A 57,671-nucleotide genomic window follows, 5' to 3' on the forward strand; every position below is an offset into this window, starting at 1 on the left:
TGCGGAGTGATCGTTCCCTTTATCCGCGCTTTCGCGCGCGCTCATCGATTTGCCGGCAGCGGAATGTTACGCGTTCCGCCCCTTGCAATTCTGACCCCCGGTCGCTCTCTACGGTTCTCTGAAGGCGAGCATTTGTCAATAACATAATTTACTTGAATTATTATATTGCGCTTATCCTCACTTCGACGCTATGAATTTTCTAACGGACGGGAAGTTGAAGAGATGACGGTGCACACGGTGGATACCTATCCCGTAGCAATCGGAAAAAATCCTGAGCGCAGCCGCGAACACAACAGGCGAGTCGTCCTCGACATCGTCAGGCGGCACGGCTCGCTTGGCCGCGCCCAGTTAGCCAAGATCACGCATCTCACACCCCAGGCGGTCGCCAATATCGTCGATGAGCTGGTGGGGGAGGGACTCCTGAAAGAGCTTGGTCGCCGGCGCACCGGCAGGGGCCAGCCGCCGATACAATTTGCCGTCAACCCGGATGGTGGCGCAACGATCGGGGTGGAGATTGCCGCAGACCATATGGTCACCGTCGGTCTTGATCTGGCCGGCGTGTTGCGCACGCAGCGCGTCACCCCGCTCAAGGACACCACGCCGGACGCCATACTCAAAACCTTTGCGGCGGAGCATGCAGCGGTTGCGAAGAATGTCGGGTGCAGGCTGCTCGGCACCGGCGTCGTCATGCCCGGGCCTTTCGAGATCGACGGCATGACCTCGGTCGGTCCGACGACGCTCTCCGGCTGGGTGGGTATCGATGCCCGCCAGATGCTGAGCGATGCCTGCGGCCAACAGGTCGTGGTCGAAAACGATGCGACGGCCGCTGCCGTCGGCGAGCGCCTGTTCGGCGCAGGGCTGGCTATCCCGAATTTCTGCATGATCTATTTCGGCGTCGGCATCGGTCTCGGCATCATCCAGGATGGTTCGCCCTATCGCGGCGCTTTCGGCAACGCCGGCGAAATCGGCCATGTGACCGTCTCGCCCAAGGGAAGGCCTTGCCCGTCTTGCGGGCAAAGAGGTTGCCTGGAAGCCTATGCTTCCGTCTATGTGCTCAAGGAAAAGCTCGTCTGCGCCGGTGTTGCGGACACGGAGCTTGACGATCTTGAAGCCCTGTTCAGCGCGGGCAATCCGGTCGTTATGGAATGGATCGACGAGGCAGCCGTCCATCTGGCGCCCATGGTGGCGATGCTCGAAAACATTCTCGATCCGCAGACGGTCATTCTCGGCGGTGCGCTGCCTGAAATCATCATCAGCGAGATGATTGCGCGGATGGGGCATCTGCCGACTTCGGTTGCAAGCCGGCGGCAAAGAGAGTTGCCGCGCGTCATCCACGGCAAGTCCGGACAGTTGACGGCGGCGCTTGGTGCTGCCGCCTTGCCGCTGTTCGACATCGTTACACCAAAACTCGAGACGTCCCTGGGCGCCGCAGCGCAGGTGCCCGGCTGAATATTGGAGGAGACCGCCCATGCTTAACCCCCGGGAGCGCATCGAACGGCAGATGGCCGATCCATGGCTCGTGCGTCTGCACCGTAAACTGAGCGCACTGAAATCCACCGCCACCGTCATGCACACCGGTGCGCATCCGGACGACGAGCAGAACGGGCTTCTCGCCTATTTCCGGATGGAACTGGGCATGCGGATCATCATCGCCTGCTCGACGCGCGGTGAAGGCGGGCAGAATGCGCTTGGGCCGGAGCGGCTGGGCGCGCTTGGCGTCATCCGGTCGCGGGAGCTGGAGGAGGCGGCCCGCATCATCGATGCGGACATAAGCTGGCTCGGCCATGGCCCGGCGGATATCATCCACGACTTCGGCTTCTCCAAGGATGGCGACCAGACCTTTGGTCGATGGGGGCAGCAGCGCATCGTCGAGCGGCTGGTGCGCGCCTATCGCAAGGAACGGCCCGATATCGTCATTCCGACATTTCTCGATGTGCCGGGACAACACGGGCATCACCGCGCCATGACGCGCGCGGCGAAAAGCGCAATCGCGCTGGCGGCTGATCCTGCCGCCTATCCCGAGCATTTCTCCGAGGGGCTGAAGCCGTGGAAGGTGGCCAAGTATTATCTTCCCGCATGGTCTGGTGGTGGTGACACCTATGATGACGAAGTGCCCCCGCCGGAAACGACGCTGACAGTCAATGCGGTGGGCAAGGAGCGGGCAACCGGCGCGCAATATGACCGCATCGGCGAATGGTCGCGTTATTATCATGCCTCACAGGGAATGGGGCATTGGCCGAAGCGGGCGCAGGAAGCATGGCCACTGCATCTCGAGCTCTCCAACGTTGCGGGCAGTGAGGAAAGCTCGATCCTCGACAGGCTGCCATCCTCGCTGGCTGACCTCTCGGCTTTTCCGGGTCTGACCGCCGATTTGGCAAAGGCGCTGGTTGCGGCCGAACAGGCAATCACTGACGCAATCGATGCCTTTCCCGACACGCAGCGGATTACGACGTCACTTCTGACGGCGGCAGCTCTTTTACAAGAGGTCGACGAGGCCGCAGCGCAGGACTTCAGGGAGTTGCATGGGCACCGGATCGCGCGCAAACGGGCGCAGGTCGATGCAGCTATCCTGACGGCACTCGATCTTTTCGAGCGGGCCTATGCCGAGCCGGCCGAGATCGTTCCGGGCGGGACGTCATCTCTCTATGTGGAACTCGCGGGAAAGGCGGCTGAATTTGACGTTGAGGTTACCCCGGTCCTTCCGGCTGGCGTATCGTCTTCGGTTCAGTCGCGTGGCCAGACAATGGTCTTCTCGCTTGTCGCCGATCAGGACGCGGCCGTTTCCGGGCTTTACCAGCCCGACTGGAAAGCCTCAGGTGGCAATGGACATGCATCGGTGCGCCTGTCCGTAAGGATTGGAGGCAGGGAGGTTTCAGCCGCTTTCGATCTGGAGGAGCCATTTTTCGTGACGCCGGCGCAGTCGCTGACGATTTCGCCCGATGCGCTTCTGGTTCCACTTGGACAGGGGCAGGATTCCCATGTTTTTCAGGCACACATAAAGGGTGCCGATGCGCCACTGTCGTTCAGGGGTGCGGGTGGCTGGAACCTGCGCAAGACCGGCAATGACTGGATTGCCGAACGTACCGGTGAGGCAGCGGTCGGCCTTGCCCAGATCGAAGCGCTTGTCGGTTCGCAACCTGCTTTCCAGATCACGTCCATCGCGTATCCGCATATCGGCCGGGCGCGGTTTCTGGCGCCCTCCGCTCTGAAAATCCTCTCGCTGGATCTCAGGCTGCCCGAGGGCGCGCGCGTCGGTTATGTCGGCGGCGGTGCCGACCGGGTCGGGTCATGGCTTTCGCGCATGGGTCTTGATGTCACCGAATTCGATCCGCAGGCGCTTGGCGGTGATCTCTCGTCCTTCACGACGATTGTTGTCGGCATCTTCGCCTTCGGCATTCGCAAGGATCTGGCTGCGGCAACCGAAAGGCTTCACCGCTTCGTCGAAGAGGGCGGCCATCTTGTCACGCTCTATCACCGGCCGACCGACGGATGGAGCCCGGAGACGACGCCCGTCAGGCGGCTCGAGATCGGTAAGCCTTCTCTGCGTTGGCGGGTGACGGACCCGAATGCGGAGGTAACGGTGCTATTGCCCGATCATCCATTGCTTGTCGGACCCAACACGATCGGTGCTGCCGACTGGACGGGCTGGGACAAGGAGAGAGGGCTCTATTTCGCCGCGCGCTGGGATGATGCTTATGAACCCCTGCTCGCCATGCACGATGTCGATGAACAGCCTCTGAAAGGGGCGCTGGTCTCGGCGGCCATTGGCAGGGGCCGGCATACGCATACAAGCCTCGTGCTGCACCACCAGATGGACAAGCTGGTGCCGGGGGCATTCCGCCTCATGGCAAACCTTGTGCAACCCGCGTGAATGGCCAGGACCAGAGTGAAAAACAGGAAAACCCGCGCGAAAACGATGCTCGCGCGGGCATCGGCTGGCTGCTCATGGATATGGCCCTCGTTTCGGGTGGAATGACAGCCCTCGTCAAGGCGCAGGGTGTGACCTATCCGGCATTCCAGCTTGTCTTTATAAGGGCGATGATCGGCCTGATCTTCATCCTGCCGCTTATCTGGCGACACCGGAGGGAAATGGCGCGCGTCAAATATCCCTGGCGCAACCTTTTCCGAATCTGCTGCAACGCCATTGCGCTCACCAGCAACTTCGTCGCCATCACCCTCTTGCCGCTCGCCACCGTCAATGCTGTCGGCTTCTCACGCCCGCTGGTGACGATGGCCATGGCGGTTGTCTTTCTCGGTGAAAAGGTGAGCCGATATCGCTGGGTCGGCGCTTGTCTCGCATTCGTTGGCGTTCTTGTAGTCATCGGGCCGGGCGGCGCGGAGATTAACGCAGGCGTGCTCGTCGTCCTCGTCTCCGTCGTGTTCGGCGCCCTTGCGGTGATCCAGACCCGGGCGCTGCGGCAGGAAAACACCACTGTCATGATGGTGTTCTACACGGTGGGTCTTGCCGTCATTACCGCCGTTCCGGCGATCTGGACGTGGAAACCGGTCATGCCGCTCGACTGGGGGGCGCTGCTCGCCATCGGCCTGCTTGCGCAAATGGGGCAATATTGCTTCCTGCGGGCCTATCGCATCGCTGACGCCAGTGTTCTGGCGCCCGTTGGATATCTGTCGATTTTGTTCGTGACCGCTGTGGGGTACTTCCTGTTTGACGAGGTGCCTGAAGCCCGTGTTGTTCTTGGCATTGCCATCATTCTCGTCTCCTTGCAGGCAACCGCCTTTGCGGAATATCTTTTGAAGAAGTTGCGCGGCCGGCGGTGAAAGGTGCCGCTTTTATCTTTGACGCGCCAGAACGCTAAGCCGGATCCAGCCCAGTGTCGCGCGCTTGAAGCGATCGTAAAACGAACGGGCAAAGCGCACATATCGCATGATCCATGCGAACCAGGCGTAGGTGAGGAGCTTCTCCCGACCGGCGTGGTAAATGCGCTCGACAATCAGGAATGTGGCGAGGTGAGCGAGGATCGTCAGCGCAATTCCCGTTTTGACGGTGCCGTGCGCGATGAGGAGCAGGCCGATGATTTTCATCGGTTCGGCGATGGCAAATGGTACCGCCAGCAGAAGAAGAATGGCAAAACGCGGCAATCCGCCAATCCGGCTTTCCAGTTTCCTGATGAATGTCAGTCTGGATATCGCCTTGATGATCGGCCGATAGAGCGGGCGAAAAATGCCGTCGAGGATCAGGGCAAACACGATGATTGCCCGAAGCGGAAAGATGAGGATCTTCCTGATTTTGTTGTTCACCTCATTCGGTCTCCAAAAGGGGCTGTATCGCCAATTCTTAATCGCCTGAAACGTGGCAAAACGAAGTTGTTTTTTACGATCTGCTCTGCTGAACACTCGCATACATGCCGGTGGTGCGGAATTCGCTTGGATTGATGCCATATAGCCTGCGGAAGACCTTCGAGAAATAGTTCGGGTCTTCGAAGCCGCATAGCACGGATACCTCCTTGATGGGGATGTTTTCGGCTGTGGTGAGAAGCTTGGCTGCTCGCCGCAACCGTCGCTGCAATACAAATTCGGCCGGTGGCAGACCTTCGCTTGCCGTGAAGATACGGGAAAAATGCGCTCGGCTGAGGCCGGCGACGGCGGCAAGATCGCTGACGGAAAGACGATCTCCGAGATGCCCGTCTATATAGCTCAGCACCTGCTGCATGGTGCGATATTCACCGCCAAAGGAGGGATGCGAGCCGAACACGTCGTCATAAAGCGTCATCGCCGCTTCATACGCGACGGCGGAGGCCGCCCCTGGTGTTTCCGCGCCGTTGACGAGGCGCGAGCAACAATGGGCGAGATGATCGACGGTTTCCTGTTGCAGCTTGAGGATCGGCCCGGTGACGGCAAGAATATTGCGGTGAATGCGCAAGGCTTCCTCGCCATTCATGGAGATCCAGAAGAATTCCCATTGCTTTCCCGCTTCCAGCCAGTAGCGATGATTGTGCGGGATGAGCAGCAGGAGGGTTTCGCCCGGCTTCACCACGTAATGACGGTTTTCGTAACGAAGGTTTCCCTGTCCGCCAATGCAATATTGCAGCACAGTAAATGGTGTCTGTCCGCGCTTTCGTCCGTCCCAGTCATAATTGCCACTGCTGCGGATTTCATAGCCGCTGCTGGTGGGCATTGTGTGCAGGGTCTGGCGGCCGCGGGGCAGCGACACGGTCCGCATCCCCGGTCCCTGATCGATCAAATCGCGCAGCACAAAATTACCCATGAAAGCATAATCCTTCTCTGGTTCCGCTCGTCATTATACGCATAATCCCGAACCGAGGAGACAGCCAGCGCGATATTGTTGCGGAGAATTTTTCAGGAGTGCCGGTTTTCCGGGATTCTTACAGGTATATTCTAGCAACGCCTTATTATGATCGTTTGGCCCGTTTCACCCGTTCGATTTGCAACAGAGGTGGCGTTATGAGTTTCAAAATCGCTATAATCGGCGCCGGAAGCGTCGGATTCACGAAAAAACTGTTCACCGATCTTTTGTGCGTGCCGGAGTTTCGCGACATCGAGGTCGCGCTGACGGATATCAGCCAGCACAATCTGGATATGATCAGGGCGATCCTCGACAAGGTCGTGGAAGCCAACGGTTTTCCGGTGAAAGTGACGGCGCATACCGACCGCCGTCGCGCGCTTGAGGGTGCGAAATACATCATAAGCTGTGTGCGGGTCGGCGGTCTGGAAGCCTATGCGGACGACATCCGCATTCCGCTGAAATACGGGATCGACCAGTGCGTCGGTGACACCATCTGCGCCGGCGGCATTCTCTATGGGCAGCGTAACATTCCGGTCATTCTGGATTTCTGCAAGGATATCCGCGAGGTCGCCGCACCCGGTGCCAAATTCCTGAATTACGCCAACCCCATGGCCATGAATACATGGGCAGCCATCGAATATGGCAAGGTGGATACGGTTGGTCTTTGCCACGGTGTGCAGCACGGTGCGGAGCAGATCGCTGAAATTCTCGGTGCAAAATCCCCGTCCGAACTTGATTACATCTGCTCGGGCATCAACCACCAGACATGGTTCATCGATCTGAGGCTGAATGGCCGCAAGATCGGCAAAGAAGAGCTGGTCGCCGCTTTCGAGGCGCATCCGGTTTTCTCACAGCAGGAAAAGCTGCGCATCGACGTTTTGAAGCGTTTCGGCGTCTATTCGACGGAGAGCAACGGACATCTGTCCGAATATCTGCCGTGGTATCGCAAGCGCCCGGATGAAATCGCCCGCTGGATCGATATGTCGGACTGGATTCACGGCGAAACAGGCGGTTATCTGCGCCACTCCACCGAGACGCGGAACTGGTTCGAAACGGAATTCCCGCAGTTCCTGGCCTCCGCCGCCAAGCCCATCGAGCCGGAGAAGCGCTCCAACGAACATGCGAGCCACATTCTTGAGGCGCTTGAAACCGGGCGTGTCTATCGCGGCCACTTCAACGTCAAGAACAATGGCGTCATAACCAACCTTCCTTCTGATGCGATCATTGAGTCGCCCGGTTTCGTGGATCGTTTCGGCATCAACATGGTCTCGGGTATCACGCTGCCGGAAGCCTGTGCAGCGACCTGCATGGCGTCTATCAACGTGCAGCGCATGTCGGTGCATGCGGCGGTCAGCGGCGATATCGATCTTCTGAAGCTTGCCGTGCTGCATGATCCGCTGGTCGGCGCCGTCGCCACTCCGGAAGAGGTCTGGCAGATGGTGGACGAGATGGTTGTCGCGCAGGCGCGCTGGCTGCCGCAATATGCGGATGCCGTGCCTGATGCCAAGGAGCGGCTTGCGAAATCCACCGTCAAGACCCGCGACTGGGCGGGTGCGGCGCGCCGCAATGTGCGCTCAATCGAGGAACTACGGGCCGAAAAATCGGCGCTGAAAAAGGCCGTTTGAAGGAAATAGCATGGGAACAGGCCGGTGGTGAAAAGGGAGTTCGCCACCGTGGCTATCGCGACAACAGAGGGTGGGCGGTCGAAGAGCTGCCATTTGGGAGGAATGACGATGCAACTTCAACGCAAGATCGGTATCATCTCGGCATTAGGTCTTGGTGTTTCGATGATCGCACTCAGTGCGAACGCCTTCGAAACCACCACGCCGCCGGAGCCGCCGCAGTTTCCGGCGGAAGGCAAGATCAATTATGTGGCGCGCGACTCGATCCTCGAATTCAAGGCCCTGCCGAGCTACAGCGAGCCGGACTGGATCACCGAAAAATTCGAGAAGACCGGCAAGCTGCCGCCTTTGAAGGAACGCTTGCCTGAGGAGCCGCTGGTCTACAAGACCGGCAACATGGTGGATGGCATCGGCGTCTATGGCGATACGATGCGCCATGTGATCGGCGGACGGCCCGAAGGCTGGAACTACATTGCCGGCCAGAGCCAGGGTTGGGGCGGCATCGATATTGCGCTTTCCGAATGCCTGACGCGCACAGCGCCGCTGTTTCAGGTGAATGCCAAGGACACCGAACCGCTGCCCAATCTCGCCAAAGGCTGGGAATGGTCGCAGGATGGCCACAAGCTGACGATGCATCTCGTCAAGGGTGCCAAATGGTCTGATGGTGTGCCGTTCAACGCCGATGACGTCATGTTCTACTGGGAAGATGCGGTTCTCGATCCCAACGTCTCGCCGCTCGGCGGCGGCGCGTCGCCCGAAGCCTTCGGCGAGGGCACCACGCTCAAAAAGATCGATGACTATACGGTGGAGTGGACTTTCAAGACCGCTTTCCCGAAGCAATATCTCTACACCATGGCTTATCCGAGCTTCTGCCCCGGACCGGCGCATATTCTGAAGCCACAGCATCCGAAATATTCCAAGAACACCTATAATCAGTTCAAGAACGCCTTTCCTCCGGAATATATGAACATGCCTGTCATGGGTGGTTGGGTGCCGGTGGAATATCGCCCCGACGACATCATCGTGCTCAGGCGCAATCCATACTACTGGAAGGTCGACGAGAAGGGCCAGCAGCTGCCTTATCTCAACGAGCTTCATTACAAGCTTTCCACCTGGGCCGATCGCGATGTGCAGGCCGTGGCGGGATCGGGCGATTTCTCCAATCTCGAACAGCCGGAGAATTTCGTCGCTTCGCTGAAACGCGCAGCTGACCCGAATGCGCCGGCTCGCCTTGCCTTCGGGCCACGCCTGATCGGCTATAATCTGCAGATGAACTTTTCCGCCAATGGCTGGGGCAATCCGGACGAGCGCGGGCAGGCCATTCGCGAGCTGAACCGCAACGAGGTGTTCCGTCAGGCGGTGACCTCGGCACTCGATCGCAAGGCAATCGGCGACTCGCTCGTCAAGGGTCCGTTCACGGCGATCTATCCGGGTGGCATTTCCTCGGGCACCGGTTTTTACGATCGCAATTCCACGGTCTATTACCCCTTCAACCTTAAGGAAGCGAAAGCCGCCCTTGCATCAATCGGCCTGAAGGACACCGACGGCGACGGCTTCTTGAACTTCCCGAAGGAGACACTGGGCGGACGAAACGTCGAGATCATTCTTCTGGTCAATAACGGCTACACGACGGACAAGAGCATCGCGGAAGGCCTTGTCGGGCAAATGGCGAAACTTGGCCTTCGCCTCGTCATCAACAGCCTTGATTCCAACCAGCGCGACGCGGCCCATTATGGCGGTCAGTTCGACTGGCTGGTGCGCCGCAACTCCACAGAGCTTTCGTCCGTGGTGCAGAATACCGAGCAGCTGGCACCCGTTGGCCCGCGCACCAGCTGGAACCACCGCGCACCTGAAGGCAAGGAACTGGATCTGATGCCGTTCGAAAAGGAGATGGCCGATATCGTGCGCAAATTCATCTCCTCGCAGGACAATGCCGAGCGGGCGGAACTGATGAAGCAATATCAGAAGGTCTACACGCAGAACCTCTACACGATCGGGCTTACCGAATATCCCGGCGCGCTCATCGTCAACAAGCGGTTCTCGAATGTGCCGCAGGGCACGCCGATCTTCATGTTCAACTGGGCTGAAGACGCCATCATCCGCGAACGCCTTTGGGTCGCGGCCGACAAGCAGGGGAAATACGAGCTTTTCCCCGAGCAGCTTCCCGGCAAGCCGGGTGAGGGCGGCCCGATCAACTAGAACTCCTCCCGGAGAAAACCCGGTACCGGTCGCGCGTGAAGCGCGGCCGGAGACACACGGACTAGCCAAGCGGAGGATACCCGTTCGATGCTGAGATTCCTGACGATACGCATAGGCTCCGCCATTCCGGTGCTGCTTATCCTGAGCGTGGTGACATTCGCCATCATTCAGGCGCCACCCGGCGACTATGCCGACTACATCCGCTCGCAACTGATGAACCAGGGCGGCGCGTCCTTCGAACAGGCGGAAGCGCAGGCGCAGGCCTACCGCATCGAACACGGTCTCGATAAGCCGATCGTCGTGCAATATTTCAACTGGATCGGCGGTATCATCACACGCGGCGATTTCGGCTACAGCTTCTATTACAACAAGCCGGTTGCCGATGTGGTCGGCGAACGCCTGCCGCGCACCATCGCACTCGCCCTTGTCTGCCACATTCTTTCATCGCTTCTCGGCATCGGTTTCGGCATCTGGGCCGCCACCAGACAATATTCCTGGATCGACAATCTGCTTTCGACCGTCGCCTTTCTCGGCATGACCATTCCGCGCTTCCTGATGGCGCTGATCCTCGTCTACCTGATGGTGTTTCATTTCGACGTGTCGGAAATCGGCAGCTTCTTTTCTCCGCAATATGGCGGTGCGCCATGGTCATGGGGGAAGTTCGTCGATCTCGTCAGCCATGTCTGGCCGGTGGTCGCCATCGCCGTCTTCGGTGGACTTGCCTATAATATGCGGGTGATGCGCGGCAATCTGCTTGATACGCTGAACGCCCAATATGTGGAGACGGCGCGCGCCAAGGGCCTTTCGGAAGGCGCGGTCATCATGCGCCACGCCGTGCCGAACGCCGTGCATCCGCTCATTATGTATCAGGGCGTCGTGCTGCCCTATATGCTGAGCGGCGAAATCGAAACTGCGATCATCTTCGCGCTGCCGACCGTCGGTCCCGCCATCGTCGGGTCCATGGCGGTCGGCGATGTCTATGTCACCGCAACCTTCATGATGGTGCTGGCCGCCACGCTCATCATCGGCAACATCATCGCCGACATGCTGCTCGCCATGCTCGACCCGCGCGTGCGCGAATTCGGGAGGGCTTGAGATGGTGGCCGTTGACGAACTCAAGAATGAATCGGCTGCCGCACCGAAGCCTGAGCGGGGTGTTCAGGGTAACGAGACCTATCTCGCTCTGGTATGGCGGCGCCTCAGACGCTCCTTCACCGGCATGGTGGGGCTGGTGCTGGTGGTGCTGTTGATCACGATCTCCGTCTTCGCCGATTTCTTCGCGCCGATGAACCCTCTTGAAACCAATGACAGTTTCTCCCCGCCACAGGTGGTGCGGTTCTCCGACAAGGACGGCAATATCAGCCTGTTCCCTCGGGTCTATGCCACCGCTGAAACGGACGAGCTCGATCCGGTGACCTTCCAGCCTATCGTCGGCCCGGATTACGACAATCCGCTTTATCTCGGCTTTTTCGTGAAAGGCGCGGAATATCGGCTGTTCGGCGTCATCCCGGCAAACCGGCACTTCTTCGGCACTACGGACGGGCAGCCGGTGCATTTTCTCGGAACCGACAAGTTCGGACGCGATGTGCTGTCGCGCGCCATTTATGGATCGCGTATCTCGCTTGCCATCGCGCTCAGTGTCGTCACCATCGTTACCGTCATCGGCACCAGCGTCGGGTTGATCTCAGGATATTTCGGCGGCCCGCTGGATGCCTGGGTGCAGCGTTTCGTGGAAGTGGTTCTGGCCTTTCCACAATTGCCGCTCTATCTCGCCTTGACGTCGCTCATCCCGGTCACCGCCCCGACGACTGTTTTCCTCCTGTTCGTTGTCGGTGTCATGTCGGCGCTCGGCTGGGCGCAGATGTCTCGCGAGGTGCGCGGCAAGACGCTGGCGCTGGCGCGTATCGATTATGTCCGCGCCGCGATCGCCGTCGGCGCCACCGACCGGCGCATTATCTTCCAGCACATCCTGCCGAATGTGATGAGCCATGTGATCGTTGCCGTCACGCTGCATATTCCAAGCGTCGTGCTACTCGAATCCTTCCTTGGCTTTCTCGGTTTCGCGGTCAAGCCGCCGCTGATCTCCTGGGGGCTGATGCTGCAGGACACGGCCACCTATTCCGTCATTGGTTCCTATCCATGGATCCTTGCGCCGGTCGGCTTTGTGCTGGTCACCGTTTTTGCCTTCAACGCGCTGGGCGATGGCCTTCGCGATGCTGTCGATCCCTATTGAGAGGAGCGTAACATGGTTGCTGCACAGAACACCTACGCCCCTGCCATCCGCTTCGATGCCGATGATCGAAACGACCAGGCCATCATCGATGCACGCAATATTGCCGTGACTTTCAAGGTTGAGCACGGCACGGTGGAGGCAGTGAAGGACATTTCCTTCCAGCTTTACCGGGGGGAGACGATCGCCATCGTTGGCGAATCCGGTTCGGGAAAATCGGTGACCGCCCGCACCATCATGGGGCTTTTGACGAAGCGGGCCTCGGTTTCGAAAACCGCGACCGTGCGCTTCAACGGCGACGACATCCTGAAGTTTTCAAGCCGCCAGCGGCGGGCGTTGCGCGGCAACCGTATCTCGATGATCTTTCAGGAGCCGATGAGTTCGCTGAACCCGATCTATACGATCGGCAGCCAGATCGTCGAGGCGATCCGCGTCCACTCGAAGCTGAGCAGGAAGCAGGCCGAGGCGAGGGCGCTGGATTTGCTGCGGCAGGTGCAGATTCCGGAACCCGAGGCGCGGCTGAAGCAATATCCGCACCAGCTTTCCGGCGGTCAACGGCAGCGTGTCATGATCGCCATGGCGCTCTCCAACGATCCGGATGTTCTGATCGCCGACGAACCCACCACAGCACTAGATGTGACAGTCCAGGCACAGATCCTCAACCTCATACGCGATCTGCAGAAGAAGCGCGGCATGGCCGTGGTACTCATCACCCATGACCTGACGATCGTGAAGCAGTTTTCCGATTACGTCTACGTCATGCAGCATGGCGAGATGCGTGAGCACAACACCACTGAGCGGCTGTTTGCAGCGCCGAACCACCCCTATACCCGAAAGCTGCTTGCTTCCGAGCCGCATGGCTCCGCCAAACCAATGCCGGAAAATTCCGGTGTGCTGTTGACGGCGAATGGCGTGCGAGTGTCGTTCATGATGCGCTACGGTGGCCTGTTCAAGCCGGAATTGAAGGAACTTGTTGCCGTCGACGATCTTGGTCTTACCCTCAGACGCCATGAAACGCTGGGGATTGTCGGCGAATCCGGGTCCGGCAAAACGACCTTTGGCCAATCCCTGTTGCGGCTGAACGAGCCGGTGGCAGGGGAGGTGATTTTCGATGGCGAGAGGGTCGACGGCCGCTCCCGGTCTCAAATGCGGCCTCTGCGCTCACGCATGCAGGTCGTCTTTCAGGACCCTTTCGCCTCGCTCAATCCACGCATGACCATCGGCCAGATCATCGAGGAAGGGCTGGTTATCAACGGGCTTGGTAAAACCAAGGCCGAAAGGCTGGAGCGGGTGCGCGACGCGCTGGAGGCGGCAGGCATGCCCGGCAACATCCTCTCGCGTTTCCCGCATGAGTTCTCCGGCGGCCAGCGCCAGCGCATCGCCATTGCGCGTGCAGTCGCGCTGGAGCCGGAATTCATCCTGCTCGATGAGCCAACCTCGGCGCTCGACCTTTCCGTTCAGGCGCAGATCATCGACCTGCTCCGCAAGCTGCAGGACGAGCGGGGCTTAAGCTACCTGTTCATCTCGCACGACCTGAAGGTCGTTCGGGCTCTCTGCCACCGCGTCATCGTCATGCAGCGCGGCAGGATCGTGGAGGAAGGCCCCGTCGAGGAGGTGCTGAACCGTCCGAAAACCGAATACACCCAGCGGCTCGTCCGGGCCGCCTTTGAAATCGCCTAGTTCAAGATGCCGGAGGCAAATATGGCACGAGATCCCAAGATCACATTTATCGGCGCAGGTTCCACGGTGTTCATGAAGAACATCATCGGCGACGTGCTGCAACGTCCGGCCCTTTCCGGCGCAACGATCGCGCTGATGGACATCAACCGGGAAAGGCTGGAAGAAAGCGCCATCGTAGTCAACAAGCTGATTTCGACGCTGGGGGCAAAGGCGAAAGCCGAGACTTTTACAGACCAGAAAAAGGCGCTCGCCGGTGCGGATTTCGTTGTCGTCGCCTTCCAGATCGGCGGATACGAGCCCTGCACAGTCACCGATTTCGAGGTGCCGCGCAAATATGGCCTGCGTCAGACCATTGCCGATACGCTTGGTGTCGGCGGCATCATGCGGGGCCTGCGCACCGTGCCGCATTTGTGGAAGATCTGCGAGGATATGCTCGCCGTATGCCCCAATGCGATCATGTTGCAATATGTCAACCCGATGGCGATCAACACCTGGGCGATTGCGGAAAAATACCCGACAATCCGCCAGGTAGGGCTCTGCCATTCGGTGCAGGGTACGGCCATGGAACTCGCCCACGATCTCGATATTCCCTATGAGGAAATCCGCTATCGTTCGGCCGGCATCAACCACATGGCGTTTTTCCTGGAATTCGAGCACCGCCAGCCTGATGGCAGCTACAGGAACCTCTATCCCGATCTCGTGCGCGGCTATCGCGAAGGCCGTGCGCCGAAGCCAGGCTGGAATCCGCGCTGCCCCAACAAGGTGCGGTACGAGATGCTGACGCGTCTCGGCTACTTCGTCACCGAAAGCTCCGAGCATTTCGCCGAATACACACCCTATTTCATCAAGGAGGGGCGAGAAGACCTGATCGAGAAATTCGGCATCCCGCTCGATGAATATCCCAAGCGCTGCATCGAGCAGATCGAGCGCTGGAAGGGGCAGGCGGCGGCCTATCGCTCAGCCGAGAAGATCGAGGTCAAGCAATCCAAGGAATATGCCTCCTCCATCATCAACTCGGTCTGGACCGGCGAACCGTCTGTCATCTACGGCAACCAGCGCAACAATGGCTGCATCACCTCGCTGCCATCAGATTGCGCGGCGGAAGTGCCCTGCCTTGTCGATCATAACGGCGTGCAACCAACCTTCATCGGAGAATTGCCGCCGCAGCTGACCGCGCTGATGCGCACAAACATCAATGTGCAGGAGCTGACGGTGCGGGCGCTGATGAGCGAAAACCGCGAGCATATCTTCCACGCGGCGATGATGGACCCGCATACGGCCGCGGAACTCGATCTCGACCAGATCTGGTCGCTGGTGGATGATCTGCTTGTCGCGCACCGGGACTGGTTGCCGGAATGGACGCAGGTGGAGGTGAAGCGCGCTCGCGCGGTGTAAGCTCGCTTCGCCGGACTGCAGAATGCAAAAGGCCGTGGGTTTCATCCACGGCCTTTTTCGGTTTCACCTATGCCCCCCACGACGGCAGCGGTGGACGGCTTTTCTCGCCCATTTCTGAATGTGTTAAATTAATTGTGTTCGGTAAGGGTATGTTCGCCTTACGTGAATACCCTTATGAGGGCGGATAAAAGCGGCCATGTTCAGGAGTAGCAAAATGAATATCGCACCAAGTCTGTCACTGGCAGCCATGATTGCCCTGGTCGCGACGCCGTCTCTTTCTTCGGAGGATATGGGCTCGGAGACAAGCGAGGCGATATTCGGTTTCGGCGGCGCCCTCACCACGGAAGACATGCTGAAAAGCGCAGCACTCATTCCGGTCGACTATGAGAAGAACGCCATTCTGGGTGGCGGTTATCAGTTCTATCCCTATCGCATAGGCAATGTGAAGCTGGGCGGTGAAATCGGCGTTGCCGTCAGGTTTGGCAAGGGTTTCACCGGTGAAGTCTGGGCGGGGCCGGTCGCGCGATATGACAGGATCAGGCTCGGGGAACGGCTGTTCGTTTCGCCGAGTTTCACGGCGGGCCTGAGCCTCGTCTCGGATGCACAGCCGGGGCGGGAGCGGCAAGAGGAAATCAAAGACAACGGCAACGCCAATGTCCTGTTTTACCTCGGCCCGGAAATCAACGTTTCCTTTAGCGAAGAATCCTCGACGGAGTTCTTCTGGCGGCTTCACCACCGTTCCGGCGGCGGCAAGACGCTGGGCAATATGAAGGGCGCGACGAATGCCAATGTGTTTGGCGTCCGCTACAAGTTCTGACGACGTGGTGCCAGTAGCGGCCAAGATATGACTGAATTTACGCCACACTTCTGTTTTTCTGCGTCGCTCTGAGGATGACCCGTGCATTCAGTGCATGGGTGGCCTGCCTTATTCTGTCTGTTCTTTGGTCCCGACAAGGCGCATATAAGGGACATCAAAGGACGCCGGAACGAAACGTTACTGACGTCGCCAACACCTTGAAAGGGTTATGTCATGAACGTAGCACGCAGCTTTAATAACTGGCGCAAGTATCGTCAGACCGTCAACGAACTGGGCCGCATGAGCAGCCGCGAACTGCACGATCTCGGTATCGACCGTAGCCAGATCAACAGCGTCGCCCGCGCCGCCGTCGGCAAGTAATCAAGCCGCTATTGCCGCTTTTGAATGCCTAAACGCCCGCTTCGCGGGCGTTTTTGTTTTTGGCGAGCCGGCGATGGTTGTGTCTCAAGCATGACAGGCCGGGCAAAGGTGAAAATCAGCCTGTTGCATCGATGTTTCGGGTTGGAAAAATCGCCATGCGTTTGATGCATGTCTGGGCTGCAAGCTTGTGTCTGTGAAATGAAGAAAAAAATGATATCTTCAAATCATCGAAACGGATGTACCTCCTCCCACATCCTTTCGGTAATGCGGGTGATCCTACTCCTCCTCCCAAGGATTACCCCGGGGACAGCGGTTTCCTCCTCCCATATCGCTGTTCAATCTTTTAAAAAGCCTGCCGCACCTCCTCCCGCGGCAGGCTTTTTTGTTTTCAGCGTCGAGTGCCATTTTCAGGCGACCCGCTTTTTATCTCCACGAGAATGGTTCAGTCGAAAGCCATCATGCCGATGGGCGTAACGGCACGCGTGCCCGCGCGCTTGGCAAGTGCGTAGGAAAGGCACTGTTCCACGGCGTCCTGCGGCACAGGTTTTACGATAACGCCTGCGCCGATACCGAGATTGACCACCACCTCCGGGTTTGCCGTCATGAAGATCACCACGACGCCGTGATCCTGCGAAAGCCGCCTCCCGATCTCCGGGCCGGTCTGGCCGTCGGCTAGATTGACGTCGACAAAGGCAATATCTGCGCGGCTGCCGAGTGCCACGGCCTGATCCAGCCGGTTGGCGATGCCGATGACGTCAGCTTCCTCTTCCGCCTGCATAATGGAATCCTCGATATCCATGGCGATGAGAAATTCGTCCTCCACGATCAGCACACGCGGTTGTTCCGTGCGGAAACCCGGTTCGTTTTGCAGGATGTATGCGGACATATGACTGCCTCCATTCCATGCGCTTTAGCGCGGTCGGGAGGCAAACACCTGCCGAAGCAACTCGTTCCAAAGTGAGATAAACATGGTGAATACAGTGTAAACGTACCAGCTTTTCGGCTATCACCTCTAGATAGCGAAGCAGTTGATTCGGTTTGGTTTTCATCCGGGGAAGGGGTCGGAGACAGTCGCCGTAGCGCATCTTTCGCCCCTGGAGCACAAGCCTTTAGCCGCAAGCGGGGCAAAGGCTTGCATGCAAATTCAAAGCGTTACAGCATCCTTCACGCGCCAGGAAGGAAATGCAGGAACGTTGCCGATCATTCGCGTGCCGCGGTTAAAAAACGGCGCGAGACCCTATGAGTTTAGAAAGAGAATAAGACGATGACCCAGTCTCCGCGCGCTCCAATCGCCCGCAACACGCCCAATATCGCTGTTATCGGCGTCGGTGGCGGCGGCGGAAACGCGATCAACAACATGATCGACGAGGGCATCGGCGGCGTTGATTTCATCGCCGCCAATACGGATGCGCAGGCGCTGAAGAAAACCAACGCGCCAAGGCTCGTGCAACTCAGCTCCGAACTTACAGGCGGGCTGGGTGCCGGGGCCGATCCGGAGGTAGGCCGGCAGGCGGCAATCGATTCGCTTGACGAGATCATGGATCACCTCAACGGTTACGACATGTGCTTCATCACCGCCGGTATGGGCGGCGGTACCGGCACCGGTGCTGCACCCGTCATCGCGGAAGCGTGTCGTGCGAAGAATATCTTGACCGTCGGCGTCGTCACCCTGCCGTTCAGCTTCGAGGGCGCGCGCCGCATGCGTGCTGCCGAATATGGTTTCGCCAATCTGCTTAATACCGCCGATACCGTCATCGTCATTCCAAACCAGAACCTGCTGCGTATTGCGGATGCCGGCACGACCTTTGAAAGTGCCCTGAAGACGGCGGACAAGGTCCTGTCCCTCGGCGTGCGCTGCATTACCGATCTCATCCTGCGCGAGGGCCTGGTCAATCTCGACTTCGCCGATGTGCGTTACGTCATGAAGAATGGCGGACGCGCGCTTATGGGCACGGCGCAGGCCAAGGGTCCAAAACGCGCTTCGGAAGCGGCAGCAGCCGCCATCGCCAATCCGTTGCTCGGCGAACCGTCGCTGAAGGAGGCCCGCGGCGCGCTGGTGTCGATTTCCGGCGGCAACGACCTGACGCTCTACGAGATCGACGAGGCGATGACGCTTGTGCGCGAGGCAGTCAGCGAAGAGACCGATGTGGTGATGGGCGCGTCCTTCGATCCGACGCTGGATGGCGCTTTCAAGATTTCCGTCGTGGCCACCGGACTGCGTAACTGAGGTCCCGACCTCGAAGCGGCGCTTTGTAAAAAAGCAGCTGTGTCACAAATTGAATTATTGAAGCCGTCGCGGGTAATTTTCGTGACGGCTTTTTGTTGTTTTTGAACAATTATTCCGCCATTCGAAGAGCAGGTGCTGCAACGCGGCGTTGATATGGAAAAAATATAATAGTACTCTTTATGTCGACAAGAGGGATTTGGTTATGACGGATATAATTGCTTCTGCCGAGCGTAAGCGTGGCTCCGGCGTGAAGATGGTCTACGATCTGCTGCGCGACGAGATTCTCGATCTGGTTCTGCCGCCGGGTAGTCCAATCGATGAGGTGCAGCTTGCCGAACGGTTCAAGATGTCGCGCACGCCCATTCGCGAAGCGCTGGTGCGGCTTTCGGGCGAGGGGCTGATCGATACGCTGCCGAACCGTTCGACCATGGTGTCGAACATCGATTTCCTCAATATGCATACCTATTTCGATGCGCTGGTGCTGATGTACCGGGTGACGACCCAGCTTGCTGCCCAATATCACCGTCCGGAAGATCTGGCCGGTATCCGCGCCCATAATGCGGAATTTGCCATTGCGGTGGAAGAGCAGGACGCACTGGCGATGATTTCCACCAATGCCGCCCTGCACCTTTCCATCGCCGAAGCGGGACGCAACCCCTATTTCACCAGTCTGTTCAAGCGTCTGCTGGATGAGGGACGGCGCATCTTGCGGCTGTATTACCAGTCCTACGATGATCGCCTGCCGAAACGTTTCGTCGACGATCACGATGCGATCATAGCGGCGATTGCCGCGCGCGACACCGTTCTGTCCGAGAAACTGGCCCGCGAGCATGCCGAACAGATCGTGCAGCAGGTGCAGAAATTGCTGGTGCGCAATGAGCGGCTGGAAATAAATCTGTAGCTTGTCGATTTCTTGTCGACAAATAAAATACAAGATTGTAATGTCCTTGTCGAAAGGGTGGCGCGGAGGTGCGTCCATTCCCGAAAAACTGTCCCTTAGGAGCTAGTAATGACGGCCAGCATTTTTTCCGGCGTGATTCCCGCCTTGATGACCCCCTGCAAGGATGATCGTACCCCCGATTTCGACGCGCTTGTCCGCAAGGGCAAGGAGCTGATCGCCGATGGCATGTCCGCCGTCGTGTATTGCGGTTCCATGGGCGACTGGCCGCTTCTTTCCGATGAGCAGCGCATGGAAGGCGTGGAACGTCTGGTGAAAGCCGGCATTCCCGTCATCGTCGGCACCGGCGCAGTCAACACCGCATCCGCCGTTGCGCACGCCGCCCATGCCCAGAAGGTTGGCGCAAAGGGCCTGATGGTCATTCCGCGTGTTCTTTCGCGCGGCTCGGTCATCGCTGCCCAGAAGGCGCATTTCAAGGCCATCCTCGCGGCCGCTCCCGAAACGCCCGCTGTCATCTACAACAGCCCCTATTACGGTTTCGCCACCCGCGCCGATCTCTTCTTCGCGCTGCGTGCGGAACACAAAAACCTCGTCGGCTTCAAGGAATTCGGTGGTCCGGCGGATATGCGTTACGCTGCTGAAAACATCACCAGCCGCGATGATGAAGTCACCCTGATGATCGGCGTCGATACCGCCGTTGTCCACGGCTTCGTCAATTGCGGCGCAACCGGTGCGATCACGGGCATCGGCAATGTCCTGCCGAAGGAAGTCATCCATCTCTGCAAGCTGTCGCAGGCCGCCGCCAAGGGCGATGCGGATGCCCGCGCCCGCGCGCTGGAACTGGAGCAGGCGCTCGCCGTCCTCTCCTCCTTCGATGAAGGCCCGGATCTGGTTCTCTACTTCAAGCACATGATGGTGCTGAAGGGCGACAAGGAATATACGCTGCACTTCAACGAGACCGATGCCCTCAGCGACAGCCAGCGCGGTTATGTCGAGGCGCAGTTCAAGCTGTTCAACAGCTGGTACGCCGACTGGAGCAAGCTTCCGGGTGCGGTTCAGGCCTGCAAGGCTGCCTGATTACTTTCTGCAGTGAAAAAGGCCCGCATTTGCGGGCCTTTTTTCATTTTATGAGGTTCGATAGCTATCCTTCGTCATGCCTGATTGGGTTCGGCATGACGAAGGAGTGATGTCAGGAGACGGCGTCCATCCCCTGTTCCAGCAGCCGGTCGAGGCCGGCGATTTCGGCGGCGGTCAAGGTGATGCCTTCGCTTTCCGATTTAGCGCGTGCAGTGAAGCGGCGGCCGGAGGGCAGTCGGGCTCCCTGGCCGATAATGGCGTCGAACAGGATTTCCGCCCGCTGGAAAGGATCGCCCGGACGGCCCTTGGCGAAGGCTTCCGGGGAAAAGGCGACGATCAGCTCGCCATGGAAGGGCGCAAGCGTTGTGGTGCCGAGATACTCCAGCACTTCGGGGCTGGTCAGGTCACCGATCATGATACCCGCGAGAAGCTCGATCATGGTGCCTATGGCCGAACCCTTGTGGCCGCCGAACGGAAGCATGGCACCGGCAAGCGCAGCCTCCGGGTCGGTCGTCGGGTTTCCGTCGGCATCCACGGCCCAGCCTTCAGGCAAAGATTTTCCCGCGCGACGGTGCAGTTCTATCTCGCCGCGCGCCGCAACAGATGTCGCGAAATCAAAGACGTAGGGTGAAGTGTTCTTACGGGGCCAGCCGAAGGCGAAGGGGTTGGTGCCGAGCAGCGGCTTGGTTCCGCCAGTGGGGGCGACGGTGGAATAGCTCGGGCACATGACCAGACCCGCTAGACCGTTCGCGGTCAGCCCCTCGACTTCCGGCCAGAGCGCCGAGAAATGCGTGCAATCATTGATGACGAGCGCGGCGATGCCGGTGCGTCTCGCCCGCTCCACCAGAACCGGCAGGCCAAGCTCGAAAGCGGGGTTGGCAAAACCGCCATTGGCGCTGACTTTCACGATCGCAGTGCCGTCGTCTGCGGCCACCTCCGGCATCGCATCGGGCTTAACCTTGCCTGCCTTGACGGTGCGCAGGGCGCCTTCGATGCGGTAGATACCGTGCGATTTGCAGGCGTCACGCTCACCGGCAACAATAACCCGCGCAAGCGCTCCCGCCTGCACGGCATTGAGCCCCGCCTTGCGGAAAATCGCTTCGACCCGCTGAAAAAGCCCGTCGATGGTCAATGTGGTGTTGTCGCTCATTATAATCCTCCGATATTGGGCTCGCACATTTTGAATACATAAAGTATACAACGGTCGTTCTATTGCAACTCGTCTTTTCGGCATTCTGCGTCCGGTGCCCATTCCTGCCACAAGCGCGGGGATGAGAGTAGGGCAGACTTGCCCACCCAGGGCGTCATTTTCACGTGCTCTTCGGTTCCGAATTGCAAGCTCGCTGCCGTAGCATTGTTCGCTGCTGCAAAAATTCTTTTTGTATACTCATTGTATTTTTGTGTTGATTTATCGCCTCCGTAGGGAAATAGTGACCTCGCCTTCAATGGCAGAGCAATTCTGGGAGCAAATCAACAATGAAAAAATCGGTCATCGTCGCCGGCCTGCTGGCCGCCACTTTCGCTATTACTCCGGCCAAGGCCGACAAGCTTGACGACATCATTTCGTCCGGCACGCTGCGCTGCGCGGTCGTGCTCGACTTCCCGCCCATGGGCGCGCGTGATGACGCCAACAACCCGATCGGCTTCGATGTCGATTATTGCAACGATCTCGCCAAGGCGCTCGGCGTCACGGCTGAAATCGTCGAGACGCCTTTCCCGGAACGTATTCCGGCGCTGATGTCCGGCCGCGTCGATGTTGGCGTTGCCTCCACGTCCGATACGCTTGAGCGCGCCAAGACGGTTGGCATGACCGTGCCTTACTTCGCCTTCGAAATGGCTGTCACCGCCAACGACAAGTCCGGCGTCAAGTCCTTTGAGGACATGAAGGGCAAGACCGTCGGCGCGACTGCCGGTACGTTCGAAGCCATTGCGCTCGAAAAGACTGTCAAGGAATGGGGCGTGGGCGAGTTCCGTCCTTACCAGACGCAGGCCGATGTGTTCCTCGCGCTCAGCCAGGGTCAGATCGACGCCACCGTTTCGACCTCGACCGTTGCACAGGCCAACGTCAAGACCGGCAAATTTGCCGGCATCTCGGTGGTCGGCAAGGCACCTTATGACATCGACTATGTCGCTCTCTTCACCAACCGCGATGAATATGGCTTCATCAACTACCTGAACCTGTTCATCAACCAGCAGGTTCGCACCGGCCGTTACGCCGAACTCTACGGAAAATGGGTTGGCGGCGAAGTTCCTTCGCTCACCGTCAACGGCGTCTATCGCTGATCGGAACTTTTCCGAAACGGCGCGGTCGGATCGATCGCGCCGTTGATCGTTTCTGAAAAGGTGAGACGGTTATGTTCAATTATACATTCCACTGGAATCAGGCGCTGAAGGCTTTGCCGCAGTTGCTGGACGGTGCGGTGGTGACGCTGCAGATCGCGATCCTGTCGATGGTGATCGGTCTTTCCTGCGCCATCGTGCTGACCCTGTTCCGGCTTTCCGGCAACCGGATATTGGGTGCAATTGCCGCCGTCTGGGTGGAAATCGCCCGCAACACGCCGGCGCTGTTCCAGATTTACATGGCCCATTTCGGCCTTGGCAATTTCGGCATTCATCTCAGCCCCTATACGGCACTTCTGGCCGGCATCGCCTTCAACAATGCGGGCTATCTTGCGGAGAACTTCCGTGGAGCGCTGAAGGCGATACCGGATACGCAAACGCGCTCCGGCCGTTCGCTCGGCATGACGTCGATGCAGACCTTCCGCCTCATCATCATGCCGCAGATGCTGCGCGTCGCCTTCCTGCCTGCCACCAACCAGATGGTCTGGGCAATCCTGATGACCTCGCTCGGTGTCACCGTCGGCATGAATACGGATCTCGCCGGTGTCACGCAGGCCTTGAACGCCCGTTCGTTCCGCACCTTCGAATTCTTCGCGCTTGCCGCGGTCATCTATTACGTGATCGCCAAGATCGTCACGCTTGCCGCCAGATTGCTGGCCGCTCGTCTGTTTCGTTACTGAGAGAGGTGCGCCATGTTTGAAACCGCTCTCACCTGGAGTGATCTTGCCTTCCTTGCCAAGGGCGCGGGGATGACGCTTGCCGTCACCGCCGTTGCCGTTACGGCTGGCACCCTCATGGGGATCATCTTCGGTGTCATCCGCTTCCAGCTCGGGGCCTATTGGTCGCTGCCGCTGACCTTCGTGCTGGATGTTTTCCGCTCCGTGCCGCTCCTCATCCAGCTGGTGCTTGGCAATGCCTTCCAGTCGATCGCCAAGCTCGGCTGGCCGCCATTCACCACCTCATGCGTGGTGCTGTCGCTTTATACGGCGGCTTACTGCACCGAGATCGTGCGTGGCGGCATCGAAGCGGTGCCGTCCAACACGCGCCGCGCCTGCCGTTCGCTCGGCATGACCTGGTCGCAGGACATGCGCTACATCGTGCTGCCGCTTGCAACTCGCGTGTCGTTGCCCTCCTGGATCGGTCTGACACTCGGCGTCATGAAGGATTCGGCGCTGGTGCTGTGGCTCGGGCTTATCGAGCTTCTGCGCGCCTCGCAAATCCTCGTCACCCGCCTGCAGGAACCGCTGACCATTCTCATGATCTGCGGCGCCATCTATTTCCTTATCAGCTTCCCCATCGCCCGTTTTGGCGGGTATCTCGAAAGACGGTGGTCCCCCAATGATTGAGATCGAAAACGTCCGCAAATCCTTCGGCCCGCTGGAGGTTCTGAAAGGGATCAACCTGACCGTCAACAACGGCGAGGTCGTCACCATCATCGGTGGTTCCGGCTCCGGCAAGTCGACGCTGCTGACCTGCATCAACGGCCTGGAGCCGATCGATAGCGGCAAGATCGTCATCGACGGCACCGAGGTGCATGCCAAATCGACCGACCTCAACAAGCTGCGCCGCAAGGTCGGCATTGTCTTCCAGCAATGGAATGCCTTTCCGCATCTGACGGTGCTCGAGAACGTCATGCTGGCGCCGCGCAAGGTGCTTGGCATTTCGAAAGAGCAGGCCGAGGAAATCGCGGTCAAGCAACTGACCCATGTCGGTCTTGCCGAAAAGCTGAAGGTCTATCCGAACCGCATGTCAGGTGGTCAGCAGCAGCGTATGGCGATTGCCCGCGCTCTCGCCATGTCGCCGGAATATATGCTGTTCGACGAAGTCACCTCCGCGCTCGATCCGATGCTGGTGGGCGAAGTGCTCGATACGCTGAAGATGCTGGCCGACGAGGGCATGACGATGATCTGCGTCACCCATGAAATGGCCTTCGCCCGCGATGTGTCGAACCGTGTCGCCTTTTTCCATCAGGGCGTGATGGCGGAAATCGGCACGCCGGATCAGCTTTTCGGCTCGCCGCAGCACCCCGAGACGCAGAAATTCCTGTCGAGCGTGCGGTAATGTCTGCAAACAATGTCATCGTCATAGGGGCCGGCGTTGTCGGCCTCTCGGCAGCTATTGCGGCGCAGGGACGCGGCCTTTCGGTCACGGTTATCGATCGCGAAGGCCCGGCGGCCGGCGCTTCCGCCGGTAACGCCGGTGCCTTCGCCTTCACCGATATACTGCCGCTCGCATCCCCTGGCATTCTCTGGAAAGCGCCGAAGTGGCTTCTCGATCCGCTCGGTCCGCTCAGCGTACCGCCTGCCTATGCGCTGAAGATTGCACCATGGATGTTCCGGTTCTGGCGTGCCTGTGCCGCCTCGAAGGTTGAACATTCCACCGCCGCCCAGACGGCGCTGATGGACCTGTCGAAATCCGAACTTGAGCCGTTCCTCAGAAAAACCGACACGATTGCCATGCTGCGCAACAAGGGCAATCTCCAGGTCTATGAAAGCGAAGCCGAATTCGAAGGCTCGCTTGCCGGCTGGAAGGCGCGCGAGCGGCACGGCATCGAGTTCCAGCACCTCAATGCCGAACAGATGGTCGAGATACAGCCCGGCATCGCACCGCGTTTCACCTGCGGCACCTTCACGCCCGGATGGCATTCCATCGCCGATCCAAAGCTCTACACGCTGGCTCTTGCCGAGCATTTCCGCAGCATTGGCGGTCGTATCGAACGTCTCGACATCGCAGCGCTCAGGCCGCTGGAAGACGGTGTGGAAGTGGTGAGCCATGACGGGCGCACCCGCAAGGCCGGCAAGGTGGTGCTGGCGGCGGGCGCATTTTCGCATCGCATTGCCCGTTCGCTTGGGGAAAAAATTCCGCTGGAAACGGAACGGGGGTATAATACCACCCTGCCTTCAGGCGCCTTCGATCTGCGCACGCAGGTGACCTTCGGTGGCCATGGTTTCGTCGTCACGCGGCTTTCGACCGGCATTCGCGTCGGCGGTGCAGTGGAACTGGGCGGGCTCGAGCTTCCGGCCAATTTCGCCCGCTCCGAGGCGCTTCTCGCCAAGGCGGCAAGTTTTCTGCCAGGTCTGAAAACCGAAGGCGGCAAGCAATGGATGGGCTTCCGCCCGTCGCTGCCGGACAGCCTGCCGGCAATTGGTGCGGCGCGGCATACGGCGCGGGTGGTCTATGCTTTCGGCCACGGCCATCTGGGGCTGACGCAATCGGCCGGCACGGCCCGCATCGTCGCCGATCTACTGACGGGGCAAAAGCCCGCCATCGATACAAGGGCATTTTCGCCACAACGTTTCTAGAGAATTTTGGCTTTTCTCCGAAACGCAAAAATTCTCTAGTTTTTTTTACGCATTTTCCAGACGTAAAACCGCTACGCACTTTTACTGGAAATGCTTTTGGGGAGATTTTCGATGTCTTCTTCCGTTTCGACAGCAGCCGTTCCTCAGGCGCGCAGCATCCTGCCGGGCGCGGCTGAAGGCGTGGTGATCGCCACGACTGAGGCGCTGAGTTTCTGGGGCGGTGTCGATCCCGCCACCGGCAAGGTGATTGACGTGCACCACCCGCTGCACGGCGTCTGTCTCACCGGCGGTGTGCTGTTCATGCCGTCAAGCCGTGGCTCATGCACCGGTTCGGGCGTTTTGCTCGATCTCATCCTGACGGGCCGCGCACCCTCAGCGCTTGTCTTCTGCGAGGCCGAAGACGTGCTGACGCTGGGTGCGCTGATCGCTGCGGAAATGTTCGGCAAGCCTTTGCCGGTGCTGCGCCTGGACGCGGAGAATTTCGCGCAGTTCTCCCAAGCCTCTCATGTGCGTATCGATGAAAATACCATTGAGGCCGATGGCGTTTCCCTCGCGATCGCGCCGCCTGCGACGACGCATCTCGATCTCAAGAATGACGACAGGGCAATGCTCGAGGGCCGCGACGGCATTGCCGTGCAGCAGGCAATGCGCATCATTGTCGCTATGGCCGCTCAGCAGGGGGCGTCAGCGCTCGTCGATGTCACGCAGGGTCATATTGACGGCTGCATCTATGCCAGCCCCGCCAATCTCACCTTTGCAGAAAAGATGGCGGAGATGGGCGCAAGCGTGCGCGTGCCGACGACCATGAACGCCATCTCGGTGGATAAGGCGCATTGGCGCGCGCAGGGCGTGCCGGAGGATTTCGGCGATCCCGCCGCAAGGCTGGCGGATGCCTATGTACGCATGGGCTTTCGCCCCACCTTTACCTGTTCGCCATATCTGCTCGACAGCGCGCCGCAGGCCGGCGACATGATCGCCTGGGCCGAATCGAATGCCGTGATTTTCGCAAATACGGTTCTCGGCGCACGCACGGCCAAACATCCGGATTTTCTCGATCTCTGCATTGCCTTGACGGGCAGGGCACCATTGTCCGGCGTCTATCTTGAGGAAAACCGCCGGCCGCAACGAATTGTCGATGTCGCTTTGCCTGAGGGTATCAATGACGCCTTCTGGCCGCTCATCGGTTATCTCGCCGGCAAGGCAGCCCCCGATTGCATTCCGCTTCTGCGCGGTCTTGGCGCAGCAAAGCCTTCGCGGGATGATTTGAAGGCACTCTGCGCCGCTTTCGGCACCACGTCTGCGGCTCCTATGCTGCATATCGAGGGCGTCACCCCGGAAGCGGGACTGGAGCCGGTCGAGACGGCGGAAACCGTCACAGTTTCGCTTGCTGATATGGCCGCAGGCTGGTCGCTTCTGAATGAGGGACCGGAGGATGTGCAACTGGTTGCCATCGGCAGCCCGCATGCCTCGCTGGAGGAGTGCCGCGCGCTGGCGTCCGCCTTCAACGGACGCAGGCGTCATGCAAATGTTGCCGTCATCGTCACTGCCGGACAGCAGGTCATCGACGCAGCAGAACGGGACGGCACCCTGCAAAGCCTGCATGACAGTGGCGTCCAGGTGCTGCCTGATCTCTGCTGGTGCTCGATTTCCGAACCGGTCTTTCCGACCAGGACGCGCGCGCTGATGACCAATTCCGGCAAGTACGCCCACTACGGCCCTGGCCTCAGCGGCCGCGCTGTACGCTTCGGCAGCCTTGCCGACTGCGTTGAAAGCGCACTGACCGGCCGTGCTATTTCCCGCCTTCCATCCTGGCTTTCCTGAGGAGCAATAAATGCGCAGTATCAAGACAGTTCACGTCATCTCCGCCCATGCGGAAGGCGAGGTGGGTGATGTGATCGTGGGCGGCGTCAGGCCGCCGCCGGGCGAGACGATCTGGGAACAGAGCCGTTTCATAGCCCGCGATGAGACCCTGCGCAATTTCGTGCTCAACGAGCCGCGCGGTGGCGTGTTCCGCCACGTCAATCTTCTGGTGCCGCCAAAACATCCTGACGCGGATGCCGCCTTCATCATCATGGAGCCGGAAGATACCCCACCCATGTCGGGCTCCAACTCCATCTGCGTTTCCACCGTGCTTCTGGATGGCGGTATTGTGCCAATGCAGGAGCCGGAAACCCATATGCTGCTTGAAGCGCCAGGCGGGCTTGTGAAGGTGCGTGCCGAATGCCGCAATGGCAAGGCCGAACGCATTTTCGTGCAGAACCTGCCGAGCTTTGCCGCGAAGCTCGATGTAGAACTCGAGGTCGAGGGTCTCGGTACGTTAAAGGTGGATACGGCCTATGGCGGCGACAGTTTCGTCATCGTCGACGCCGAGGCGATGGGCTTCAGCCTGAAGCCGGATGAAGCGCATGAGATTGCACGTCTCGGCGTGCGCATCACCAATGCCGCCAACAAGGCTCTGGGTTTCGAGCATCCCGAAAACCCCGATTGGCGTCATTTTTCCTTCTGCCTATTTGCGGGCAAGGTAGAGCGCACCGCTGAAGGCCTGCGGGCAGGTGCCGCCGTCGCCATCCAGCCGGGCAAGGTGGATCGCTCACCGACCGGTACGGCGCTTTCGGCCCGCATGGCGGTGCTGCATGCACGCGGTGAGATGAAAGAAGGCCAGACGCTGACGGCCGTGTCGCTCATCGGCTCCACCTTTACCGGTCGCATTCTGGGAACGACAACGGTGGGTGACCGCCCGGCCATCCTGCCGGAAATTTCCGGCCGCGGCTGGATCACCGGCATTCACCAGCACATGCTGGATCCTTCCGATCCATGGCCCGAAGGATATCGTCTGACGGACACTTGGGGTGCTCGATAAGGACATACACCGTACTTACCTCATCCCTGTGACCAGCACAGGGATGAGGGAGGGAACTCCTCACCCGCCCACCCGCTTCGTTGTCTCCCTGACGATCAACTCGAACCCGACATCCACCCGCGCACCTTCGGGAACGGCAGCGCCTTTTTCCGCTTCCAATATGGAAAGCAGCAATTCGCCCGCTTTGCGGCCGATCATCTGGGCGTCGACACGGATCGTTGAAATCGCCGGGTAACATTGCCGGCCGATGTCGAAATCGCCGAAGCCGAGGATGGAAATCTGTTCGGGCACGTGAATGCCGCGACGATGACACTCCATCAGTGCGCCGACGGCGGAAATATCGGAGACGGCGAAAATGCCTTCGACATCGGGCGCTTTCGCCAGCAATGAGCCGAGCGTTTTGGCCCCATGGTCGTAGGAGACTGGGGCGCTGCCCTCGCGGATGATGAGGTCGTCGGCAATTCCGGCTTCGCGAAGTGCAGCACCAAAACCTAGCAGACGACTTTCGCCGCGCCAGTCCTTCACATCGCCATCCGCACGCGATCCCAGTGCACCAATTTTCTTAAATCCAAGCGATATCAGATATTTGGCGGCATTTCTTCCCACTTCGTAGTTGGAAAAGCCGACCGCGTGGTCGATGGGATGTTCGGGAACGTCCCAGATTTCCACAATCGGGATGCCGGCGCGCATCAAAACTTCGCTCGCCATCTTGGTATGCACCGTTCCGGCAACGACTATGGCGTCGGGCCGGCGCTCCATCATGGTGCGGATGACGCGCTCCTCCTCCTGCAGATCGTACATGGTATAGCCGATCAGCAGTTGGTAGTCGGCCGCCCGCAGAGCATTAGCGAGCCCCTGTGCGCTGTCGGCGAAGTTGGAGTTGGTGAGCGTCGGCAGGATGGCGGTGATGAAATTGGTGCGCCGGGAGGAAAGTGAACCGGCTATTCTATCCGGAACATAGCCCAGCTTCTCGATGGCCTTCATCACCTTCTGGCGCGTGTCCTCAGACACCAGCGCCGGATCGGCCAGCACCCGCGAAACGGTCATCTTGGAGACGCCCGCGAGTTTCGAGACGTCGCTCATGGTTGCTTTTTTTGACGTGACTAACGCTGCGGCCAAGGGCGTGCGCTCCACCAAAGCATGTCTCCCTGAATTAGAACCGGTTCAGCACAAGACATACACGAAGATATCAAGGGAAAGCACGCCGCATGATTGCAGATCGGTGCGGCGTGCACCGGATTTATGCGATGCGGCGGTAGACGAGGTGATAAAAGCGCCCATCGCACATGCTCATCATCTCGTCGGTCAGCACCCGGCCTTCCAGTCTGACCGGCGAAACCAGCGCTTCTTCCACAGCCTCAATCGACGGATAGTCGATTTCCTGCACCATAATGATGGCAGCCGCGTCCGGGTCCGTACGCTCGGTGCGCATGACGCGCACGGCCTGCGCGTTCGGCATGCGTTTCCAGACCGGCAGAAGCTTTTCCTCGACGATGCGGAAAAACTCCTCCTCCCGACCGGCGTGGATCTTGCCTTCAAAAATTGCCGAGCGTGTATACATGGTTCCCTCCCGAATGAATGCCCGATGCAACAGTTCTGTAGATCGGACTTGCAATGATACCGATAACATGCATTATTGATCCTGCCAAGAACGCGAAATGGTGTCGACCAGAGGAAAATCGATAACCAGCCAAAATCATTGAATTTCATGGAGAATTCTAACGGTTTTGGATCTTCGCGTCTTCTTGGGAGGAGTTTTTTGCAAATCGGGTTTAAATGTTATCGAGAACATTTTTTGGTTTGCGCAAGGGCCGCTGTTCCCGTGCGGACGGCAAATAAAGGGTTGGAGGAGAAACCATGAGCATTTCCAGATTTTTGAAGAACATGACCGTTGCAGTCGGTGTTGCCGCAGCAACGCTTGCTGCCACCACCTCGGCCCATGCCGTCTCGCTCAGCGAGATCACCGCGCGCGGCAAGGTCAAGATCGGCGTTCTCACCGGCGCGCCGCCGATGGGCATGGTGGACGAGAAGGGCAATCCTTCCGGATACGACGTTGATGTCGCCAACCTTATCGGCTCTTACCTGTCGCTGCCGGTCGAGCTGGTGCCGCTGACGCCGCCCGCCCGCATTCCGGCGCTCCAGACTGGCAAGGTCGATTTCCTTGTCGCGACGCTCGCCCCCACCGGTGAACGCGCCAAGACCGTCATGTTCACGCAGCCCTACAGCGCCTTCAACATGGACATCATCTCCGGCAAGGACCAGAAGTTCGAAAATCTCGACAGCCTCAAGGGCAAGCGCGTTTCGGTCAATCGCGGTTCCTCGCAGGAAACTGCGCTGCGCAAGGCCAATGTCGAAGGTCTCGAAATCGTCGTCTACGAAGACGATTCCACCAGCGCCCAGGCTCTGCTTGCCGGTCAGGTGGATGCCGTGGCACTGCCGTCCACGGTGGGTGAGGCGATCATCAAGCAGCGTCCGGAAGCCGGTCTGCAGGTCGGTTTCACCTTCTTCCAGCAGGGCAATTCCATGGCGACGAAGATTGAGGATTTCGAGCTGCGTCAGTGGCTGAACACCTCCATCTATCTCATGAAGATGTCGGGCGATCTCGACCGCATCTCGGTTAAGTGGACCGGCCGTCCGCTGCCGCAACTGCCAAGCTTCTGATTGAGCCATTCAACGCGCCCGCCGGGAGAAATTCCGGCGGGCCGGGAAATGTCCACGGAGTGACGCATGTCCTATACATTTCAATTCGGCGCGCTTGCCCAATATCAGAACGAATTGTTGAGCGGCATATGGCTGACGATCAAGCTATCGGTCCTCTCCATTGTGCTCGGCTGCGCATTCGGCATTCTTTTAGCCTCGCTGCGTTCCATCAATGGCGGCATCGTCCGCATCATCGTGGACGGCTATGTTGAGGTGATCCGCAACACGCCATTTCTGGTGCAGCTTTTCATCGTCTATTTCGGTCTGCCGGGGCTCGGCTTTCGCGTTGGAGCCGATACGGCAGCTCTGATCGGCATGACGATCAATCTTGCCGCCTATTCCACGGAAATCATCCGCGCCGGCATCGAGGCGGTGCACAAGTCTCAGATCGAGGCGGGTGAGGCTCTGGGCTTCACCAAATACCAGATCTATCGTCATGTCATCATCGTGCCTGCTATCGCCAAGGTCTATCCGTCGCTGTGCAGCCAGTTCGTGCTGATGATGCTGGCATCGAGCATATGTTCGGCCATCTCCACCCATGAGCTTGCGGCGGCCGCTGCCTTCGTGGAATCGCAGACCTATCGCTCCTTCGAGGTCTATATCGTCGTCACGCTCATCTATCTTGCGCTGGCGCTCAGCCTGCGGCTCATCCTTGCCCTTGTCGGCATGTGGCTGTTCGGCCGCCGCGTGGCGCGCAAGACGATGACCGCCTTGCCGGAGGTGCAGTCATGACACTCAGAACTTTCGGCTGGAACGAGTTCGGCTTTCTGCTCACCGCCCTGCAATGGACCGTGCTTCTGACGATCATTGCGCTCATCGGCGGCGGCCTCGTCGGTTTCTTCGTGGCGCTTGCCCGCACCTCGGATCTGAAGGCGCTGCGTATCGCTGCCGGCACCTATATCCAGGTCATCCAGGGCATTCCGGTGCTGATGATCCTGTTCCTGTCCTATTACGGCCTAAGCCTTGCCGGACTTGAACTGCCACCACTGATTGCCGCCGGCGCATCGATGACGATCTATACGTCGGGTTATCTCGCAGAAATCTGGCGCGGCTGCATCCAGGCGGTGCCGAAGCAGCAATGGGAAGCGTCGGAGTCGCTAGCTCTCACCCGCGCCCAGCAATATCGCTACGTCATCCTGCCGCAGGCGATCCGCATTTCCCTGCCGCCGACCGTCGGTTTTGCCGTTCAGGTCGTCAAGAATACGTCCATCGCATCGATCATCGGTTTCGTCGAACTGGCGAGAGCGGGGCAGCTCATCAACAATGCCACGTTCCAGCCGTTCCGCGTCTTCGTCGCGGTGGCCGTGCTTTATTTCATCGTCTGCTACCCGTTGTCCCAGCTATCGCGTTGGCTGGAAAGGAGGCTTCATGCCGGAAGTAATCGTTGAAAACGTTCACAAGAGCTTTGGCGCTCTGGAAGTCCTCAAAGGCGTGTCGCTGACGGTCGGCCGTGGTGAAGTTTTCGCCCTCATCGGCCGCTCCGGCTCGGGCAAGAGCACGCTGCTGCGCTGCATGAACGGGCTGGAGAAGATAAATTCGGGCCGCATCGAAATCGCCGGCCATGCGCTGGGCGGAGATGCCACGGCGCTGCGCAAGCTGCGCACCGATGTCGGTATCGTGTTCCAGAGCTACAATCTTTTCCCGCATCTGACGGTTGGCGAAAACATCATGCTCGCTCCGCGCATCGTCAAGGACGTGGCAAAGTCGGAAACGAAGGACATTGCCCGCGAGGTTCTGCAACTCGTCGGCCTGTCGGAGAAATTCGATTCCTATCCCGACCAACTTTCGGGCGGCCAGCAGCAGCGCGTGGCGATTGCCCGCTCGCTTGCCATGCGGCCGAAGGTGATGCTGTTCGACGAGGTGACCTCTGCACTCGATCCCGAACTGACGGAAGAAGTGCTGACGGTCATGGAAAACCTCGCCAAGGGCGGCATGACCATGATCCTTGTTACCCATGAAATGGCCTTTGCACGCCGAGTGGCGACCGAAACCATCTTCATGCACAAGGGCAAGATCTGGGAACAGGGCCGCTCGGCAGAACTCTTCGCCAATCCGCAAACACCGGAACTCCGGCAATTCGTCAAGGCCGATGTGAAATAGCGCCTGATCACAAGGACATATCCATGACTACTGAAATCGTACAACTGTGCCCGCTGATCCCGGCACTGGAACAAGAACTTACGCAGCGCTTCACTGTTCATCGCCTGTTTGAGGCGGCAGACAAGGCGGCGTTCCTTTCTGAAAAGGGTGCTGCAATCCGCGGCGTCGTCACTGGTGGCCATATCGGCCTGCCGGCGGATATCGGCGCCGCACTCCCCAATCTCGAGATCGTCGCCATCAACGGCGTCGGTTTCGACAAGGTGGATCTGGCGGAAGCCAAGCGACGCGGTTTCCGCGTTTCCAACACACCGGATGTTCTGACGGCGGATGTTGCTGACCTCGCGCTCGGTCTTGTTCTGGCGCAGGCGCGCAAGCTGCCGCAGGCTGACCAGCACGTGCGCACGGGGCAATGGCTGAAGGGTGATATGGGTCTTTCCACCCGTGTGGCCGGCCGCCACTACGGCATTTTTGGCCTTGGCCGCATCGGTCAGGCGATCGCCAAAAGGCTGGAAGGCTTTGATGCGCGCATCTCCTACACCGCCAGAAACCGTCGCGACGTTCCCTATGATTATCACGACAGCATCGAGGCGCTTGCCGCCAATTGCGACGTGCTGATCATCGCCGCCGCCGCCACCGCCGAAACGCACCATATCGTCAATGCGGATGTGCTGAAGGCTCTCGGTCCCCAGGGTGTGCTCGTCAACGTGGCGCGTGGTTCGCTGGTGGATGAAAAGGCACTGGTCGAGGCGCTCTCGAGTGGCGCGATCGGTGGCGCAGCGCTTGACGTCTTTGAAGATGAGCCACGTGTGCCGGAGGCCCTTTTCGCCTTCGAAAACGTCACGCTCGCGCCGCATGTCGGCAGCGGCACGCACCAGACCCGGCGCGCCATGGCCGATCTGGTTCTCGCCAATCTCGACGCGCATTTTGCCGGTAAAGAGCTCCCCACACCTGTCGTGTGATGGATAAGCAATTGACGGTTGCAGTCAAACGCTGCAGCCGTTGCAGCTGCATGAGATTGACTAGGAAGTCCTGTAGCTCACGGTTCAGTGCTATGAAGTAATGATCGGGAAAAGCTTGTTTCACGGCGCAGATGCGCCGTGGCTCAATGCCGGCTCAAGGCCGGTATGTCGCAGGAGAGGTTTTGCCTTTGCCGACAATCTGATCGCGCGGTATTTGTCGCGCCATTTCGCTTCAATCCCCCGCCGGCGTTCATATTTATATAATATGTATAATCCTACTATTCTGCTTCCTTATACAGTAACGAGGCGGATAGTTGCGTTCCAAAGGCCCGAAGTCACGCTTGCAGAACCGGCCGCCGCGGACGAAGTCCGATGCGCCGCCATCCGACCGGCATACGCTGCTTGAAGCGATGATCGATCATGTGCCGGATTTCATCTATGCCAAGGACCTGGAAGGCCGCTTCCTTTTCGCCAACCGCGCTATCGTCACCGAAAACGGCTTCGACACAGTCGAGGAACTGATCGGTCTCACCGATTACGATATTAACGGCGATGCGGCGCAGCGTGCCGGCATTCCTGAGACCGAGGCGCGGGTGATGCGCACGGGAGAGCCGGATCTCGGTTTTGAGGAACGCGCAATGCGCGGCGATATCGACCGCTGGCTGATGATGTCGCGCGTGCCGCTTAAGGACAAGAACGGCGCGATCATCGGTGTGGTTGGTGCCTCCAGGGATATTACCCAGAAGAAGGCCTCGGAGCGACTGCTTCAGGCGCAGGCGCATATTCTCGAAATGATTGTTGGGGCGGCACGTATCGAGGATTTTCTCGAAGAATTCGTCAAAGCCATCGAAAACCTTGCTACCGGACTTGCCTGCGCTGTTCGCGTGTTCGATGCCGCGGCCGGCGAACCCTCGGTCTATGCCTCGCCTGCGCTTGCACAGAATGCGGGGGTGGCCGCACTCATCTCCAGCGTCAGCGATCCCGAAAGCCTCACCTATCCCGCCGGTAATGTGGCCTTCAGTTTCGATATTCCGGCCAGCGAAGGCAATGCGCACGGTTTCGTCTGGTGCATGCTGGCGGGCCGCACACCGGATGCGGGGCTTCTGGAGTTCATCGCCGCCGCTGCGCGCATGGCGGGTCTTGCGATCGATCGCAAACGGGCGGCGGAACATATCGCGTTTCTTGCCGATCACGACATGCTGACACGGCTGCCCAATCGCCGCTTTCTGGATACGAGATTGCCGGAAATACTGGCAGCATCGGCAAAAGCGAAGCGGCATGTCGGCATCGGCTTTCTTGATCTCGATAATTTCAAGCAGATCAACGATACGCTCGGCCACAGCGTTGGCGATGCGTTGTTGTCGAAAACGGCTGAGCGCATCGCGCGCAGTCTCGGTCGAAACGATCTGGTGCTGCGGGTGGGCGGGGATGAGTTCGTCATCATTCTGCACAAGCAGAAGGACGATTTCGAAAGCCGCCTGCAACATATCCGGGCTGCGGTCTCGCAGCCGCTGCGCCTCGGCAACTACGATATCAAGGTCACATGCAGCATTGGCATGGCATTTTTCCCGGAGCACGGGGAAACCACGGCGGAAATTGTCGCTGCGGCCGATCTTGCGATGTATGAGGCCAAACATAGCGGGCGAGATGGCATTGCAACCTTCACGCCGCGCATGGCGGATGATCTGAGGAAGAAGTTCACCCGCATCGAGGAATTGCGCAAGGCGGTAGAGAGAGACGAGTTCGTTCTCCACTATCAGCCGCAGGTCGATCTTCTGACCGGTCGCATCAGCGGCGTGGAGGCGCTGGTGCGCTGGCAGCACCCGGTGGAAGGTCTACTCGGCCCCGCGGAATTCATCGGCCTTGCGGAAGAAACCGGCCTCATCGTGGAACTTGGGGAAAGCATTCTGAAGAAAGCCTGCTTTCAGGCGCAGGCATGGTGCAATGCCGGGCTGCCGCCCGTCAAAATGGCGGTCAATATTTCACCCAGGCAATTTCAGGGCGGCCTTGTGGAGCAGATCAGGTCTGCGCTCACGCAATCCGGCCTTGCACCGTCTCTCCTGGAAATCGAGATCACCGAAACTCTCATCATTCAGGATGTGGAAACATCCGTGCGGATTATGCGCGTCATCAAGGCGATGGGCGTCAGCCTGGCACTGGATGATTTCGGCATCGGTTATTCCTGTCTCGGCATGCTCAAGACCTTCCCCCTGTCGTGCATGAAGATAGATCGGTCATTCCTCACCCATCTGCCGGAAAAAACTAAGGACAGCGCCATCGTCTCCATCATGATCCAGCTTGCCGGGTCTCTGGGCATCGATGTCATTGCCGAGGGCGTAGAGACCGGCGAGCAGGCAGCGTTTCTGCGCGCTGCCGGCTGCCCCTATGGGCAGGGTTATTACTTCAGCCGTCCGGTGCAGGCGGATGCGATCGAGGCAATGTTGGGGACTATGACGACTGTCCCTGCCGTCCTGTCCAACAACATCCAATAATTCCCACCTCGGTGGCCTGCCACTAACCGGATTCACCGGGCGCGAATTGGCGGAAGGCACGTTGCGCTGTCTTTGCCGCATAGTGGCGTCCGGAGTGCGGCCATATCACCCTTATTGCGACCCCACACGGCATCAAAAGCCCGCATCCCCTCATCTTCATCCATGACACTTGATGCCTTTCCCAAGCGATTGCGGGATTGGGCGCAAGTTTGTTCTAGTATTATAATTCACAAACATTAGAACTAATTTGTGCAATAACTAAGTAATAAATATCGCAATCACCAAATAAAATATTTATGTATAATATATTAAGCTATTAATTTGTTGTAATTTTACTACGTGATTTGATTGTATGCTTTAAGTGTATTTGTATTCTTTAGATTTGAATTGCGAGTCTCCCGTAGTTTCTGCCATTTGCTGAATCAGCGCAGAGAAGCGGGCGGCAGGGAAAAGACCAGCCCTCAGTTTTGCGCATTCGTTGAAAAATTTTTTGACTGGAGATTAAAAATGAACATCAAGAGCCTCCTCATCGGCTCCGCTGCCGCTCTCGCAGCAGTATCCGGCGCACAGGCCGCTGACGCTATCGTCGCTGCCGAACCCGAGCCCATGGAATATGTTCGCGTTTGCGACGCCTTCGGCACCGGCTTCTTCTACATCCCCGGCACCGAAACCTGCCTGAAGTTCGACGGCTACGTTCGTTTCCAGACCGACTTCGGTCGTAACCAGTCCGGCACGTCTGACTGGGATTCGTTCACGCGTGCCCAGTTTAACGTCGACACCCGCACCGACACCGAGCTCGGCGCTCTGCGCGGCTATTTCGGTCTGCGTGGCCAGGCCGACAACGACACCGACCGTAACGTCGTTCTCGATCAGGCTTTCATCGAACTCAGCGGCCTGAAGGTTGGTTTCTACTACAACTGGTGGGATGACGGTCTCTCCGGCGAGTATGACCAGCTCAGCTCCAACCGCACCCGTCTGAACGCTATCCGTTACACCTACGACGCCGGCTCCTTCTACGTTGGTGCCGCAGCTGAAGAGCTGGAAGGCGCGCGCAAGGGCACGTCCGAGCTTGGCGTTTCAAAGGGCGGCAAGTTCAAGACCAACACGAACGATGTCGGCGTCAGCGCCATCATCGGCGGCAAGTTCGGCGGCGTTAAGGCCAACCTGCTCGGCGCTTACGACACTAACCAGGAAAACGGTGCAATCCGTGCAATCGTCACGGCTGACATCGGTCCGGGCACCCTCGGCCTCTCCGGCGTATGGGCTTCCGGCGCCAACTACTACTACGAAGAATCCGAATGGTCCGTTGCTGCTGAATACGCAATCAAGGCAACTGACAAGCTGACCATCACCCCCGGCTTCCAGTACTTCGGTACGATCGACATCGGTGCTAACAACGACTTCGTTGGCAATCGTGACGCATGGCGCGCTGGCGTTGCCGCTGGCTACAAGATCACCTCCGGTCTTTCCACGCTGGCATCGGTTACCTATCAGGACGTCGACGGCACCAAGGGTGTTAACGGCGGCGGCGACAGCTGGACCGGTTTCGTTCGCCTGCAGCGCGCGTTCTAATAGCCATAAGAAAAAAGCATAAGTCTGGTTAGATAACTCAGATCCACCCCGCTCTTGAGCGGGTGAGTGCTAGCTCCAGTCAAAGTTCCTGGCATAACGTCAGGTTTGCTCCCCGGACCCCTCCAGGCCGGGGAGTTTTTGTTTTGAAGAAGGTTCCGGCAATCTTTTTGTCAACAATCTGGTCGCGCGGATCTGCGAGCCGGTTGGTGTGGCACCGGTTTCCGAAATTAGGTTGCGTTATCGCGGTCCAGTACTGGAGCGGGCGGCTGGGGAGGGTGGACCGGTTCTTCGAAGGTTCGCAACAAACGGCCCCAACCGGGATCATGCATGTGGGCTTCAAGACCGGCACGGGCGGCAAGTGCCAGTGCCTCTTCCTGTCCGAAAGAGAGAGCCGCATCGACGTCGGTCGTCAGAACACGGCCGTTTTCCATCAGCATCTTGCCATCAACGAAAACGGTATCGACATCGCTTCCCAGAACTTGATGCACCAAACGGTGCACCGGCATCCACATCGGCATCAGATGTGGCTTGCGCATGTCGATAATGACGACATCGGCCTTTTTGCCAATTTCGAGCGAGCCGATTTCATCTTCCATGCCGATGGCATGGGCGGCGTCGATGGTGATCATTTCGAATATCTTGCCCGGCGGCAGCAGGTAGCGATCGTGATTGTGCAGCAGGTGTTGCGTGAACTGTGCAAGTCGGGCGGTCTGGAGCATATCGAAGTGACGGCTGGGTGCCGCGCCGTCGGTGGTGATGGCGACTCGAATCCCCTTGGACATCATTTCCATGATCGGCGTTGAGCGGCCCGGCGGGGCGTGGGTCACGCGCGTGCCGGTTTCCGCCAGAATGTCGATCTCTTCATGCGAGATGCCCCAGCAGTGCTGGAGGTGGATATCCGGGCCGAGAAGCGCATTTTCCTTATCCTGAAACGCCATGCGGATTTGTCCCGCAAATGCATCCGAATGCAGTCTGACGCCCATTTTCCGGGCCGTTTCGCGAATGCGGCGCGCTTGCATGCGGTCGTTTTCCGTCAGTTTCACCGCCTGGTCGGGGCTTGAAGCGTTGGAGGGTTCCACCGAGGGAACGATGGTAAAGGGTGTCAGGAAAACACTGATGCGTCCGTCTGCCATTCCGTTCAGGGCCTCGATCGTGGCTTCGCTGCCCTCGATCATTTCCTCGAAGCTTACATTGCGGCGCTCCGGAGAGCCGCTTTCCCATCGGGTCACCGGGTGCGGCCAGGGCAGGCCGGAAGGTCCAACGCAGATGATTTCACGAAGCCCGATCTCGTCATAAGCGCGGGCGTGGTTGATGGCAAAGACGGGGTCGTCGGCGCGTGGCATCGAGGTGATGATACTGGCACCGGTCGTCACGCCGGCGCGCAGCCGCTCGATGCCGGAGACCAGGCCGTCCGCATACCAGTAATCGCGTGTGACGTAGTGGTAGTAGGTCGGCGTCACGACCTTCATCCACATGGCGTTGGTGTCGGCCGCAATGCTGCGGATGAGGGCGTGCCCTGCATGGCCATGGGCGTCAATGAGGCCGGGAATGATGAGTTTTCCCCGGCAATCTATGATCTGCTTGTCGGTGTGACGTGGCGCCAGCTCCGCTGCTGTACCGATGTCGACAATACGGTCGCCCTGAATGGCAAGGCCACAATCCTCGATGATGCGTCTTTCACGATCCACCGTCACCATCGTGCCGTGCAGCAGCAGAAAATTCCCCATTTCGTCCTCTCCCTCATTGAAGTGTAGCTTGTATCCAGAACCTCGCGATTTTGGATACGATAATTGTCAACAATATTATTGACAATACGGCTGTGCGAAACAATACTCCGCCTTGTCCGGCCGGTAGGTCTGCCGGCTATCCAATGATTTATAAAAAGGGGGGATCAAATGTCCCGAATTAGAAGTTTCGTTCTGGCCGCCATGGCCGCCGCCGCCATTGCCGTTCCCGCAAACGCAGAAACCTTGCGTTGGGGCGGCCGCGCGGATCTCTACTCGCTTGATCCGTATTCGGTGCCTTCCACCTCCAACCTCGCCTTTCTCAATCATATCTATGAAGGGCTGGTGCGTTACGGGCCGGACTTCAAGATCGAGCCGGCGCTTGCGACGGAGTGGAAACTTGTTGATGAAAAAACATGGCGTTTCACCCTGCGCAAAGGTGTGAAGTTCCATGATGGTGCTGATTTTACCGCTGACGACGTTGTTGCATCCTTCACGCGCGCTTCGGATGCCACCTCGCCATTGCGCGGCAATATTCCGGTTTTTGCGGGCGTTAAGAAGGTCGATGATTACACCGTCGATCTGAACGTCACCGCGCCAACCTCGCTTTTCCTCAACGACATCACCAATATCTTCATCTTCAACGCCAAGTGGTTGAAAGATAACAACAGCGAAAAGCCGACCGACTTCGCTTCCAAGGTCGATGGCTACACGACGATGCATACCAACGGCACCGGCCCGTTCAAGCTTGATAGCCGTGTTCCTGATAGCAAGACGGTTCTTGTCGCCAACGATGCCTGGTGGGATCAGAAAAAACACAATCTCGATCGCATCGAATTCGTGCCGATTGCCTCGGCCGCAACCCGCGTTGCAGCTTTGCTCTCCGGCGAAATCGACCTGATCGATTCCGCACCGATCCAGGATCTGCCGCGTCTGGAATCCTCGCCCAACATCACGGTGAAGAAGCGCACCGAGCTGCGCACGCTGTTCATCGGCTTCAATCGCCGCGAAAAGCTGGAAGACGGCAAGCCTAACCCGTTCAACGATCTTCGCGTTCGCCAGGCATTCGAGGCGTCGATCGATCGTGATCTCATCAACAAGAAGGTCATGCGCGATCTTGCAAGACCGTCCGGCTCGCTTATTGCGCCTGAGATTGCGGGTTACGCCAAGTCGCTTGATACCTATCAGCCCGCCGATCCGGCAAAGGCGCAGAAGCTGCTTGCCGATGCGGGGATGAAGAACCTTGCATTCACCTATACCTGCATGAATGACGAGAGCATCAACGAGGAAGACATCTGCTCCGGCGTTGCCAACATGCTCAAGCGCGGCGGTTTCCAGCCGACAATCGACATCGCTCCGCGTTCGGTACAGTCTCCCAAGCGCAATGGTGGCAAGGCCGATGTCTTCAACCTCAGCTGGGCGAACGAGCCGACGCTCGATGCCTTCTCGTTCCTGTCGCAGATCCTGTCGACCCGCAAGGGCGCGATGGGCGTATCCAACTATGGCGGCTGGTCTAACCCCGAGATCGACAAGCTGGTGGATCAGGCAGCACACGAGCAGGACAATACCAAGCGTCTCGCGCTTGAAGAAGCTGCATTGAAAATCGCCAAGGACGAGACGATGCTTGTTCCGCTGCACCAGCAGCCCATCGCCTGGGCCATGCTCGGAAAGGTCAAGAGCGTTGATTTCCGCGCCGACAACAAACCGCGCCACTGGCTGACGCAGGTCGGCAAGTAATCCGGAATATCAGGGAGGCGTTGGGCATTTCGCTTAACGCCTCCCTGAATGCTCCGCTGCCGGTGCAATTGTTGACAATGTTACGGGCGCATGCGGCCCGTGCCCCGTCTCTTGCAAAAATGGGCGAACCTGCCTGCCTTTTGGCCACGGGTTTGCATCCGAGAGGTTACAATGCTGGTTTTCATCATCAAGCGTATGGGAAATGCCATTCTGGTCATGCTTTCCGTCGCGCTTATTGCATTTCTCATTTTCAGGCTTGCGGGAGACCCCGTCGAGCTGATGGTGGGGGAGCAGACATCGCAGGAAGATCGCGCCGCGTTGCGTGAGCGCCTTGGTCTTAACGACAGTCTGCCAACGCAATATCTGCGGTTTGTCAAAGATGCCGCCCAGGGCAATTTCGGCGTTTCCTATCGCAACGGCCAGCAGGTGCTGCCGCTGATCGCGGAGCGGTTTCCAGCCACGCTGGAACTGGTTCTGGTGGCCACGATCATATCGCTGGTCGTCGGCCTGCCGCTCGGGGTGCTGACGGCGATCAGGCGCGGAAAGTGGTATACGGAGGGCCTGCAATTCCTGTCGATTGTCGGCGTCTCGCTGCCAAGCTTCGTTGTCGGCATTCTGCTTATTCTCGTCTTTTCGGTCAGCCTCGGCTGGGCGCCGGCCTTTGGTCGCGGTGATGTCGTGCAGCTCGGCTGGTGGTCCACCGGCCTGCTCACCTCATCGGGGCGTGCCGCACTCATTCTGCCTGCCATCGCGCTCTCGCTTTACCAGATCACGCTCGTCATGCGTCTGGTCCGCGCCGAGATGCTGGAGGTGCTGCGGTCCGATTTCGTGAAATTCGCCCGTGCACGCGGCATTCCCCGCTGGCGCATCTATTTCCGCCATGCGCTGCGAAACTGTCTTATGCCTGTTGTGACGCTGACGACGATGAATGTCGGTTCGCTCATCGCTTTTGCGCTCATCACCGAGACGGTGTTTCAGTGGCCGGGCATGGGCATGCTGTTCATACAGGCGGTGACGTTTCTCGATATCCCCGTCATGGCGGCCTATCTCTGCATCATTTCCTTCATCTTCGTTGTCCTCAACACGTTCGTCGACATTGCCTATGCGGTGATCGATCCGCGTCTGCGCACTGCGCGCTAACCGAAGGGAGCCGGTTTCATGGCCACAGACCTTCCGCAAACGGCAAAACCTGCCCGCCCGTCGCTCATCAAGCGCATACGCAACAGCGATCTCTACTGGTCGTTCAGCCACAGCAGATCGGCGAAGATCAGCGCGCTGATCCTTGCAGTCCTCATCCTCGCCGCCGTTTTCGCGCCCCTGATCGCACCGCAGAACCCCTATGACGGCGCTTCGCTCGACATGTGGAAGGCCGAACTGCCGCCGGTGTGGCAGGAGGGCGGCGAATGGCCATTTCTGCTCGGCACGGATACGCAAGGGCGCGACATGCTCTCCGCTATCCTCTACGGCACGCGCATATCGATCGTCATCGGCGTCGCCTCGGTCGCGCTTTCCTTGGTCATCGGCATGACTGCCGGGCTTGTCGCCGGTTACTTCGGCGGTTTTGCCGATAATCTCCTGATGCGCATCGGCGATATCACGCTCTCCATTCCGACAATTCTGGTGGCAATTCTCGTCTCCACGGTCGTCAGGCAGATGCTGCCGGACAATCTTCGCGAGGTCGGCGCATCTGCCGTGCTCATTCTCGCCATCGCGCTTTCCGCCTGGGTGCAATATGCGCGCACCGTGCGTGCCCAGGCGATAGTCGAAACCGGCAAGGACTATGTGCAGGCAGCGAAGCTGATCGGCGTTCCCGCGCGCCGCATCATGGCAAACCATATTCTGCCCAATACGCTGACGCCGATCATGGTTGCCGCCACGCTCAACTTCGGCATGGCGATCCTGACCGAAGCGACGTTGTCGTTCCTCGGCATCGGCATGCCACCCAGCCAGCCGTCGCTCGGAACGCTGATCCGCATCGGCAACCAGTTCCTGTTTTCCGGTTCCTGGTGGATCGTGTTGTTTCCCGTTTTCCAGCTCTGCCTGCTCGTCGTCACCGTCAACCTTCTGGGTGACTGGCTGCGCGATGCGCTCAATCCGAAACTGAGGTGAGTTCCATGCACGATCTTTTGCTCCGCAACGTCAGGCCCATGGCGGGCGACACCTGCGATATTCTGGTAAGACAGGGAAAGATTGCCGGTTTTGGAAAGTTCGAGGCCGAACCCGGCATGCCGGTCGAGGATGGCAACGGCGCAATCGTCGCGCCCGGCCTCATCGATGCTCACACCCATCTCGACAAGACGACATGGGGCATGCCCTGGCATGAGAACAACCGCGCCGCCATCCTGCGCGGGCGGATCGATTTCGAGCGCGAGAACCGCACCCAGATCGGTATCGATCCACACCGCCAGTCCATGCGCCACGCCATCGGCCTTGCTGCAAACGGCGGCACGCATATCCGCAGCCATGTGGATATCGACCCGACCCACGGCCTGAAGCTTGTCGAAGGCATATGGGAAACACGTGAGAAGCTGAAAGGCATCATCGACATCGAGGTCGTTGCCTTCCCGCAGTCCGGCGTCATGGTCATGCCCGGCACGGTGGAGCTGCTGGACGAGGCCTTGAAACAGGGTTGCGAAGTCCTTGGCGGCATCGATCCCTGCGGCATCGATCGCGATCCCAAAGGCCAGCTCGATATCCTCTTTCAACTCGCGGTCAAGCACGGCGTGCCGATCGACATTCATCTGCATGAGGCTGCCGATCTCGGCGCCTTTACGATGGAGCTGATCTTCGAGCGTATTCGTGCCAATGGCATGGAAGGCAAGGTCGCAATCAGCCACGCCTTTGCGCTGGGCATGAATGATTACATCAGGGTCGGCAAGCTGATCGATGAGATCGCCCGGCTCGATGTGGCGATCCTGACGACGGGCGCGCCCTCGGCAACCGTGCCGTCGATCATGCGGCTGAAGGAAGCCGGCGTTCGCGTTGGCGGCGGTTGTGACGGCATTCGCGATACCTGGGGACCGTGGGGCCAGCCGGATATGCTCGACCGGGCCAAGATCATCGGCATGAAGAACGGCTTGCGCTCGGATATCGAGCTTGCGCATGTCCTCCATGTCGTCTCACAGGGCGGTGCCGATGTCATGGGCCTCAAGGATTACGGTCTTGAGGTTGGCTGTGCCGCAGACTTCACGCTTCTGACCGGCGAAACATTGGCCCATGCCGTTGTCGATGTCGCGCCGCGGCCTCTGGTCGTAAAGGGCGGACGCGTGACCGCCAGAGGCGGCAAGGCCGTGGTGGAGGCATCATGATGAGCAATCCGCTACAGTCTATCGCTCTCGGTGAACGCCCCTCCGGTCGCACGCTGCTCACCGCAAGCTGGGTGGTCGGTCATAAGGACGGGTCTCACCGGCTGTTGAAAAACGGCGAAGTGGTTTTCGAGAACGGCGAAATCCTTTTTGTCGGGCATGGCTTTCCGGGCGAGGTCGCACGCCGCGTCGATTTCGGCAATGCCCTGATCAGCCCCGGCCTGATCGACCTAGATGCGCTTTCCGATTTCGATACGACTATTTTGGGGATCGACAATCACCCCGGCTGGGCGAAGGGCCGTGTATGGCCGCGCTCCTATGTCGAGGCCGGTCCTTACGAGATGTATTCAGAGGATGAGCTTGCCTTCCAGAAACGTTTCGCCTTTGGCCAGCTTCTCCTCAACGGCATCACCACGGCGGCACCCATTGCCTCGCTGTTTTATCGTGAATGGGGAGAAACGGTCGCTGAATTCGAGGCTGCGGCCGATGCTGCCGGCGAACTTGGTCTCCGGGTCTATCTCAGCCCCGCCTTCCGCTCCGGCGGCATGGTGCTGGAAGAGCCGGGGCGCATGGTGCCAGTGTTCGATGAGGAACGCGGTCTTCAGGGGCTGAAGGAAGCCGTGTCGTTCATCGAACGGCAGACCGGAAGGCACGGTGATCTCGTCCGCGGCCTTCTCGCACCTGATAGGGTTGAAACATCGACGCTCACCCTACTCGAAAGAACCGATGCGGCCGCCCGTGATCTCGGCTGCAAATTCCGGCTGCACATGGCGCAGGGCACCATGGAGATCGATACGGTTCGCAAGCTGCATGGCTCGACTGCACCGGTGTGGCTCGCCAAGGCAGGCCTGTTGAGCGACCGCCTTATCGCGCCGCATGCCACCAATGCGACGGACGAAGATCTGGCGCTCTACGCGGAAAATGGCGTGTCGATCGTCCACTGTCCGCTGGTTTCTGCCAGAAGCGGCAGTACGCTGTCGTCCTTCTCCGCCTGCCGACGGCTTGGAATAAACATCGCGATGGGCACCGATACGGCGCCCGCCGACATGCTGATGAACCTGCTTGTCGGTCTCATCACCTGCCGCATCAATGACGGTGCTCCAGATAAGGTCCGCTCGGCCGATCTGTTCGACGCCGCCACACTCGGCGGCGCTCGGGCGCTGGGCCGGTCTGATCTCGGGCATCTTTCCAAGGGTGCGCGCGCCGATATCGCGGTCTTCGATCTCGATGACACGGTGATGGCGCCAAGCCTCGATCCGATCACGACTGTTGTCACCGGCGGTTCGGGCAAAATCACGCGCGCCGTGTTTGTCGATGGCCGTCTCTCCATGCGGGAAAGACAGGTCGCGAACATCGATATGGCGAGCGCCCGCATTCAAGCGCAGGCGCAGTTCGATGGGCTGATCGCGAAATATCCCGAGCGAAGCTGGGCCAATCCGCCCGTTTCGGAAATCTTCCCCCCGAGCTACCCGGTGGAGGTGAATACCAATGGATGACATGAACCAGTCGGTTATTGATGTCCGCAATTTGAAAGTCGAGTTTCCCGGCCGTCGCGGAACGGTGACGGCTCTTTCGGACATCAGCCTTTCCATCCGCCCCGGCGAAATCCTCGGTGTGGTCGGGGAGTCCGGTGCCGGAAAATCCATGACCGGCCTTGCGATACAGGGCCTGCTCGAAAAACCGGGCCGCATCGCGGATGGCGAAATATGGCTTGGGTCGCGTCGTATCGATCAACTCGATGACAGGGCGATGGAAAGCATCCGTGGCCGGGAAATCGGCGCGATCTTTCAGGATCCGCTCACCTCACTCAATCCGCTGTTCACGGTTGGCGCGCAGCTTGTCGAGACGATCCGCCAGCATCTGCCGCTTTCGAAAAGGGATGCAAAGGCACGCGCAGTCCAGCTTTTGCGTGATGTCGGTATTCCATCTCCGGAAGAGCGCGTCGATCACCATCCGCATCAATTCTCCGGCGGCATGCGTCAGCGCGTCGTCATAGCGCTCGCACTTGCGGCGTCGCCGAAACTGATCATCGCCGATGAACCGACGACGGCGCTTGACGTGTCAATCCAGGCGCAGATCATCTCGCTGCTGCGCAAGCTCTGCAAGGAAAAGCAGACGGCCGTCATGCTGGTCACCCATGATATGGGCGTTATTGCCGAAGCGGCCGACCGCGTTGCCGTGCTTTATGCCGGCAGGTTGATAGAGGTGGGGCCGGTCGAACAGGTTCTCCATGCGCCTAGGCACCCCTATACGCAGGGCCTGATGGCCTCCATTCCTTCGCTCGGCGCGCGAGTGGAACGGCTCAACCAGATCGACGGGGCCATGCCGCGTCTCGACGCCATCCCGCCCGGATGCGCCTTCAATCCGCGCTGCGGGTTCTCAGGACCGCGCTGTCTTCGCGAGCGGCCGGAACTGGAAGCGGTGGGTGATGGCGCCAGCGCTTGCTGGATGAATGCAGGAGGTACAGCATGAACACGCCCGCGCAAAAAACACCCGCATTGACGGTCAAGGGCCTCACCAAGACCTTCGATGTCTCTGCCCCATGGCTCAATCGGGTCATCGAGCGGAAGCCCCGGCAATTCGTCCAGGCCGTGAACGACATCGATTTTACGGTTCCGGCGGGCGGCTGTCTCAGCATCGTGGGGGAAAGCGGCTGCGGCAAGTCCACGGTTGCCCGTCTGGTGACCGGGCTGTTCCGGCCAAGTGCGGGTGATTTCCACTTCGCCAAGGGTCGCAAGGATACGCCACTTTCGGCGCAGATGATCTTTCAGGATCCCTATGCCTCGCTCAATCCGCGCTGGCGGGTGAAGAATATCATTGCCGAACCCATCCGCGAACTGAAACTTCGTGCGACCCGGGCCGAGACCATGGAACGGGTGGAGGAACTGTTGCTGACGGTTGGTCTGTCTGCTTCGGACGGCGAAAAGTTTCCGCATGAATTTTCAGGCGGCCAGCGCCAGCGCATCTCGATTGCCCGCGCTTTGGCGAGCGAGCCCGAGTTTCTGGTCTGTGACGAGCCGACATCGGCACTCGATGTATCGGTGCAGGCGCAGGTGCTGAACCTGATGCGACGCCTTCAGGACGAGCTGGGGCTGACCTATCTGTTCATCAGCCACGACATGAGCGTGGTTCGCCACATGTCGGACCGCATTGCGGTCATGTATCTTGGCCGCATCGTGGAGGAGGGCGACACGGAGGAGCTGTTTGCCCGCCCGCGTCACCCCTATACCCAGCTTCTGCTGCAGACCATTCCCAATATCGACGCGCCGCGCCGTGACCGGGAACTGGTTGCCGGTGAAGTTCCAAGCCCGCTCAAACCGCCATCGGGATGCACGTTTCATCCGCGTTGCCCGCTTGCAACGGCGCGCTGTTCGGCGGAGGTGCCAAAGGTGCGCACGCTTGCCAGCGGCACACGTGTCGCCTGCCATCTGGTGGCGGACGAAGAAGATCTGGTTGTGAAGGAAAGAGAACTCGTCTGAGCGTCGGGTCAGGCGAGCGCGGCGCGCAGATCGTGGGAAAGGTCGCGGATTTCGCTGAGATCGAGTTCCGCTTCCACATGTTCCAGATGGTGGGTCATCAGATGCGTGGCTTTCGCCGGGTCGTTATTGGCAATCGCATCGACGATTTCCGCATGCTCGTCCGGTCCGCAATTGAAGCGGTCGGTGTTGCGGTAAACGGCGGTGATGAGGGAGGAACGCGAAATGAGGTCGCGCATGGTGGTGAACAGGAAATCGGAACCGGCCGTTTCCGCCAGCAGCAGATGGAACCCGCCGGAGAGCTTGATGATATCGGTGGTGATGTTGTGAGCATTGGCCACACGCTCCTTGGCGACATGGTCGCGAAGCCGTTTCAGATCGGCCTTGTTGGCCGATTTGCACAGACGTTCAACGACACATTGCTCCACGGTGCGACGCACGAAGAACACGTCTCTGGCTTCTTCGACCGATGGTTTCGAAACGAACGCGCCCCGATTGGGAACGATGGTGACGAGACCGTCGCGCTCCAGAACGGACAGGGCCTGACGGATACGTGCACGGCTGACGCTGAAAATTGTCGCCAGTTGTTCTTCCTTCAACTGCACGCCGGGACGCAGCCGCCGCTCAGCGATGGACAGCCAGACTTTCTCGACAATTTGCTGTGTGGACTGGCCGTTCTGCTCGGTCATTTGTTCGCTCTCCATTAGGGTTAGAAAAGCGTGATGCCGCCGAAAAAGTCAACTGTTTCAACAGGGTTTTGGTTGCATAATTGTCAACAATATGAAACAATATTGTATACTATAAACAGGGCAACGTCATGGAATTCGACTTCACCACGCTTGAGCCGCAGAGCCGCTATCGGTTGCTGACGAATTTTATTGGTCCACGGCCGATAGCGCTTGTCACGACCCGCTCGGAAGCGGGCCACAACAATGCAGCGCCGATGAGCTTTTTCAACGTCTTCTCCCATGATCCGCCCATCGTTGTTCTCGGAATCCAGCCGCGTCTGAATGGCGAGGAGAAGGACACGATGGCCAATATTCGCCGCACCGGCGAGTTTGTCGTCAACATGGTCGATATGACTATTTCCGAACATATGCTTGTCTGCGGCCTCGGTTTCGACAGCGAGGTCGACGAACTTTCGATGGCGCAGCTGACGCCGACGCCCTGCAACAAGATCGATGCGAGCTTTGCAGCGGAATCGCCCTGCGCCTTCGAGTGCCGGGTGGAGCGTCTGATCGATTATCCGCGCCGGACGCTGGTGCTGGGGGAGGTCGTGCACATGCATGTCCACAGGGACTGCCTCGACAAGGAGGGGCATTATGTCGATCCGGATCGATACCAGCCGATCGCACGCCTCCATGCCGACAACTACATTACCTCGGATCGCCAGTTCGTCTTGAAGGCGCCCCCGATTACCGACTTCATCAAGCCAGATGGCAAGTGACAGTCCCGAAAGGCTGACCTGAATGCATATTCGTCTGATCAACCCGAACTCAACCGCCTCGATGACGGCGCAGGCGCTCGAGAGCGCTTTGCGCGTCAGGCAGGCGGATACGAAGATTTCCGCTGCAAATCCTGTCGATACGCCGGTCAGTATCGAAGGCGGGGCCGATGAGGCGCTGGCTGTTCCCGGCATGCTGGAGGAAATCCGCAAGGGCGAGCGGCTGGGCGTCGATGCCTATGTCATTGCCTGCTTTGATGATCCCGGCCTGCATGCGGCGCGTGAAGTGGCGCGTGGCCCCGTCATCGGCATCTGCCAGGCCGGCATTCAGGTAGCCATGACGATCAGCCGCCGCTTTTCCATCATCACGACGCTGCCGCGCTCCATCCCCATTATCGAAGACCTCGTCGATAGCTACGGCGCACAGCGGCATTGCCGCAGGGTTCGTGCCATCAATCTGCCGGTGCTGGGTCTCGAGGAGGATCCGCTTGCAGCCGAGGCGATGTTGATTCGCGAAATCGAAGCGGCCAAGAAAGAGGATGCGGCAGAAGCCATCATCCTCGGTTGCGCCGGCATGTCCGCACTGTGCGACAGGCTGCGCGAGGCAACCGGCGTCCCTGTCATCGATGGTGTCACGGCCGCCGTCAAATTGGCCGAAGCCCTGGTGGGCGCGGGTTATGTGACATCCAAGGTCAATGCCTATGATTATCCGCGCGTGAAGGAAACCAAGCTCGTCGCCTGACCGGGAAAGGCGGGTGCCGCAAAGCGCCTCCACGGCGTTTGCGACAAAGCCCGCCTCGCTCTAGTGTCTGCTTTCGCGCCGGTCCGCAGAATGGCCGCGCGGGATGGGAGGCAGGATGATCGACAAGCTGGAGTTTTTCATAGCGCTTGCGCGCGCGGAGCATTTCGGGCGGGCCGCGGAGGAGTGCGGCATCTCGCAGCCGACGCTGTCTGCGGCCATCCGGCAACTCGAAGATCAGCTGGGTGTCGTGCTCGTCGTGCGCGCGGCGCGATATCAGGGCCTGACACCCGAGGGGCAGCGGGTGCTCGAATGGGCAAGGCGCATCGTTGCCGATACACGAACCATGCGGGAGGAAATGCGCGCTGCGCGCAAAGGTCTCGCCGGCCACATCCGGCTGGCCGTCATCCCCACCGCTCTCGCCATGGTGCCCAGGCTCACCGAACCCTTTCAGGCGCGTCACCCGGCAGTCACGTTTTCCGTCACCTCCCGCACGTCGTTGCAGGTTCTCAGCCAGATCGAAAATCTCGAAATCGACGCGGGAATCACCTATCTCGACAACGAACCTCTGGGCCGGGTGACGACGGTTCCGCTTTACTCGGAGCGATATCACCTGATTGCGGCCGCCGGCACGCCCCTTGCCGATCAAGAGAGCGTGACCTGGAAGCAGGTTTCGGGTCTTCGGCTTTGCCTATTGACTTCCGACATGCAAAACCGCCGCATTATCAACAAGCACATGGCCGAAGCGGGTGTCGAGGCAAAACCCACGCTCGAATCCAATTCGATGATCGTGCTGTTTTCCCATATCCGAACCGGACAATGGGCTTCAATTATGCCGCGTAACATCGCAGAATCGTTTGGTTTTCCGAAGCAGATCCGAATGATACCCATTGTCGAGCCAAATGCGGAGCATCTTGTCGGCCTCATCGCCACCTATCGCGAACCTCATACGCCGCTGGTATCTGCGCTACTGCACGAGGCGCGATTGCGCGTCGCGGCCTCTGCTTTTGATAGAAATTTCCTATCGACTGACGGAAAGACGATATTGACCTGATCTTGCTCCGCTCGCCATTCTTTCGCCATCAGGCAGCGCGGCGCGCCGGACAAGGATGTGGAGGTCCTCCGGTTCAAACGCCCGCCACCTGTCGGTTTGGGAGGACTGGCTCATGAATATTCGTGCTGTCGCCGCAGATGAGGCGACGCGTGTGCAGGCTATCATTGACGACTGTCTGCATCTGGAAGGGCCAATGCTGCCTATCCTGCACAGGGTGCAGGAAGAATTCGGCTATGTGCCTGATAGCGTCAAGCAGGTGATCGCCCTGGCCCTCAACGTATCGCGTGCCGAAGTGCATGGTGTCGTAAGTTTCTATCCCGATTTCCGCGACCATCCCGGCGGGCGCCATGTGCTGAAGCTCTGTCGGGCCGAGGCTTGCCAGTCGATGGGCTGCGAGTCTCTTGCCGATACCATCAAGGGTGAACTTGGTCTTGACTGGCACCAGACGGCAAAGGATGGCTCGGTCACACTCGAGCCGGTCTTCTGTCTAGGGCTCTGCGCCCAGGCGCCCGCGCTGATGCTGGATGGCGAGGTTCATGCCAGAGTGGATGAGCACTGTCTTGGCGACATTCTGGCGGAGGTGCGTCGATGAGCGTGACCGTTTTCGTGCCTTGCGATTCCGCAGCACTCGCCGTTGGTGCCGACCGCGTTGCCGATGCAATCCAGGGTGAGGCCGCGGCCCGCAATCTTGATATTCGCCTTGTCCGCAACGGTTCGCGCGGCCTGCTCTGGCTTGAAGTGCTGGTAGAGGTGGATACCCATCATGGCCGGGTTGCTTATGGACCGGTCAAAGCTTCTGATGTTTCCGGGCTGTTCGATGCGGATTTTCTTGATGGCGGCGATCATGCGCTCTGTCTTGGGCTGACCGAAGAAATCCCTTTCCTGAAGAATCAGACGCGCCTGACGTTTGCGCGCTGCGGCGTGACCAATCCGCTTTCGCTGGAAGACTACCGTGCCAACAAGGGCATGAGGGGGCTGGAGAGAGCCGTTGCACTCACCCCCGCGGAGATCGTCAAACAGGTCACCGATAGCGGCCTTCGCGGACGGGGTGGCGCCGGTTTTCCGACCGGTATCAAGTGGAAAACCGTGGCGGATGCCACCGCCGATCAGAAATACATTGTCTGCAATGCGGATGAGGGCGACAGCGGCACCTTTGCCGACCGCATGATCATGGAGGGCGACCCCTTTGTCCTTATCGAGGGCATGGCCATTGCCGGCCTCGCGGTTGGTGCAACGAAGGGCTACATCTACACCCGCTCCGAATATCCCCATGCCGTTAGGACGATGGAAAAAGCCATCGACATTGCCCTGCGAGAAGGGGTGATCGGCGCGTCTGTGCTGGGTTCGGGTCGCGCGTTCGATCTCGAGGTGCGCATGGGCGCCGGAGCCTACGTATGCGGTGAGGAAACCTCGCTGCTCAACAGTCTCGAAGGCAAACGCGGCACGGTGCGCGCCAAGCCGCCGCTTCCCGCCCTGCAGGGGCTGTTCGGCAAGCCGACGGTAGTCAACAATGTCATTTCTCTGGCTTCGATCCCTGTGATCATGGATCGCGGCGCGGCGTTCTACCGGGATTTCGGCATTGGTCGTTCGCACGGCACGATCCCGATCCAGCTTGCCGGAAACATCAGACATGGCGGCCTTTACGAGACCGCTTTCGGTCTGCCGCTCGGGCAATTGGTCAACGAAATCGGTGGCGGCACGATTACGGGCCGTCCCGTCAAGGCGGTTCAGGTCGGCGGCCCATTGGGTGCTTATTTCCCGGTGTCGCTGTTTGATACGCTGTTCGATTACGAGGCATTTACCGCCGCTGGCGGCCTGATCGGTCATGCCGGCATCGTCGTCTTTGACGACACCGCCGATATGCTGCGTCAGGCGCGTTTTGCCCTGGAATTCTGTGCCGTCGAAAGTTGCGGCAAGTGTACGCCATGCCGGATCGGTTCGACACGCGGTGTCGAGACGGTCGACAAGATTTCCCTTGGAATAGAAGCAGAGCGAAATACGGCGCTGCTGGAAGACCTGTGCGAAACCATGAAGTTCGGTTCGCTCTGCGCGCTTGGCGGTTTCACACCCTATCCCGTGATGAGCGCGCTTAGGCACTTCCCGCAGGATTTTGCACCCATCCCACGTGTCGAAGCGGCGGAGTAAGACCATGGCCCTTATATCTGAAATCGACTACGGAACACCAAAATCCACCTCGACAGAGATGGTCACGCTAACCATCGACGGCCGCGAGATCACCGTGCCGGCGGGAACGTCCATCATGCGTGCTTCGAGAGAAGCGGGCATCGATGTTCCCAAACTCTGCGCCACCGATATGGTCGATGCCTTCGGTTCCTGTCGCCTCTGTCTCATCGAGGTGGAGGGCCGCAACGGCACCCCCGCCTCCTGCACCACGCCGGTGGCGGCCGGTCTTGTCGTCCACACCCAGACGGAACGCCTGAAGCAGATCCGCAAGGGTGTGATGGAGCTTTATATCTCCGACCACCCGCTCGATTGTCTCACCTGCGCCGCAAATGGCGATTGCGAATTGCAGGATATGGCCGGCGCTGTCGGCCTTCGCGATGTGCGTTACGGCTATGATGGCGACAACCATGTGAAGGCCCGTGCCGGCGATGGCGACCTCAACGCCAACTGGATGCCCAAGGACGAGAGCAACCCGTATTTCACCTACGATCCGTCGAAGTGCATCGTCTGTTCACGCTGCGTGCGCGCCTGTGAGGAAGTGCAGGGAACGTTCGCATTGACGATCGAAGGGCGCGGCTTCGAAAGCCGTGTTTCGCCCGGCGCCCACGAGGCATTTCTTGATTCCGAATGCGTTTCCTGCGGCGCCTGCGTGCAGGCCTGTCCGACGGCGACGCTGACTGAAAAATCGGTGATCGACATCGGCCAGCCGGAACATTCGCTGGTCACCACCTGCGCTTATTGCGGCGTCGGCTGTTCGTTCAAGGCGGAGATGCGCGGCGAGGAACTGGTTCGCATGGTGCCGTGGAAGGACGGTCAGGCAAACCGTGGCCATTCCTGCGTCAAGGGTCGCTTCGCTTATGGTTATGCCAGCCACCGCGACCGTATTCTCAACCCGATGGTTCGTGAAAAGATCAGTGATCCCTGGCGTGAAGTGACCTGGGACGAGGCATTTGCTCATGTCGCCTCCGAATTCCAGCGCATTCAGGGAACCTATGGCCGCGAATCCATCGGCGGCATCACCTCGTCCCGCTGCACCAATGAAGAGACCTTTCTGGTCCAGAAGCTCATCCGTGCCGGTTTCGGCAACAACAATGTCGATACCTGCGCCCGCGTCTGTCATTCGCCGACAGGTTACGGGTTGGGGCAGGCGTTCGGCACCTCTGCCGGAACGCAGAATTTCGATTCCGTCGAACATTCGGATGTTGTCCTCGTCATCGGCGCCAACCCGACGGACGGGCACCCGGTGTTCGGCTCACGCCTGAAGAAGCGGCTGCGCCAGGGCGCCAAGCTGATCGTCGTCGATCCGCGCCGCATCGATCTCGTTCGCACGCCGCATGTGGAGGCGTCGTTCCATTTGCCGCTGAAGCCCGGGACGAATGTTGCGGTGCTGACAGCCCTTGCCCATGTGATCGTCACCGAAGGTTTGTTCGACGAGGCCTTCATCCGCGAGCGTTGCGACTGGTCGGAATTCGAGGACTGGGCAGCCTTCGTGGCCGAACCGCAGCATGGCCCGGAGGAAACCGAAATCTTTACCGGCGTTCCCGCCGAGGAGCTTCGCGGTGCCGCCAGGCTCTTTGCCAAGGGCGGCAATGGCGCAATCTATTACGGGCTTGGCGTTACCGAACACAGCCAGGGTTCCACGACCGTCATGGCGATTGCCAATCTTGCCATGGCGACCGGAAACATTGGTCGCCCCGGTGTCGGCGTCAATCCGTTGCGCGGCCAGAACAATGTGCAGGGCTCCTGCGACATGGGGTCTTTCCCGCATGAGCTTCCCGGTTATCGTCATATATCCGACGATGCCACCAGGGAAATATTCGAAAAGCTCTGGGGCGTTACCCTCAACAACGAGCCGGGGCTGCGCATCCCCAACATGCTGGATGCAGCCGTCGATGGCAGTTTCAAGGGCATTTACATTCAGGGCGAAGACATTCTCCAGTCGGACCCGGACACCAAGCATGTTTCAGCCGGTCTTGCCGCGATGGAATGTGTTGTCGTGCACGACCTGTTCCTGAACGAGACGGCGAACTACGCGCATGTCTTCCTGCCGGGTTCCACCTTCCTCGAAAAGGACGGAACCTTCACCAATGCCGAACGCCGCATCAATCGTGTGCGCAAGGTCATGTCGCCGAAAAACGGCTATTCGGATTGGGAGGTCACCCAGAAGCTGGCTCAGGCCATGGGGCTGAACTGGAACTATACGCACCCGTCGCAGATCATGAATGAAATCGCGGCGACGACGCCGAGCTTTGCCGGCGTTTCCTATGACTATCTGGAGAGCAGAGGCTCGGTGCAGTGGCCGTGTAACGAAAAATTCCCGGAAGGCTCGCCGATCATGCATGTGGACGGGTTCGTGCGCGGCAAGGGCAAGTTCATCCGCACCGAATATGTGGCGACGGACGAGCGTACCGGCCCGCGCTTTCCGCTGCTGCTCACCACCGGCCGAATTCTGTCGCAGTACAATGTCGGCGCGCAGACACGGCGCACCGAAAACGTCGTCTGGCACGAGGAGGATCGTCTCGAAATCCATCCGCATGATGCCGAACAGCGTGGCGTCAAGGATGGTGACTGGATCAAGCTCGCCAGCCGTTCCGGCGACACGACGCTGCGGGCGCTGATCACCGATCGCGTTGCGCCGGGGGTGGTCTATACCACCTTCCACCATCCGGGCACGCAGGCAAACGTCATTACCACCGACTACTCCGACTGGGCGACGAACTGTCCGGAATACAAGGTCACTGCGGTTCAGGTCTCGCCCTCGAACGGGCCGACCGAATGGCAGGAAGGATATGACGCACTCAGCCGCCGTTCGCGGCGGATCGCAGGCAAGCTCGAGGCGGCCGAATAATCGGGGCCGGGGCAATCCCGGCCTTTTGAAAACGTGAACGTCGTCCGTCAGGCGGCGCGGGGAAA

49 protein-coding genes are annotated in these 57,671 nt (G+C 59.2%); 41 read left to right on the forward strand and 8 right to left on the reverse strand.

Translation table 11 applies throughout. The features are described from left to right. The first annotated feature begins 222 nt into the window (after window positions 1-222). Genes CRP02_RS11405 through CRP02_RS11415 form a run of 3 tightly spaced genes read left to right on the forward strand, consistent with a single transcriptional unit; the run spans window position 223 to window position 4,779 of the window. The gene (locus CRP02_RS11405) at window positions 223-1,449 is read left to right on the forward strand and encodes an ROK family transcriptional regulator (RefSeq protein ID WP_097171122.1); all 1,227 of its coding nucleotides are present in this window, start codon (window positions 223-225) and stop codon (window positions 1,447-1,449) included. A 19-nt stretch (window positions 1,450-1,468) separates the two neighbouring features. Beyond that, entirely contained in the window at window positions 1,469-3,871 is a 2,403-nt protein-coding gene (locus tag CRP02_RS11410; protein WP_097171123.1) for a PIG-L family deacetylase, read from the forward strand. Continuing rightward, window positions 3,868-4,779 carry a DMT family transporter gene (locus tag CRP02_RS11415; RefSeq protein WP_097171124.1) on the forward strand — a complete coding sequence of 304 codons (912 nt, stop codon included), beginning with the start codon at window positions 3,868-3,870 and terminating at the stop codon, window positions 4,777-4,779. Before CRP02_RS11410 ends, CRP02_RS11415 begins: the two co-directional genes overlap by 4 nt. A gap of 12 nt (window positions 4,780-4,791) precedes the next feature. Here CRP02_RS11415 and CRP02_RS11420 read toward each other — a convergent pair whose 3' ends face one another. After that, window positions 4,792-5,259, reverse strand: coding sequence for a hypothetical protein (locus tag CRP02_RS11420; RefSeq protein WP_179783988.1), 468 nt, complete (start codon window positions 5,257-5,259; stop codon window positions 4,792-4,794). A gap of 73 nt (window positions 5,260-5,332) precedes the next feature. Next, window positions 5,333-6,226 (reverse strand): AraC family transcriptional regulator, encoded by an 894-nt coding sequence (locus CRP02_RS11425; RefSeq protein WP_097171126.1) that lies wholly within the window; start codon window positions 6,224-6,226, stop codon window positions 5,333-5,335. Window positions 6,227-6,423: 197 nt separating this feature from the next. On the opposite strand from CRP02_RS11425, the gene CRP02_RS11430 reads away from it, so the two are divergent. The 8 genes from CRP02_RS11430 to CRP02_RS11465 all read left to right on the forward strand — a co-directional run bounded on the left by CRP02_RS11430 (window position 6,424) and on the right by CRP02_RS11465 (window position 16,568). Then, complete coding sequence (locus tag CRP02_RS11430) at window positions 6,424-7,890, forward strand: alpha-glucosidase/alpha-galactosidase (RefSeq protein ID WP_013761095.1); 1,467 nt, start codon at window positions 6,424-6,426, stop codon at window positions 7,888-7,890. A 108-nt stretch (window positions 7,891-7,998) separates the two neighbouring features. Then, window positions 7,999-10,086, forward strand: a complete 2,088-nt coding sequence (locus tag CRP02_RS11435; protein WP_097171127.1) for an ABC transporter substrate-binding protein — start codon at window positions 7,999-8,001, stop codon at window positions 10,084-10,086. 87 nt (window positions 10,087-10,173) lie between these two features. Then, the gene (locus CRP02_RS11440) at window positions 10,174-11,181 is read left to right on the forward strand and encodes an ABC transporter permease (protein ID WP_004431273.1); all 1,008 of its coding nucleotides are present in this window, start codon (window positions 10,174-10,176) and stop codon (window positions 11,179-11,181) included. Window position 11,182: 1 nt separating this feature from the next. Beyond that, on the forward strand, window positions 11,183-12,319 hold the full coding sequence (locus tag CRP02_RS11445; RefSeq protein WP_097171128.1) for an ABC transporter permease: 1,137 nt from the start codon (window positions 11,183-11,185) through the stop codon (window positions 12,317-12,319). 12 nt (window positions 12,320-12,331) lie between these two features. Then, window positions 12,332-13,996, forward strand: a complete 1,665-nt coding sequence (locus CRP02_RS11450) for an ABC transporter ATP-binding protein (RefSeq protein ID WP_097171129.1) — start codon at window positions 12,332-12,334, stop codon at window positions 13,994-13,996. A gap of 21 nt (window positions 13,997-14,017) precedes the next feature. Continuing rightward, complete coding sequence (locus tag CRP02_RS11455; RefSeq protein WP_097100382.1) at window positions 14,018-15,391, forward strand: alpha-glucosidase/alpha-galactosidase; 1,374 nt, start codon at window positions 14,018-14,020, stop codon at window positions 15,389-15,391. A 214-nt stretch (window positions 15,392-15,605) separates the two neighbouring features. After that, window positions 15,606-16,208 (forward strand): hypothetical protein, encoded by a 603-nt coding sequence (locus CRP02_RS11460; protein WP_179783989.1) that lies wholly within the window; start codon window positions 15,606-15,608, stop codon window positions 16,206-16,208. 213 nt (window positions 16,209-16,421) lie between these two features. After that, the gene (locus CRP02_RS11465; protein WP_004431290.1) at window positions 16,422-16,568 is read left to right on the forward strand and encodes a DUF1127 domain-containing protein; all 147 of its coding nucleotides are present in this window, start codon (window positions 16,422-16,424) and stop codon (window positions 16,566-16,568) included. Window positions 16,569-17,010: 442 nt separating this feature from the next. On the opposite strand, the gene CRP02_RS11470 is transcribed toward CRP02_RS11465, so the two are convergent. Beyond that, on the reverse strand, window positions 17,011-17,454 hold the full coding sequence (locus tag CRP02_RS11470) for a response regulator (protein WP_004431292.1): 444 nt from the start codon (window positions 17,452-17,454) through the stop codon (window positions 17,011-17,013). A gap of 378 nt (window positions 17,455-17,832) precedes the next feature. On the opposite strand from CRP02_RS11470, the gene ftsZ reads away from it, so the two are divergent. The 3 genes from ftsZ to CRP02_RS11485 all read left to right on the forward strand — a co-directional run bounded on the left by ftsZ (window position 17,833) and on the right by CRP02_RS11485 (window position 20,770). Continuing rightward, the gene (ftsZ, locus tag CRP02_RS11475) at window positions 17,833-18,795 is read left to right on the forward strand and encodes a cell division protein FtsZ (RefSeq protein ID WP_019566702.1); all 963 of its coding nucleotides are present in this window, start codon (window positions 17,833-17,835) and stop codon (window positions 18,793-18,795) included. 202 nt (window positions 18,796-18,997) lie between these two features. Beyond that, window positions 18,998-19,696, forward strand: a complete 699-nt coding sequence (locus CRP02_RS11480; protein ID WP_004431295.1) for a GntR family transcriptional regulator — start codon at window positions 18,998-19,000, stop codon at window positions 19,694-19,696. A gap of 108 nt (window positions 19,697-19,804) precedes the next feature. Then, window positions 19,805-20,770, forward strand: a complete 966-nt coding sequence (locus CRP02_RS11485; RefSeq protein ID WP_013761087.1) for a dihydrodipicolinate synthase family protein — start codon at window positions 19,805-19,807, stop codon at window positions 20,768-20,770. Window positions 20,771-20,882: 112 nt separating this feature from the next. On the opposite strand, the gene CRP02_RS11490 is transcribed toward CRP02_RS11485, so the two are convergent. Continuing rightward, entirely contained in the window at window positions 20,883-21,920 is a 1,038-nt protein-coding gene (locus CRP02_RS11490; RefSeq protein ID WP_097171130.1) for an Ldh family oxidoreductase, read from the reverse strand. A gap of 326 nt (window positions 21,921-22,246) precedes the next feature. Between CRP02_RS11490 and CRP02_RS11495 the strand changes: the two genes are divergently transcribed. The 7 genes from CRP02_RS11495 to CRP02_RS11525 all read left to right on the forward strand — a co-directional run bounded on the left by CRP02_RS11495 (window position 22,247) and on the right by CRP02_RS11525 (window position 29,272). Next, window positions 22,247-23,053, forward strand: a complete 807-nt coding sequence (locus CRP02_RS11495) for a transporter substrate-binding domain-containing protein (protein ID WP_013761084.1) — start codon at window positions 22,247-22,249, stop codon at window positions 23,051-23,053. 71 nt (window positions 23,054-23,124) lie between these two features. Continuing rightward, window positions 23,125-23,790 (forward strand): amino acid ABC transporter permease, encoded by a 666-nt coding sequence (locus CRP02_RS11500; protein WP_019566704.1) that lies wholly within the window; start codon window positions 23,125-23,127, stop codon window positions 23,788-23,790. A gap of 12 nt (window positions 23,791-23,802) precedes the next feature. After that, window positions 23,803-24,456 carry an amino acid ABC transporter permease gene (locus CRP02_RS11505; RefSeq protein ID WP_097171131.1) on the forward strand — a complete coding sequence of 218 codons (654 nt, stop codon included), beginning with the start codon at window positions 23,803-23,805 and terminating at the stop codon, window positions 24,454-24,456. Beyond that, window positions 24,449-25,171, forward strand: coding sequence for an amino acid ABC transporter ATP-binding protein (locus CRP02_RS11510; RefSeq protein ID WP_097171132.1), 723 nt, complete (start codon window positions 24,449-24,451; stop codon window positions 25,169-25,171). The genes CRP02_RS11505 and CRP02_RS11510 overlap by 8 nt, the downstream gene beginning before the upstream one ends. Further along, window positions 25,171-26,412 (forward strand): NAD(P)/FAD-dependent oxidoreductase, encoded by a 1,242-nt coding sequence (locus CRP02_RS11515; protein WP_097171133.1) that lies wholly within the window; start codon window positions 25,171-25,173, stop codon window positions 26,410-26,412. The genes CRP02_RS11510 and CRP02_RS11515 overlap by 1 nt, the downstream gene beginning before the upstream one ends. A gap of 111 nt (window positions 26,413-26,523) precedes the next feature. Then, window positions 26,524-28,233: an aconitase X gene (locus tag CRP02_RS11520; protein ID WP_097171134.1), complete on the forward strand. Its 1,710-nt coding sequence runs from the start codon at window positions 26,524-26,526 to the stop codon at window positions 28,231-28,233. 10 nt (window positions 28,234-28,243) lie between these two features. After that, window positions 28,244-29,272 carry a trans-3-hydroxy-L-proline dehydratase gene (locus CRP02_RS11525; protein WP_025594919.1) on the forward strand — a complete coding sequence of 343 codons (1,029 nt, stop codon included), beginning with the start codon at window positions 28,244-28,246 and terminating at the stop codon, window positions 29,270-29,272. Between the two features lie 60 nt (window positions 29,273-29,332). Here the strand turns inward: CRP02_RS11525 and CRP02_RS11530 are convergent, their stop codons facing one another. Together CRP02_RS11530 and CRP02_RS11535 are read right to left on the reverse strand one after the other, a co-directional pair. Further along, window positions 29,333-30,355 (reverse strand): LacI family DNA-binding transcriptional regulator, encoded by a 1,023-nt coding sequence (locus CRP02_RS11530; protein WP_004431317.1) that lies wholly within the window; start codon window positions 30,353-30,355, stop codon window positions 29,333-29,335. Window positions 30,356-30,512: 157 nt separating this feature from the next. Continuing rightward, entirely contained in the window at window positions 30,513-30,833 is a 321-nt protein-coding gene (locus CRP02_RS11535; RefSeq protein ID WP_004431319.1) for a hypothetical protein, read from the reverse strand. Between the two features lie 296 nt (window positions 30,834-31,129). On the opposite strand from CRP02_RS11535, the gene CRP02_RS11540 reads away from it, so the two are divergent. The 7 genes from CRP02_RS11540 (at window position 31,130) to CRP02_RS11570 (ending at window position 39,095) form a co-directional block, all read left to right on the forward strand. Then, the gene (locus CRP02_RS11540; RefSeq protein ID WP_004431321.1) at window positions 31,130-31,933 is read left to right on the forward strand and encodes a transporter substrate-binding domain-containing protein; all 804 of its coding nucleotides are present in this window, start codon (window positions 31,130-31,132) and stop codon (window positions 31,931-31,933) included. A 66-nt stretch (window positions 31,934-31,999) separates the two neighbouring features. Continuing rightward, a complete protein-coding gene (locus CRP02_RS11545; protein ID WP_004431329.1) occupies window positions 32,000-32,704 on the forward strand; it encodes an amino acid ABC transporter permease in 705 nt (234 codons plus the stop codon). After that, entirely contained in the window at window positions 32,701-33,360 is a 660-nt protein-coding gene (locus CRP02_RS11550; RefSeq protein ID WP_003505666.1) for an amino acid ABC transporter permease, read from the forward strand. Before CRP02_RS11545 ends, CRP02_RS11550 begins: the two co-directional genes overlap by 4 nt. Beyond that, window positions 33,341-34,072 (forward strand): amino acid ABC transporter ATP-binding protein, encoded by a 732-nt coding sequence (locus CRP02_RS11555; protein WP_004431334.1) that lies wholly within the window; start codon window positions 33,341-33,343, stop codon window positions 34,070-34,072. Before CRP02_RS11550 ends, CRP02_RS11555 begins: the two co-directional genes overlap by 20 nt. Before the next feature lie 23 nt (window positions 34,073-34,095). Further along, window positions 34,096-35,031 carry a 2-hydroxyacid dehydrogenase gene (locus CRP02_RS11560; RefSeq protein ID WP_097171135.1) on the forward strand — a complete coding sequence of 312 codons (936 nt, stop codon included), beginning with the start codon at window positions 34,096-34,098 and terminating at the stop codon, window positions 35,029-35,031. A gap of 341 nt (window positions 35,032-35,372) precedes the next feature. Beyond that, complete coding sequence (locus CRP02_RS11565) at window positions 35,373-37,523, forward strand: GGDEF and EAL domain-containing protein (RefSeq protein ID WP_097171335.1); 2,151 nt, start codon at window positions 35,373-35,375, stop codon at window positions 37,521-37,523. 507 nt (window positions 37,524-38,030) lie between these two features. Then, window positions 38,031-39,095 carry a porin gene (locus CRP02_RS11570; RefSeq protein WP_097171136.1) on the forward strand — a complete coding sequence of 355 codons (1,065 nt, stop codon included), beginning with the start codon at window positions 38,031-38,033 and terminating at the stop codon, window positions 39,093-39,095. Window positions 39,096-39,322: 227 nt separating this feature from the next. On the opposite strand, the gene CRP02_RS11575 is transcribed toward CRP02_RS11570, so the two are convergent. Continuing rightward, on the reverse strand, window positions 39,323-40,822 hold the full coding sequence (locus tag CRP02_RS11575) for an amidohydrolase family protein (RefSeq protein ID WP_097171137.1): 1,500 nt from the start codon (window positions 40,820-40,822) through the stop codon (window positions 39,323-39,325). 168 nt (window positions 40,823-40,990) lie between these two features. Here CRP02_RS11575 and CRP02_RS11580 point away from each other — a divergent pair, with 168 nt between their 5' ends. From CRP02_RS11580 to CRP02_RS11610, 7 genes are all read left to right on the forward strand, one after another. After that, window positions 40,991-42,556: an ABC transporter substrate-binding protein gene (locus CRP02_RS11580; RefSeq protein WP_097171138.1), complete on the forward strand. Its 1,566-nt coding sequence runs from the start codon at window positions 40,991-40,993 to the stop codon at window positions 42,554-42,556. A gap of 171 nt (window positions 42,557-42,727) precedes the next feature. Then, window positions 42,728-43,696, forward strand: a complete 969-nt coding sequence (locus CRP02_RS11585) for an ABC transporter permease (protein WP_004431345.1) — start codon at window positions 42,728-42,730, stop codon at window positions 43,694-43,696. 18 nt (window positions 43,697-43,714) lie between these two features. After that, window positions 43,715-44,665 (forward strand): ABC transporter permease, encoded by a 951-nt coding sequence (locus CRP02_RS11590; protein WP_025594911.1) that lies wholly within the window; start codon window positions 43,715-43,717, stop codon window positions 44,663-44,665. Between the two features lie 5 nt (window positions 44,666-44,670). Next, window positions 44,671-45,864, forward strand: coding sequence for an amidohydrolase family protein (locus CRP02_RS11595; protein ID WP_097171139.1), 1,194 nt, complete (start codon window positions 44,671-44,673; stop codon window positions 45,862-45,864). After that, on the forward strand, window positions 45,864-47,357 hold the full coding sequence (locus CRP02_RS11600; protein ID WP_097171140.1) for an amidohydrolase family protein: 1,494 nt from the start codon (window positions 45,864-45,866) through the stop codon (window positions 47,355-47,357). The genes CRP02_RS11595 and CRP02_RS11600 overlap by 1 nt, the downstream gene beginning before the upstream one ends. After that, window positions 47,350-48,333 (forward strand): ABC transporter ATP-binding protein, encoded by a 984-nt coding sequence (locus CRP02_RS11605; protein WP_004431353.1) that lies wholly within the window; start codon window positions 47,350-47,352, stop codon window positions 48,331-48,333. Before CRP02_RS11600 ends, CRP02_RS11605 begins: the two co-directional genes overlap by 8 nt. Further along, window positions 48,330-49,340 (forward strand): ABC transporter ATP-binding protein, encoded by a 1,011-nt coding sequence (locus CRP02_RS11610; protein WP_097171141.1) that lies wholly within the window; start codon window positions 48,330-48,332, stop codon window positions 49,338-49,340. The genes CRP02_RS11605 and CRP02_RS11610 overlap by 4 nt, the downstream gene beginning before the upstream one ends. An 8-nt stretch (window positions 49,341-49,348) precedes the next feature. On the opposite strand, the gene CRP02_RS11615 is transcribed toward CRP02_RS11610, so the two are convergent. Beyond that, a complete protein-coding gene (locus CRP02_RS11615) occupies window positions 49,349-50,026 on the reverse strand; it encodes a GntR family transcriptional regulator (RefSeq protein WP_097171142.1) in 678 nt (225 codons plus the stop codon). A gap of 128 nt (window positions 50,027-50,154) precedes the next feature. Between CRP02_RS11615 and CRP02_RS11620 the strand changes: the two genes are divergently transcribed. From CRP02_RS11620 to fdhF, 6 genes are all read left to right on the forward strand, one after another. Next, on the forward strand, window positions 50,155-50,784 hold the full coding sequence (locus CRP02_RS11620; RefSeq protein WP_004431356.1) for a flavin reductase family protein: 630 nt from the start codon (window positions 50,155-50,157) through the stop codon (window positions 50,782-50,784). Between the two features lie 22 nt (window positions 50,785-50,806). Then, window positions 50,807-51,523, forward strand: a complete 717-nt coding sequence (locus tag CRP02_RS11625; protein WP_013761066.1) for an aspartate/glutamate racemase family protein — start codon at window positions 50,807-50,809, stop codon at window positions 51,521-51,523. A gap of 115 nt (window positions 51,524-51,638) precedes the next feature. Beyond that, the gene (locus tag CRP02_RS11630) at window positions 51,639-52,574 is read left to right on the forward strand and encodes a LysR family transcriptional regulator (protein ID WP_097171143.1); all 936 of its coding nucleotides are present in this window, start codon (window positions 51,639-51,641) and stop codon (window positions 52,572-52,574) included. A 112-nt stretch (window positions 52,575-52,686) separates the two neighbouring features. Further along, window positions 52,687-53,166 carry a formate dehydrogenase subunit gamma gene (locus CRP02_RS11635; RefSeq protein ID WP_097171144.1) on the forward strand — a complete coding sequence of 160 codons (480 nt, stop codon included), beginning with the start codon at window positions 52,687-52,689 and terminating at the stop codon, window positions 53,164-53,166. Further along, complete coding sequence (locus CRP02_RS11640) at window positions 53,163-54,719, forward strand: formate dehydrogenase beta subunit (protein WP_097171145.1); 1,557 nt, start codon at window positions 53,163-53,165, stop codon at window positions 54,717-54,719. Before CRP02_RS11635 ends, CRP02_RS11640 begins: the two co-directional genes overlap by 4 nt. 4 nt (window positions 54,720-54,723) lie before the next feature. Next, window positions 54,724-57,606, forward strand: a complete 2,883-nt coding sequence (gene fdhF, locus CRP02_RS11645; RefSeq protein ID WP_097171146.1) for a formate dehydrogenase subunit alpha — start codon at window positions 54,724-54,726, stop codon at window positions 57,604-57,606. Window positions 57,607-57,671: the final 65 nt, after the last annotated feature.

The organism is Rhizobium sp. AN5 (assembly GCF_900215255.1).
GTDB lineage: Bacteria > Pseudomonadota > Alphaproteobacteria > Rhizobiales > Rhizobiaceae > Agrobacterium > Agrobacterium tumefaciens.

Coding starts and splice junctions, on each gene's coding strand:
- CRP02_RS11405 (WP_097171122.1), top strand. CDS start 223: ATGACGGTGCACACGGTGGATACCTATCCCGTAGCAATCGGAAAAAAT.
- CRP02_RS11410 (WP_097171123.1), top strand. CDS start 1,469: ATGCTTAACCCCCGGGAGCGCATCGAACGGCAGATGGCCGATCCATGG.
- CRP02_RS11425 (WP_097171126.1), bottom strand. CDS start 6,226: ATGGGTAATTTTGTGCTGCGCGATTTGATCGATCAGGGACCGGGGATG.
- CRP02_RS11430 (WP_013761095.1), top strand. CDS start 6,424: ATGAGTTTCAAAATCGCTATAATCGGCGCCGGAAGCGTCGGATTCACG.
- CRP02_RS11435 (WP_097171127.1), top strand. CDS start 7,999: ATGCAACTTCAACGCAAGATCGGTATCATCTCGGCATTAGGTCTTGGT.
- CRP02_RS11440 (WP_004431273.1), top strand. CDS start 10,174: ATGCTGAGATTCCTGACGATACGCATAGGCTCCGCCATTCCGGTGCTG.
- CRP02_RS11445 (WP_097171128.1), top strand. CDS start 11,183: ATGGTGGCCGTTGACGAACTCAAGAATGAATCGGCTGCCGCACCGAAG.
- CRP02_RS11450 (WP_097171129.1), top strand. CDS start 12,332: ATGGTTGCTGCACAGAACACCTACGCCCCTGCCATCCGCTTCGATGCC.
- CRP02_RS11455 (WP_097100382.1), top strand. CDS start 14,018: ATGGCACGAGATCCCAAGATCACATTTATCGGCGCAGGTTCCACGGTG.
- CRP02_RS11460 (WP_179783989.1), top strand. CDS start 15,606: ATGAATATCGCACCAAGTCTGTCACTGGCAGCCATGATTGCCCTGGTC.
- CRP02_RS11465 (WP_004431290.1), top strand. CDS start 16,422: ATGAACGTAGCACGCAGCTTTAATAACTGGCGCAAGTATCGTCAGACC.
- CRP02_RS11470 (WP_004431292.1), bottom strand. CDS start 17,454: ATGTCCGCATACATCCTGCAAAACGAACCGGGTTTCCGCACGGAACAA.
- ftsZ (WP_019566702.1), top strand. CDS start 17,833: ATGACCCAGTCTCCGCGCGCTCCAATCGCCCGCAACACGCCCAATATC.
- CRP02_RS11480 (WP_004431295.1), top strand. CDS start 18,998: ATGACGGATATAATTGCTTCTGCCGAGCGTAAGCGTGGCTCCGGCGTG.
- CRP02_RS11485 (WP_013761087.1), top strand. CDS start 19,805: ATGACGGCCAGCATTTTTTCCGGCGTGATTCCCGCCTTGATGACCCCC.
- CRP02_RS11490 (WP_097171130.1), bottom strand. CDS start 21,920: ATGAGCGACAACACCACATTGACCATCGACGGGCTTTTTCAGCGGGTC.
- CRP02_RS11495 (WP_013761084.1), top strand. CDS start 22,247: ATGAAAAAATCGGTCATCGTCGCCGGCCTGCTGGCCGCCACTTTCGCT.
- CRP02_RS11500 (WP_019566704.1), top strand. CDS start 23,125: ATGTTCAATTATACATTCCACTGGAATCAGGCGCTGAAGGCTTTGCCG.
- CRP02_RS11505 (WP_097171131.1), top strand. CDS start 23,803: ATGTTTGAAACCGCTCTCACCTGGAGTGATCTTGCCTTCCTTGCCAAG.
- CRP02_RS11510 (WP_097171132.1), top strand. CDS start 24,449: ATGATTGAGATCGAAAACGTCCGCAAATCCTTCGGCCCGCTGGAGGTT.
- CRP02_RS11515 (WP_097171133.1), top strand. CDS start 25,171: ATGTCTGCAAACAATGTCATCGTCATAGGGGCCGGCGTTGTCGGCCTC.
- CRP02_RS11520 (WP_097171134.1), top strand. CDS start 26,524: ATGTCTTCTTCCGTTTCGACAGCAGCCGTTCCTCAGGCGCGCAGCATC.
- CRP02_RS11525 (WP_025594919.1), top strand. CDS start 28,244: ATGCGCAGTATCAAGACAGTTCACGTCATCTCCGCCCATGCGGAAGGC.
- CRP02_RS11530 (WP_004431317.1), bottom strand. CDS start 30,355: ATGAGCGACGTCTCGAAACTCGCGGGCGTCTCCAAGATGACCGTTTCG.
- CRP02_RS11535 (WP_004431319.1), bottom strand. CDS start 30,833: ATGTATACACGCTCGGCAATTTTTGAAGGCAAGATCCACGCCGGTCGG.
- CRP02_RS11540 (WP_004431321.1), top strand. CDS start 31,130: ATGAGCATTTCCAGATTTTTGAAGAACATGACCGTTGCAGTCGGTGTT.
- CRP02_RS11545 (WP_004431329.1), top strand. CDS start 32,000: ATGTCCTATACATTTCAATTCGGCGCGCTTGCCCAATATCAGAACGAA.
- CRP02_RS11550 (WP_003505666.1), top strand. CDS start 32,701: ATGACACTCAGAACTTTCGGCTGGAACGAGTTCGGCTTTCTGCTCACC.
- CRP02_RS11555 (WP_004431334.1), top strand. CDS start 33,341: ATGCCGGAAGTAATCGTTGAAAACGTTCACAAGAGCTTTGGCGCTCTG.
- CRP02_RS11560 (WP_097171135.1), top strand. CDS start 34,096: ATGACTACTGAAATCGTACAACTGTGCCCGCTGATCCCGGCACTGGAA.
- CRP02_RS11570 (WP_097171136.1), top strand. CDS start 38,031: ATGAACATCAAGAGCCTCCTCATCGGCTCCGCTGCCGCTCTCGCAGCA.
- CRP02_RS11575 (WP_097171137.1), bottom strand. CDS start 40,822: ATGGGGAATTTTCTGCTGCTGCACGGCACGATGGTGACGGTGGATCGT.
- CRP02_RS11580 (WP_097171138.1), top strand. CDS start 40,991: ATGTCCCGAATTAGAAGTTTCGTTCTGGCCGCCATGGCCGCCGCCGCC.
- CRP02_RS11585 (WP_004431345.1), top strand. CDS start 42,728: ATGCTGGTTTTCATCATCAAGCGTATGGGAAATGCCATTCTGGTCATG.
- CRP02_RS11590 (WP_025594911.1), top strand. CDS start 43,715: ATGGCCACAGACCTTCCGCAAACGGCAAAACCTGCCCGCCCGTCGCTC.
- CRP02_RS11595 (WP_097171139.1), top strand. CDS start 44,671: ATGCACGATCTTTTGCTCCGCAACGTCAGGCCCATGGCGGGCGACACC.
- CRP02_RS11600 (WP_097171140.1), top strand. CDS start 45,864: ATGAGCAATCCGCTACAGTCTATCGCTCTCGGTGAACGCCCCTCCGGT.
- CRP02_RS11605 (WP_004431353.1), top strand. CDS start 47,350: ATGGATGACATGAACCAGTCGGTTATTGATGTCCGCAATTTGAAAGTC.
- CRP02_RS11610 (WP_097171141.1), top strand. CDS start 48,330: ATGAACACGCCCGCGCAAAAAACACCCGCATTGACGGTCAAGGGCCTC.
- CRP02_RS11615 (WP_097171142.1), bottom strand. CDS start 50,026: ATGACCGAGCAGAACGGCCAGTCCACACAGCAAATTGTCGAGAAAGTC.
- CRP02_RS11620 (WP_004431356.1), top strand. CDS start 50,155: ATGGAATTCGACTTCACCACGCTTGAGCCGCAGAGCCGCTATCGGTTG.
- CRP02_RS11625 (WP_013761066.1), top strand. CDS start 50,807: ATGCATATTCGTCTGATCAACCCGAACTCAACCGCCTCGATGACGGCG.
- CRP02_RS11630 (WP_097171143.1), top strand. CDS start 51,639: ATGATCGACAAGCTGGAGTTTTTCATAGCGCTTGCGCGCGCGGAGCAT.
- CRP02_RS11635 (WP_097171144.1), top strand. CDS start 52,687: ATGAATATTCGTGCTGTCGCCGCAGATGAGGCGACGCGTGTGCAGGCT.
- CRP02_RS11640 (WP_097171145.1), top strand. CDS start 53,163: ATGAGCGTGACCGTTTTCGTGCCTTGCGATTCCGCAGCACTCGCCGTT.
- fdhF (WP_097171146.1), top strand. CDS start 54,724: ATGGCCCTTATATCTGAAATCGACTACGGAACACCAAAATCCACCTCG.